This is a genomic window from Belliella filtrata (assembly GCF_022549775.1).
Classification (GTDB): domain Bacteria; phylum Bacteroidota; class Bacteroidia; order Cytophagales; family Cyclobacteriaceae; genus Belliella; species Belliella filtrata.
In genome coordinates, this window is sequence record NZ_JAKZGP010000009.1 from 1 (window position 1) to 57,671 (window position 57,671).

Annotated in this window: 57 protein-coding genes, 2 tRNA genes and 1 rRNA gene (1 of these 60 running past the window's edge); 18 read left to right on the top strand and 42 right to left on the bottom strand. The window is 37.5% G+C overall.

Annotated elements, in window-relative coordinates; genetic code table 11:
• Together MM239_RS05400 and MM239_RS05405 are read right to left on the bottom strand one after the other, a co-directional pair.
• Window positions 1-97, bottom strand: a 16S ribosomal RNA gene (locus tag MM239_RS05400); the annotation flags it as partial.
• A gap of 860 nt (window positions 98-957) precedes the next feature.
• Window positions 958-1,031, bottom strand: a tRNA-Arg gene (locus MM239_RS05405).
• A 177-nt stretch (window positions 1,032-1,208) separates the two neighbouring features.
• Between MM239_RS05405 and MM239_RS05410 the strand changes: the two genes are divergently transcribed.
• Window positions 1,209-1,946 carry a porin family protein gene (locus MM239_RS05410; RefSeq protein ID WP_241347187.1) on the top strand — a complete coding sequence of 246 codons (738 nt, stop codon included), beginning with the start codon at window positions 1,209-1,211 and terminating at the stop codon, window positions 1,944-1,946.
• 94 nt (window positions 1,947-2,040) lie between these two features.
• Here MM239_RS05410 and MM239_RS05415 read toward each other — a convergent pair whose 3' ends face one another.
• Window positions 2,041-2,661: a phosphatase PAP2 family protein gene (locus MM239_RS05415; RefSeq protein WP_241347188.1), complete on the bottom strand. Its 621-nt coding sequence runs from the start codon at window positions 2,659-2,661 to the stop codon at window positions 2,041-2,043.
• Window positions 2,662-4,113, bottom strand: a complete 1,452-nt coding sequence (rpoN, locus tag MM239_RS05420; protein WP_241347189.1) for an RNA polymerase factor sigma-54 — start codon at window positions 4,111-4,113, stop codon at window positions 2,662-2,664.
• A 195-nt stretch (window positions 4,114-4,308) separates the two neighbouring features.
• On the opposite strand from rpoN, the gene asnS reads away from it, so the two are divergent.
• Entirely contained in the window at window positions 4,309-5,760 is a 1,452-nt protein-coding gene (gene asnS / locus MM239_RS05425) for an asparagine--tRNA ligase (RefSeq protein ID WP_241347190.1), read from the top strand.
• A 44-nt stretch (window positions 5,761-5,804) separates the two neighbouring features.
• On the opposite strand, the gene MM239_RS05430 is transcribed toward asnS, so the two are convergent.
• The 7 genes from MM239_RS05430 to MM239_RS05460 form a co-directional block, all read right to left on the bottom strand.
• Window positions 5,805-6,995, bottom strand: a complete 1,191-nt coding sequence (locus MM239_RS05430; RefSeq protein ID WP_241347191.1) for an MFS transporter — start codon at window positions 6,993-6,995, stop codon at window positions 5,805-5,807.
• A gap of 83 nt (window positions 6,996-7,078) precedes the next feature.
• Window positions 7,079-8,587, bottom strand: coding sequence for an NAD(P)H-hydrate dehydratase (locus MM239_RS05435; RefSeq protein WP_241347192.1), 1,509 nt, complete (start codon window positions 8,585-8,587; stop codon window positions 7,079-7,081).
• The gene (locus MM239_RS05440) at window positions 8,559-9,857 is read right to left on the bottom strand and encodes an MFS transporter (RefSeq protein ID WP_241347193.1); all 1,299 of its coding nucleotides are present in this window, start codon (window positions 9,855-9,857) and stop codon (window positions 8,559-8,561) included. The genes MM239_RS05435 and MM239_RS05440 overlap by 29 nt, the downstream gene beginning before the upstream one ends.
• 261 nt (window positions 9,858-10,118) lie before the next feature.
• Entirely contained in the window at window positions 10,119-10,580 is a 462-nt protein-coding gene (locus MM239_RS05445) for an ExbD/TolR family protein (protein ID WP_241347194.1), read from the bottom strand.
• A 1-nt stretch (window position 10,581) separates the two neighbouring features.
• Complete coding sequence (locus tag MM239_RS05450; RefSeq protein ID WP_241347195.1) at window positions 10,582-11,223, bottom strand: ExbD/TolR family protein; 642 nt, start codon at window positions 11,221-11,223, stop codon at window positions 10,582-10,584.
• On the bottom strand, window positions 11,223-11,552 hold the full coding sequence (locus tag MM239_RS05455; RefSeq protein ID WP_241347196.1) for a hypothetical protein: 330 nt from the start codon (window positions 11,550-11,552) through the stop codon (window positions 11,223-11,225). Before MM239_RS05455 ends, MM239_RS05450 begins: the two co-directional genes overlap by 1 nt.
• Window positions 11,553-11,613: 61 nt before the next feature.
• Complete coding sequence (locus MM239_RS05460) at window positions 11,614-12,417, bottom strand: MotA/TolQ/ExbB proton channel family protein (protein WP_241295933.1); 804 nt, start codon at window positions 12,415-12,417, stop codon at window positions 11,614-11,616.
• Between the two features lie 652 nt (window positions 12,418-13,069).
• Here MM239_RS05460 and typA point away from each other — a divergent pair.
• Window positions 13,070-14,875, top strand: a complete 1,806-nt coding sequence (typA, locus tag MM239_RS05465) for a translational GTPase TypA (protein ID WP_241347197.1) — start codon at window positions 13,070-13,072, stop codon at window positions 14,873-14,875.
• Between the two features lie 757 nt (window positions 14,876-15,632).
• Here the strand turns inward: typA and MM239_RS05470 are convergent.
• From MM239_RS05470 to MM239_RS05495, 6 genes are all read right to left on the bottom strand, one after another.
• On the bottom strand, window positions 15,633-16,511 hold the full coding sequence (locus tag MM239_RS05470) for a pirin family protein (RefSeq protein WP_241347198.1): 879 nt from the start codon (window positions 16,509-16,511) through the stop codon (window positions 15,633-15,635).
• Between the two features lie 70 nt (window positions 16,512-16,581).
• Window positions 16,582-17,175: a Crp/Fnr family transcriptional regulator gene (locus MM239_RS05475; protein WP_241347199.1), complete on the bottom strand. Its 594-nt coding sequence runs from the start codon at window positions 17,173-17,175 to the stop codon at window positions 16,582-16,584.
• 97 nt (window positions 17,176-17,272) lie between these two features.
• A complete protein-coding gene (locus MM239_RS05480) occupies window positions 17,273-17,434 on the bottom strand; it encodes a hypothetical protein (RefSeq protein WP_241347200.1) in 162 nt (53 codons plus the stop codon).
• 188 nt (window positions 17,435-17,622) lie between these two features.
• Complete coding sequence (locus tag MM239_RS05485; RefSeq protein ID WP_241347201.1) at window positions 17,623-18,351, bottom strand: hypothetical protein; 729 nt, start codon at window positions 18,349-18,351, stop codon at window positions 17,623-17,625.
• A gap of 409 nt (window positions 18,352-18,760) precedes the next feature.
• A complete protein-coding gene (ahcY, locus tag MM239_RS05490; protein WP_241347202.1) occupies window positions 18,761-20,080 on the bottom strand; it encodes an adenosylhomocysteinase in 1,320 nt (439 codons plus the stop codon).
• A gap of 79 nt (window positions 20,081-20,159) precedes the next feature.
• Window positions 20,160-20,918: a biotin--[acetyl-CoA-carboxylase] ligase gene (locus MM239_RS05495; protein ID WP_241347203.1), complete on the bottom strand. Its 759-nt coding sequence runs from the start codon at window positions 20,916-20,918 to the stop codon at window positions 20,160-20,162.
• A 90-nt stretch (window positions 20,919-21,008) separates the two neighbouring features.
• Between MM239_RS05495 and rsfS the strand changes: the two genes are divergently transcribed.
• Together rsfS and ftsH are read left to right on the top strand one after the other, a co-directional pair.
• On the top strand, window positions 21,009-21,356 hold the full coding sequence (rsfS, locus tag MM239_RS05500; RefSeq protein WP_241347204.1) for a ribosome silencing factor: 348 nt from the start codon (window positions 21,009-21,011) through the stop codon (window positions 21,354-21,356).
• 71 nt (window positions 21,357-21,427) lie between these two features.
• Window positions 21,428-23,473 (top strand): ATP-dependent zinc metalloprotease FtsH, encoded by a 2,046-nt coding sequence (gene ftsH / locus MM239_RS05505; protein ID WP_241347205.1) that lies wholly within the window; start codon window positions 21,428-21,430, stop codon window positions 23,471-23,473.
• Window positions 23,474-23,723: 250 nt separating this feature from the next.
• On the opposite strand, the gene floA is transcribed toward ftsH, so the two are convergent.
• Together floA and MM239_RS05515 are read right to left on the bottom strand one after the other, a co-directional pair.
• Window positions 23,724-24,740 (bottom strand): flotillin-like protein FloA, encoded by a 1,017-nt coding sequence (gene floA, locus MM239_RS05510; RefSeq protein WP_241347206.1) that lies wholly within the window; start codon window positions 24,738-24,740, stop codon window positions 23,724-23,726.
• A 3-nt stretch (window positions 24,741-24,743) separates the two neighbouring features.
• Window positions 24,744-25,205 carry an NfeD family protein gene (locus tag MM239_RS05515; RefSeq protein ID WP_241347207.1) on the bottom strand — a complete coding sequence of 154 codons (462 nt, stop codon included), beginning with the start codon at window positions 25,203-25,205 and terminating at the stop codon, window positions 24,744-24,746.
• A 206-nt stretch (window positions 25,206-25,411) separates the two neighbouring features.
• Here MM239_RS05515 and MM239_RS05520 point away from each other — a divergent pair, with 206 nt between their 5' ends.
• Complete coding sequence (locus tag MM239_RS05520; RefSeq protein WP_241347208.1) at window positions 25,412-25,975, top strand: DUF2846 domain-containing protein; 564 nt, start codon at window positions 25,412-25,414, stop codon at window positions 25,973-25,975.
• Complete coding sequence (locus MM239_RS05525) at window positions 25,962-26,534, top strand: hypothetical protein (RefSeq protein ID WP_241347209.1); 573 nt, start codon at window positions 25,962-25,964, stop codon at window positions 26,532-26,534. Before MM239_RS05520 ends, MM239_RS05525 begins: the two co-directional genes overlap by 14 nt.
• A gap of 46 nt (window positions 26,535-26,580) precedes the next feature.
• On the opposite strand, the gene cysM is transcribed toward MM239_RS05525, so the two are convergent.
• The 6 genes from cysM to pafA form a co-directional block, all read right to left on the bottom strand.
• Window positions 26,581-27,459 (bottom strand): cysteine synthase CysM, encoded by an 879-nt coding sequence (gene cysM, locus MM239_RS05530; protein ID WP_241347210.1) that lies wholly within the window; start codon window positions 27,457-27,459, stop codon window positions 26,581-26,583.
• 23 nt (window positions 27,460-27,482) lie between these two features.
• Entirely contained in the window at window positions 27,483-28,322 is an 840-nt protein-coding gene (gene epsC / locus MM239_RS05535) for a serine O-acetyltransferase EpsC (RefSeq protein WP_241347211.1), read from the bottom strand.
• 17 nt (window positions 28,323-28,339) lie between these two features.
• On the bottom strand, window positions 28,340-28,909 hold the full coding sequence (locus tag MM239_RS05540) for a hypothetical protein (protein WP_241347212.1): 570 nt from the start codon (window positions 28,907-28,909) through the stop codon (window positions 28,340-28,342).
• Window positions 28,890-29,177, bottom strand: a complete 288-nt coding sequence (locus MM239_RS05545; protein WP_241295964.1) for an FtsB family cell division protein — start codon at window positions 29,175-29,177, stop codon at window positions 28,890-28,892. The genes MM239_RS05540 and MM239_RS05545 overlap by 20 nt, the downstream gene beginning before the upstream one ends.
• Before the next feature lie 325 nt (window positions 29,178-29,502).
• Window positions 29,503-30,603: a trans-sulfuration enzyme family protein gene (locus MM239_RS05550; RefSeq protein WP_241347213.1), complete on the bottom strand. Its 1,101-nt coding sequence runs from the start codon at window positions 30,601-30,603 to the stop codon at window positions 29,503-29,505.
• A 188-nt stretch (window positions 30,604-30,791) separates the two neighbouring features.
• Window positions 30,792-32,438, bottom strand: a complete 1,647-nt coding sequence (pafA, locus tag MM239_RS05555; protein WP_241347214.1) for an alkaline phosphatase PafA — start codon at window positions 32,436-32,438, stop codon at window positions 30,792-30,794.
• A 186-nt stretch (window positions 32,439-32,624) separates the two neighbouring features.
• Between pafA and MM239_RS05560 the strand changes: the two genes are divergently transcribed.
• The 3 genes from MM239_RS05560 to MM239_RS05570 all read left to right on the top strand — a co-directional run bounded on the left by MM239_RS05560 (window position 32,625) and on the right by MM239_RS05570 (window position 36,201).
• Complete coding sequence (locus tag MM239_RS05560) at window positions 32,625-32,996, top strand: BlaI/MecI/CopY family transcriptional regulator (protein ID WP_241347215.1); 372 nt, start codon at window positions 32,625-32,627, stop codon at window positions 32,994-32,996.
• Window positions 32,997-33,025: 29 nt separating this feature from the next.
• A complete protein-coding gene (locus MM239_RS05565) occupies window positions 33,026-34,711 on the top strand; it encodes a M56 family metallopeptidase (RefSeq protein WP_241347216.1) in 1,686 nt (561 codons plus the stop codon).
• An 80-nt stretch (window positions 34,712-34,791) separates the two neighbouring features.
• Window positions 34,792-36,201, top strand: a complete 1,410-nt coding sequence (locus MM239_RS05570; protein ID WP_241347217.1) for an aminopeptidase P N-terminal domain-containing protein — start codon at window positions 34,792-34,794, stop codon at window positions 36,199-36,201.
• A gap of 531 nt (window positions 36,202-36,732) precedes the next feature.
• Here the strand turns inward: MM239_RS05570 and MM239_RS05575 are convergent.
• On the bottom strand, window positions 36,733-37,350 hold the full coding sequence (locus tag MM239_RS05575; protein WP_241347277.1) for a carboxypeptidase-like regulatory domain-containing protein: 618 nt from the start codon (window positions 37,348-37,350) through the stop codon (window positions 36,733-36,735).
• A 159-nt stretch (window positions 37,351-37,509) separates the two neighbouring features.
• On the opposite strand from MM239_RS05575, the gene MM239_RS05580 reads away from it, so the two are divergent.
• The 3 genes from MM239_RS05580 to pruA all read left to right on the top strand — a co-directional run bounded on the left by MM239_RS05580 (window position 37,510) and on the right by pruA (window position 40,363).
• Window positions 37,510-37,893, top strand: a complete 384-nt coding sequence (locus MM239_RS05580) for an ArsR/SmtB family transcription factor (RefSeq protein WP_241295968.1) — start codon at window positions 37,510-37,512, stop codon at window positions 37,891-37,893.
• 5 nt (window positions 37,894-37,898) lie between these two features.
• The gene (locus MM239_RS05585; RefSeq protein WP_241347218.1) at window positions 37,899-38,594 is read left to right on the top strand and encodes a YjjG family noncanonical pyrimidine nucleotidase; all 696 of its coding nucleotides are present in this window, start codon (window positions 37,899-37,901) and stop codon (window positions 38,592-38,594) included.
• 134 nt (window positions 38,595-38,728) lie between these two features.
• Entirely contained in the window at window positions 38,729-40,363 is a 1,635-nt protein-coding gene (gene pruA, locus MM239_RS05590) for an L-glutamate gamma-semialdehyde dehydrogenase (RefSeq protein WP_241347219.1), read from the top strand.
• A gap of 275 nt (window positions 40,364-40,638) precedes the next feature.
• Here the strand turns inward: pruA and MM239_RS05595 are convergent, their stop codons facing one another.
• Both MM239_RS05595 and MM239_RS05600 read right to left on the bottom strand, forming a co-directional pair.
• A complete protein-coding gene (locus tag MM239_RS05595; protein ID WP_241347220.1) occupies window positions 40,639-41,397 on the bottom strand; it encodes a DUF4221 family protein in 759 nt (252 codons plus the stop codon).
• An 11-nt stretch (window positions 41,398-41,408) separates the two neighbouring features.
• Complete coding sequence (locus MM239_RS05600) at window positions 41,409-41,783, bottom strand: hypothetical protein (RefSeq protein WP_241347221.1); 375 nt, start codon at window positions 41,781-41,783, stop codon at window positions 41,409-41,411.
• 392 nt (window positions 41,784-42,175) lie between these two features.
• On the opposite strand from MM239_RS05600, the gene MM239_RS05605 reads away from it, so the two are divergent.
• Both MM239_RS05605 and MM239_RS05610 read left to right on the top strand, forming a co-directional pair.
• Window positions 42,176-42,595, top strand: a complete 420-nt coding sequence (locus tag MM239_RS05605) for a 6-bladed beta-propeller (RefSeq protein WP_317235617.1) — start codon at window positions 42,176-42,178, stop codon at window positions 42,593-42,595.
• Window positions 42,596-42,885: 290 nt separating this feature from the next.
• Complete coding sequence (locus MM239_RS05610) at window positions 42,886-43,320, top strand: hypothetical protein (protein ID WP_241347223.1); 435 nt, start codon at window positions 42,886-42,888, stop codon at window positions 43,318-43,320.
• Between the two features lie 37 nt (window positions 43,321-43,357).
• Here MM239_RS05610 and MM239_RS05615 read toward each other — a convergent pair whose 3' ends face one another.
• The 13 genes from MM239_RS05615 to MM239_RS05675 form a co-directional block, all read right to left on the bottom strand.
• Complete coding sequence (locus MM239_RS05615) at window positions 43,358-43,702, bottom strand: hypothetical protein (RefSeq protein ID WP_241347224.1); 345 nt, start codon at window positions 43,700-43,702, stop codon at window positions 43,358-43,360.
• A gap of 137 nt (window positions 43,703-43,839) precedes the next feature.
• Window positions 43,840-45,039 (bottom strand): phosphoglycerate kinase, encoded by a 1,200-nt coding sequence (locus tag MM239_RS05620; protein ID WP_241347225.1) that lies wholly within the window; start codon window positions 45,037-45,039, stop codon window positions 43,840-43,842.
• A 38-nt stretch (window positions 45,040-45,077) separates the two neighbouring features.
• Window positions 45,078-46,043, bottom strand: a complete 966-nt coding sequence (locus MM239_RS05625; protein WP_241347226.1) for an L-threonylcarbamoyladenylate synthase — start codon at window positions 46,041-46,043, stop codon at window positions 45,078-45,080.
• The gene (locus MM239_RS05630; protein ID WP_241347227.1) at window positions 46,043-46,759 is read right to left on the bottom strand and encodes a tetratricopeptide repeat protein; all 717 of its coding nucleotides are present in this window, start codon (window positions 46,757-46,759) and stop codon (window positions 46,043-46,045) included. Before MM239_RS05630 ends, MM239_RS05625 begins: the two co-directional genes overlap by 1 nt.
• A gap of 36 nt (window positions 46,760-46,795) precedes the next feature.
• The gene (locus MM239_RS05635) at window positions 46,796-47,236 is read right to left on the bottom strand and encodes an acyl-CoA thioesterase (protein WP_241347228.1); all 441 of its coding nucleotides are present in this window, start codon (window positions 47,234-47,236) and stop codon (window positions 46,796-46,798) included.
• Between the two features lie 4 nt (window positions 47,237-47,240).
• A complete protein-coding gene (locus tag MM239_RS05640; RefSeq protein WP_241347229.1) occupies window positions 47,241-47,792 on the bottom strand; it encodes an NUDIX hydrolase in 552 nt (183 codons plus the stop codon).
• A 7-nt stretch (window positions 47,793-47,799) separates the two neighbouring features.
• Complete coding sequence (locus MM239_RS05645) at window positions 47,800-48,387, bottom strand: hypothetical protein (protein ID WP_241347230.1); 588 nt, start codon at window positions 48,385-48,387, stop codon at window positions 47,800-47,802.
• Window positions 48,387-50,294 carry a RecQ family ATP-dependent DNA helicase gene (locus tag MM239_RS05650; RefSeq protein WP_241347231.1) on the bottom strand — a complete coding sequence of 636 codons (1,908 nt, stop codon included), beginning with the start codon at window positions 50,292-50,294 and terminating at the stop codon, window positions 48,387-48,389. Before MM239_RS05650 ends, MM239_RS05645 begins: the two co-directional genes overlap by 1 nt.
• Window positions 50,295-51,071, bottom strand: a complete 777-nt coding sequence (locus MM239_RS05655) for an enoyl-CoA hydratase/isomerase family protein (RefSeq protein WP_241347232.1) — start codon at window positions 51,069-51,071, stop codon at window positions 50,295-50,297. It abuts the gene before it with no gap.
• 290 nt (window positions 51,072-51,361) lie between these two features.
• The gene (locus MM239_RS05660; protein ID WP_241347233.1) at window positions 51,362-51,634 is read right to left on the bottom strand and encodes a hypothetical protein; all 273 of its coding nucleotides are present in this window, start codon (window positions 51,632-51,634) and stop codon (window positions 51,362-51,364) included.
• Window positions 51,635-51,858: 224 nt separating this feature from the next.
• Entirely contained in the window at window positions 51,859-52,416 is a 558-nt protein-coding gene (locus MM239_RS05665) for a DUF3575 domain-containing protein (RefSeq protein ID WP_241347234.1), read from the bottom strand.
• 31 nt (window positions 52,417-52,447) lie between these two features.
• Window positions 52,448-52,885 (bottom strand): GNAT family N-acetyltransferase, encoded by a 438-nt coding sequence (locus MM239_RS05670; RefSeq protein WP_241347235.1) that lies wholly within the window; start codon window positions 52,883-52,885, stop codon window positions 52,448-52,450.
• The gene (locus MM239_RS05675; RefSeq protein ID WP_241347236.1) at window positions 52,854-53,843 is read right to left on the bottom strand and encodes a PhoH family protein; all 990 of its coding nucleotides are present in this window, start codon (window positions 53,841-53,843) and stop codon (window positions 52,854-52,856) included. Before MM239_RS05675 ends, MM239_RS05670 begins: the two co-directional genes overlap by 32 nt.
• 103 nt (window positions 53,844-53,946) lie before the next feature.
• Here MM239_RS05675 and MM239_RS05680 point away from each other — a divergent pair, with 103 nt between their 5' ends.
• From MM239_RS05680 to MM239_RS05690, 3 genes are all read left to right on the top strand, one after another.
• The gene (locus MM239_RS05680) at window positions 53,947-54,723 is read left to right on the top strand and encodes an SAM hydrolase/SAM-dependent halogenase family protein (protein ID WP_241347237.1); all 777 of its coding nucleotides are present in this window, start codon (window positions 53,947-53,949) and stop codon (window positions 54,721-54,723) included.
• Between the two features lies 1 nt (window position 54,724).
• Window positions 54,725-55,021, top strand: a complete 297-nt coding sequence (locus MM239_RS05685) for a putative quinol monooxygenase (protein WP_241347238.1) — start codon at window positions 54,725-54,727, stop codon at window positions 55,019-55,021.
• An 81-nt stretch (window positions 55,022-55,102) separates the two neighbouring features.
• Window positions 55,103-55,184, top strand: a tRNA-Leu gene (locus MM239_RS05690).
• Between the two features lie 183 nt (window positions 55,185-55,367).
• On the opposite strand, the gene MM239_RS05695 is transcribed toward MM239_RS05690, so the two are convergent.
• Window positions 55,368-57,671: the 3' portion of a hypothetical protein gene (locus tag MM239_RS05695; RefSeq protein ID WP_241347239.1), read on the bottom strand. 414 nt of this gene lie beyond the right edge of the window; the window shows 2,304 of its 2,718 coding nt (coding positions 415-2,718); its start codon lies off the right edge, out of view; it ends in the stop codon at window positions 55,368-55,370.

Here is a 57,671-nt window from a genome sequence, read left to right on the forward strand (position 1 = left end):
ACTCTCATCAGAACCGAAGTCCCGAATCCCGTTCGACTTGCATGTATTAGGCCTGCCGCTAGCGTTCATCCTGAGCCAGGATCAAACTCTCCATTGTAAAGTTTCTATTTGCTACTCGTAAGTAGCTAATTCCTTTTGCTCTTGATGTTTAAATTTAATGACTAACAAAATATATTCTTGCTAATCTATTCTAGTCTTACAATACTTCAATGAACTTAATGAATACTAAACGTATCCCCTTGATATCTACAGCTTTTCTGTGATCTTTAATGCCCTTCTCTCTCGTTGGGTTTGCAAAGGTAAGGAGAAAATTTTCATTTCCAAAAACAATTTTTTAAAAAATTTTATTTCTTTAAAACTTCTTAAATCATTATTTCCTGCCTGCTATTTTGTTTATCTCAAAACATGCTCCCTCGTTTGGGATTGCAAAGGTGTGACAGTTTTTTTTAAGTTCCTAATCTCAAATAAAAAGAATTTTACTTTTTTACTCTTCCTATTGATTTTCAGAACAATAATTTCAAAACCCACTTTATATTACATTTAGGACACAAAACCCTCAAAATTCCCATGTATTAAATGAGATAGCAGTAGCTACTATTCTCACACACCAATTCATGATGCTAAATCATGAAATATTGTATACTAATAGTAATTTCTGAAGTTCTTTTGAGGTTTGGTTGATCCAAGAATTTGGAAACCTAAAGTAATCTTTCTGTCTTTGAGCGAAAAACAAAGTTTTCCAAATTTAAAGACTTAACTATTCTTATTGATTGCGGGAAGTACTCGGTGCCAATCGTTATTGACATTGTGGAAGTGACTTTGCTAGGATTCAAATACCGAAAAATCGGTACAGACTTTGAAACCTTCCCGACCTAAGTCAGGATATTCTATTCAGTTGAGAAAATTTCAATTGAATAAAACCTTTCGTCCTTGCTATGGAAGACACTTTGATATTTGTGACCTCGTCAGGATTCAAACCTGAAACCTCCTGAGCCGTAATCAGGTGCTCTATTCAGTTGAGCTACGAGGCCATAATTGGTTTGCAAAGGTAGATATGATTTTTGTATTTACAAACTCCTTTACAAAGCTTTTTAAATTTTACTTTATCTATTCATGTAATCAATTAAGAATTATTAAGATAAAAAGGAACATAAATCGCGTATGTTTTTATAATTTAGCCCCTCGATTAAAATCCAACAAATGCTTTCATGAAAAGACTAACACTATTATTCATTGCAGGATTACTGACATTCAACACCTTTGCTCAAGAAAGAGAGAGAACACCTATAGGTGGGCGACCAGATATTAAAGGTGATTTGTTCTTAGACTTTGGTTTCAACACCTTAAATAATAAGCCTGATGATCTTCAAACTAGATTTTTCCCTTCTCGGACTTTCAATGCATATTACCAGCACCCATTCAACCTCTTTGGTGAAGGATCTGGATTCACTTTCAACCCAGGTATAGGGATTGGAACTGACAAACTAGCCTTCACTGGAGGCAGGACGCTATTTAATAATCCGACTGTAGGACCAGAATCAAGTAGACTACAGGAGATAACAGACGTATATGGAGACGACATTCAAATAAATCGAAATGTTGTAGCTGTAAATTATATAGATATTCCTCTAGAAATTAGATATCACTTCAATAGATCTAACTATAAAAAAAGTATGAGGGTAGCTGTAGGCGGTAAAGTTGGTTTCCTTATGAATGCTCATACAAAAGTATCTTTTGAAGATGCAGATGGCCTGGAAAGAAAAATCAAAGATCGTCAGAACTATGGTTTTGCTCCAATAAGATATGGTATTCACACGAGATTAGGGTTTCCAGGGTTCAACATTTGGGGATATTACGGACTAAATCAAGTTTTTCAAAAAGATCAAGGACCATTCGGTACTGAAGCAAATCAAATTAACTTTGGTGTTTCATTTGCACTATTTTAAAAATTAAGAATACTCAAATTATTCATAGCCTTCTGAATATTGATGTGACTGCTCATACAGCTTCACTTGATATTTGGAAGGTTATTTTTTTTGACTATACCCAGACTAAAAAATAAGACAAAAAGCAAATCACAAACCCAAGAATAAAACCAAACCAAACTTGTAAAGGTGTATGGGTATTGAGGTATAATCTTGAACTCCCTACTAAACCCGCAAGCAATACTGCCCCTATTGCATAGTTTAATAAACTATAACCTGTCACCATCTGTGTACTTGCCAAAACAAAACCAAGCATACCACCTACTCCTATCATGTGCGCGCTGATTTTCCAAAAAAAACTAATCCCAGTCAATAAAATCAAACAAATGGTGATCACCAATAAAGTGTAAACTAGCTTGTAATCCATCCAATCATTTGTAAAAAATGCATACCCACTAATCAAGTAGAGCAAACTAATCACAGAAAAAGGCATAACCCTATCTTTCCTATCATCCATTTTTAGAGAAGAAATAGTACCAGTCAATTTCATAATCATTAAAATGGCAAGAGGAATCGCAAAAGTATTTGCGAAAATCACGAAAAAAATCAAGGGCCTATTAGGCCCTGATGAAAATTCAGATTCAGGCATTCCAAAAAGCAGAAATGCAAAAATCAATGTTGGCATCAATAAAGGCTGAAATACAGCAGATATTATTTCTGAAACTTTCTTATACACTTATAATTCCTTTCTGAGTCTTGCTACTGGAATCTGTAACTGTTCTCTATATTTCGCGACTGTTCTTCTTGCTATATTGTATCCTTTATCATTCAAAAGTTTGACCAATTTATCATCCGATAGTGGCTTCCTTTTATTCTCGTTGTCAACCATTGACTGCAAGACACTTTTCACTTCTTTGTTAGATACGTCTTCTCCCGAGTCTGTAGCAATACCTTCAGAGAAGAAGTACTTCAATGGATACACGCCAAACTCAGTTTGAATCGCTTTGCTATTTGCGACTCTTGAAACAGTAGAAATATCCATCTCTATCCTATCAGCGATATCTTTGAGGATCATGGGCTTCAACTTGGTCTCATCGCCTTCAATAAAAAACTCAGTCTGAAAATCCAAAATCGCCTGCATTGTCCTTAATAAGGTCTGTTGCCTTTGTTTAATGGCATCAATAAACCACTTGGCCGCATCTAATTTTTGCTTTACAAAAGTGACAGTTTCTTTAAGTTTTTTATCTCGCTTATCACTCTTGTCATATGCTTCAAACATATCAGAGTAAGATCTACTTACTCTCAACTCAGGAGCATTTTTAGAATTTAGTGAAATCTCCATTTTTCCATTGGCATGGGTCAATATGAAGTCTGGAATAATGTATTGTGTTTTGACCAAACCGTCAGAGATCCCTCCCGGCTTAGGATTAAGCCTTGTGATCATTTGGATGGCATCTTTCAGCTCATCATCTTCAATACCTAATCTCTTTTGGATTTTGGTGTAGTGTTTTTTTGTAAACTCTTCAAAACTGTCATTGATGATACGCATCGCATTCTGTACCACTGGATCTTCAGGATGCTCTTTTCTCTCCAACTGAATCAATAGACATTCTTGAAGATTTCGAGCAGCTATCCCCGCAGGATCAAAGTTCTGGATTTTCCTTAAAACTTCTTCTACCTCATCTAAGTCTATTTCAATATTTTGACTAAATGCCAAATCATTGATGATTGCCTCAAGATCTCTGCGAATGTATCCGTCACTTTCAATGCTACCTATTAGCTGCCTTCCTATCAACTTCTGAGACTCATCAAGTTTTAGATAACCCAATTGTGACAAAAGTTGTTCATGTAAAGACACTCCTCCAGAAATCGGGATCTCTCTATCTTCATCATCAGGAGAGTAATTGCCATCCCCTTGCATTTTGTAGCCCCCATAGTCATCATTCAAATAATCATCGATATTCAAATCCGACTCTGGAGCCTCAATATTTTCTTCATAGTTATCAGAAAAGTCCTCTTCTTGAGTCTTTTCTTCATCTCTCCCCTCTTCTAAAGCCGGGTTGATCTCCAGTTCCTCTTCAATACGAGCATCAAGTTCAGCTGTGGGAACTTGAAGTAATTTGATAAATTGAATCTGCTGTGGAGACAGTTTCTGTGAAAGTACCTGACTTAAATTAAGCTTCTGCATATAAGGTGATTCATGAATTATTAAGAGAACTTCAAACGAATTAAAATGTTGGGATAAATATTTTCTGAATTCAAATTTATGAAATTAGATCAATTTTTTGATAAAAAGCTTATTATATCGTTTTTTTGCATTCCTCTAGAACCTAACATATTCTTGTATGGTAAGAAGAGTTAAAGATACACAAAAGCAGATGTCATGGCATTTAACAAAAGAATAAAAATAAAATCACTTTTGGAAGGAGATTTTGTAGGTCAAGAATTGACCTTAATGGGTTGGGTAAGAACAAAGAGAAGTAACAAGAATGTTTCATTCGTAGCACTGAATGATGGCTCCTCTATAAATAATTACCAAGTAGTAGCGGATCCAAACATCATCTCTGAAGAAACCTTAAAACGAATCACAACAGGCGCATGTATCAAGGTCAAGGGTGAAATAGTTGCTTCTCAAGGTGCTGGACAAAGCTCTGAAATTTCAGCTTCTTCCATCACTATACTTGGAGATGCTGACCCTGAAAAGTATCCTTTGCAACCTAAAAAGCATTCACTGGAATTCTTAAGAGAGATAGCACACCTTAGGATGCGTACAAACACGTTTGGCGCAGTATTCAGGGTAAGACATGCTCTAGCGTATGCTGTTCACAAATACTTCAATGATAAGGGGTTTTTCTATATCCATACACCTATCATTACGGCATCTGATGCTGAGGGTGCAGGAGAGACTTTTAAGGTAACAACACTAGACCTCAAAAAACCACCTCTTAATGAAGATGGTAGCATCAACTATAAGGAAGATTTCTTTGAAAGAGAGACAAACCTTACTGTCTCTGGTCAGCTTGAAGGCGAACTTGCGGCAATGGCTTTATCAGAGATTTATACTTTCGGCCCTACATTTAGAGCTGAAAACTCAAATACAACAAGGCACTTGGCTGAATTCTGGATGATCGAACCAGAAATGGCATTTTATGATGCTGAAGACAACCAAGATTTAGCTGAAGACTTTTTACAATATGTGATCAGTTATGCATTGGAAAACTGTAAGGATGATTTAACCTTTTTGGATAAAAGGGCGTCAGAAGAAGAACAAAGCAAAAAAGCGGATCAAAGAAGCGAAATGGGGCTATTAGATCGTCTAAAGTTTGTGACAGAGAATAAGTTTGAAAGAATCACTTATACCGAGGCGATTGATATACTCAGAAACTCTAATCCAAACAAGAAGAAAAAATTCCAATACCTTATTGAAGAATGGGGAGCAGATTTACAGTCCGAACATGAGCGATTCTTGGTGGAAAAGCATTTCAAAAAGCCAGTAATCTTAACAGACTATCCAAAAGAAATTAAAGCTTTTTACATGCGTCAAAATGATGATGGAAAGACTGTTGCAGCTATGGACATCTTATTCCCAGGTATTGGTGAAATTGTGGGTGGATCACAGCGAGAAGAACGAATGGAGAAACTGACTCAAAGAATGGACGAAATGCACATTCCACACGAAGAGATGTGGTGGTATTTAGATACTCGAAGATTTGGAGCTACACCACATGCTGGATTTGGACTTGGCTTTGAAAGACTAGTCCTATTCGTCACTGGCATGAGTAACATCAGAGATGTGATTGCCTTCCCAAGGACACCAGGTAACGCTGAGTTTTAAAACAAATGAAATAAAAAAAGCCTGATCTCAGGCTTTTTTTATTTCTACAAATCGATCACCTTAATTCTCCTAATCAAAGGAATACAAAGTAAACTGAAGAAAATGGCTATGTAACCCACGATATTAAAATTTACTAATTGACCAGTAGCATTCTCTGCCAAAATTAATCCTGCTACAAATGAAGCAAAACCAGCGGAAAGCTGCTGCACGGCTGAATTAAAGCTCAAGAAACTCCCTCTATTCTCTGGCTTGGCTGTTCCTGTGATCAAAGCGGAAGCTGGAACCATACGCCCATTGGATGTCACGAAAAACATGGTTGAAATCAAAAGCACATAAGGAATCGGCGTCATGCCTAAGTGCGTAATCAAACCAATTGGTATTACATTGAGTGACATAAATATCGTAAAAATCTTAACTTTTCCATACTTATCGGTCAGTTTGCCTACCCATGGAGAAGTGAAAATGGTGAATGCTCCTCCAGCCATATAAATATAAGTTAGCTGCATATCCGTAAAACCAACATTAGCAACCATATAAGGGCTCAGAAAAGGTATAATCATAAATTGGCCAAGCATTATCATTATGGTAAGCGTAATTGCTCTCATTTGATTAGCATTGCTGGTGACCCTTTTGATCACTTCTATTGGTGAAGGCTTTTTATTTCCGCTTACAATATGATTTGTTAAGGACGGTACATATTTATAGATCATCCAAAATATGATGGCCGATATTCCAGCCAAAAACAAAAATGGGGCGTGCCAATTCGAAAGACTTGCGATAAATAGTCCAAAAGGTACACCAAATACAGAGGCAACCGAAAAGGCCGCCATTACCAATCCCATTGCCCGTCCTCTCCTACTATCAGGAATCACATCACCGATGATCGCCAATATCAAAGCCGATGTCAATCCCCCAAACAGTCCAGAAATTACTCTAGCTATAAGTAGGACAATATAGTTTGGTGAAAAAGCGCAGGCTAAAGTCCCTAAAAAGAACCCTGTGAACACCCAAAGCATAATCGTTCTCCTGTCGTACTTATCAAGTACAAATGCCCCCATAAAACTACTAAAACCTGCTGCAAAGGTGTAAGAAGAAACCAGAAGCCCGAATTCTCTAGGACTGATTTCAAATATTCTCATCAACTGAGGCCCTAAAGGCATCAATATCATAAAATCCACTATATGTGTAAAATTGATCGCTGCTAAAGTCCACAGCAAAAGCTTTTCCTTGGTCATTTTAACTTCAAAATATTGCTAATCAACCAATGCAAAAGTGAATAAGTTCTTTTGACTTAAAGTTATCTCCAAAGAATTCAAAACTACAAGACTTCCAATTGGACAAAGGTCTCAGGAATAGCATTTATAATATCAGAGGCAATCATACCTCTATATTTGGATTGGGATGCAATTTCACCTGCCATACCATGATGAAAAACACCGCAAATAGCAGCATTTTCTGGGCTGTATTTCTGACCTAAAAACGAAGCTATCATCCCCGTGAGCACATCTCCTGAGCCTGCAGTTGCCATATATTGATTGCCACTTGAATTGAAAATCTGTCTACCATCAGGCATTGCTATCAGAGTATGAGCTCCTTTCAAAATCAAGATGATGTTGTATTTTGTAGCAAAATCTGTAGCCCGCTGAATTCTTTCCAAGTGATCACTTGATTTACCAACTAGCCTTTCGAACTCTTTGAAATGAGGAGTCAAGATACTGTTCACTGGTAATTGATCTATGAGCTCAGGGAATTTGGATAAGAGATTGATACCATCTGCGTCCAAAACAATTGGGAGATTAACTTGATCTAACAAACCGCGAAACCAACTAAAATTCACATCCAAACCCATCCCTGGGCCAATTGCTACGGAGTCAAACTCTTCAAAACAAAAACCACCCTTTTCTCCAAAAACCATTAATTCAGGAACAATTGGCCGAAACTTATATGGGTCTGGAATTTGAGGAGCTAGCAGTACCAAGCCACTACCCGTTCTCAATGCTGCATGGCCTGCCAGATTAATTGCCCCAGTTTTCCCCAATGCTCCACCGATCAAAAGTACTTTACCAAAATCCCCCTTGTGGCTAAACCGATGAAAATACTTATGATGTTTCTTGATGTCTATTTCCCTCAAATAGAATCTATTTTGGGAAAATCTATGTATTGAGGATTCAGAGATTCCAATATCTAATACTACCAACTTTCCTATGATTTCCGCATGTTCTGGAAAAAGTAGACTCAATTTTGGAAATTGAAAAGTTAATGTGAAATCTGCCTGAAAAACAAGCCCAACTGAGGTATGATCAGCAGGAAGCCCAGAAGGCAAATCAACAGCAAGCTTAATTGCTGATAATGTATTCAAAAAACTGATTAATTCAGCATAATTTTTATTTAAAGGTCTATTTACTCCAACCCCTAAGACTGCGTCAACTATTACAGAATCATCCTTTATTTCTTTAGGCCAATCAGTGTATTGTACAACCTCAACACTATCAGGAAGTCTACTGAAATTAAAAATAAAGTCTTCTGAACAGTTTTCAATTGGCTCCATGCAAACCACGTGAATAGCTCTCTGGTCATTTTGAAGCAATCTAGCAATTACTAACCCATCGCCGCCATTGTTTCCTGATCCTACAAAAACATAAATTTTGATAACACTAGAGAATGATTGGTCTTCATACCAAGCTACAAAAGATTTACCAGCCCGCTCCATCAATTGAACAGAACTGATCCCTTCACTTTGCATATGAAAGTCATCGAGTTTTTTAACATCATCTCCAGCAATTATTGGAAGCATCATCTCAGTCAATAGCAGGTTTTTGTAAATCACTAGGTGGTATTTTTAGTAAAACTAAGAATCCTAGCCCAACAAAGAAAAATAAACCAAGAGCTAATGAGCTATTCCTCATAGATCCAGTCATTTGCTCAATAAATCCATATGAAAATGTCCCTAAAACTATGGCTATCTTTTCCGTCACATCAAAAAAACTAAAAAAAGATGCATGATCAGTAGTGTGAGCAGGAATCAATTTAGAATAAGTTGATCTAGAAAGAGACTGAATACCTCCCATTACCATCCCCACTACAAAGGCTAAGGCGAAGAATTGATAGGCTGTCTGAACAAAATAAGCCCCACAGCAAATCAAAACCCATATAAATACCATTACAATAAGTGAAGCCTTGTTACCTGAGAGCTTTGATATAAAAGCAAATAAATAGCTCCCACCAATCGCAACCAATTGGATGATTAATATGGTAATGATCAGCTGATCCCCTGGCAAACCCAACTCCTTATCTCCAAAAGTTGCTGCCAAATACATTACTGTCTGAACTCCCATACTATAAAAAAAGAATGCCAATAGAAATCTATTCATAACTGTAGAGGAACGAACTTTATAAAAAACTGATTTAATTTCCTTATAACCTACAAAAAGTAAGGAACGATTAACTTTTTTTCCATACGGGTTGTCTGGCAGATACTTAAATGAAATCTGCGCAAATCCAGCCCACCAAAACCCGACGATAAAAAAAGACCACCTTGCAGCCTGACCACCATCAGACAAGTGAAACAAATCTGGGAATTCTATCATAACCAAATTTAGAATTAGCAAAATCACACTTCCAATATACCCAAGGGCAAAACCTTTTGCACTCAAGAAATCAAATTCTTCTTCTTTAGATATTTCTGGAAGAAAAGCATTGTAAAAAACAATACTCCCAGCGTATCCAATACTCGCTAAAATCGCACAAACAATTCCCCATTCTAAATTATCTCCATCAAAAAAAAACAAGCCGAGGCAAGCCAATGATCCCAGGTATGTAAAGAACTTCATAAAAAGCAATTTCTTACCACCCGAATCAGCGATTCCAGATAAAAGAGGAGAGATAACAGCAATCACTAAAAACGAGAAGGAAATTGCGTAAGAGTACAAAACAGTATTTACAATATCTATCCCAAAAAAGCTAACCAGGTCACCGCGTTCTTGTGTGGTGGTCACGTTGTTAAAATAAACAGGAAAAATCGTAGAAGTTATTACAAGGCTATAGACTGAATTTGCCCAATCATACATTGCCCAAGCATTGTGAATTTTATTTCGCATTTACAAACTCAAATTTCTTGATATGAAAACTTATTCGAATAGATAAAACTAGAAGAATCCTGTGATAAATTGAACAACAATAATAGCATCAAAATATTCAAAATCGACGTATTAAGTACACTTTATTAGTAATATAAAAAATCTAGTATTCGCCTATTTAAAACTATGGGACCTAAATCAAATCATGATGAATAGATTTAGTAAAAATGAAAAAAGGCCATTTCAGTTTGAAGTGGCCTTTTTTTTACAAATTAAAATTGATTAATTCTGAAGTTTACCAACTGAAGCGTAAAGTACTCTTCGAGCATCTACCTCTCTCAATTCAAATTGAATATCAGAAATAGGCCCCATCTTTACCTCTCTATCTGCTTTCAGAGATATGGTCAACATTTCTCTTTCAGTTTCTGATCTTTTGTCTTTCTCTTGATTTACCCATAGAGCAATATCAGAAGTATTGATCAAAACATCATTTGCCTGAATTCTAGGTTCGGTACCATACATTGCTGTATTTTTAGGCTTTCCTACATATAGGTACGAGATCAAAGTTTTCTTTTCCAACTTAGTAAGTTGAGTTGCCTCTGGAATCTTCTGCTCCACAAGCATTTCATTTTCTCTCAGAACCGTCGTAGTCATAAAGAAGAACAACAGCATGAAGATAATATCGGGCAAAGCTGAGGTTGGAATATTTTCCGTTACCTTATTTTTTTTCTTAAACTTCGACATATTAATTACCTCCTAATTTATCTGGTTCAGCTATAGAGATGGACATTGGGAGGTTTTCTTTCCCTCTATCCAAAAGCTCCTTTTCAGCAGCAGTTTTTCCAGATAGTGCTCTATATTCCTCAGAAGTAAGCCCTACCCTTTCTGCATAGATTTCATAATAAGCCCTCTTTACATTATCCAAAACTTCAAGGTAGGTTTCATAAGAAGTACCTCTATTCGTTTTGATAGAAACTACCGCTCCACCTTGCATTGGATGATCAGAAGATTTTGAATCTCTATTTGACAAAGCTTTCAAAGATGCTGGTAGGCTATTAAACAATTCCATAGCTTCTGGAGTAGGAGCTCCGAAATTCAGAATAAATGCCTTAATATCATTTGAAAGCTGATTAGTATTGTCTAAATACTCACCTTCCACCAACAATTGATCATTTGCATTGACCAATATATTGAAAATGTTTCTCTCATTGAGAGGCACTTCAGGTGGTGGCACATTCGGGTCTTGCTTTGGAGGCAAGATATTGAGAATACCTTTATCCGAAGCAATAGTAGTAGTCACAAGCCAGAAGATCAATAGCAAGAAGGCTATATCAGCCATAGACCCTGCATTGACTTCCTGTGACATTCTGCCTCTTTTACTTGCCATTACTTGATTGCTTTATTGAGTTCTGTAAATACGATACCTACAAGAGCTACAATCGCTAAAATGTAAGTCGTAACTAAAGTTCCACCAACAAACTTGGTCAAGGTAGGAGTCATGTTAAATGGATCTCCGAGGTATTTTGGAGCTACTTCACTGTCAGCAGTGCTAAAAGCAATGAAGAAAATAACACCAAGAATTACTATACCTGCACCTGTTTTGGCTAAACTTTTCGGATTATCTAAGGATTTAATTAATGGCATTAGCACAGCCACTATCGTTCCTATGATAATCAATAAATAAGATACGTATAAGAAAATATCTATAGAATCCATATTGATTGTTTGCTTAAGTTAATAAATAATTAAGAGTTGAAACGAATCAATCAACTAATAATTACTTAGTCAATCTATGCTTCACAAGGATATCTACCAAAGAGATAGATGCATCTTCCATGTCGTTTACCAAAGAATCTATCTTAGCGACACAGTAGTTGTAGAACAATTGAAGGATAATCGCAACGATCAAACCAGCAACTGTAGTCAAGAGAGCCACTTTGATACCACCAGCTACAAGAGATGGTGAGATATCACCTGCCGCTTCAATTGCATCAAATGCAGAGATCATACCGATTACAGTACCCATGAAACCCAACATCGGGGCAAGAGAGATGAAGAGAGAGATCCAAACTAGACCTTTTTCCAATCTACCCATTTCAACAGATCCGTAAGCGATGATAGACTTTTCTACCATTTCGATTCCTTCAGTGTATCTCATCAAACCTTGAGTAAAGATAGATGCAACAGGACCTTTGGTGTTTTTAGTAACATCCTTGGCTGCTTCGATACCACCTTGCTCTAACGCTTCTTCTACTTTAGCCAAAAGTTTTTTGGTGTTGGTAGTAGAAAGGTTAAGCGTAACGATTCTTTCTAAAGAAACTGCTAAACCTAAGATTAAACAGATCAATACTGGAGACATGAAAGTAGTACCACCTTCGATAAACTTCTCCTTGATAATTTGGTGAAAACCTTTGTCTTCTTCGATGATTTCATCGTCAACGACCGCCGGAGCAACTTCTTCTGCTTCTACGACTTCTGTGGTTTCAACTTCTGCAGAGTCAACATCTGCGTCTTGAGCATTCGAGATAACCGGCGATAAAAGGATTCCGGATAGCATGAACAAAGCGATTAACTTTTTCATAATGTAGATTTTAATAGACTTTAAATAAAGGTTAAACGGTTTCTAAATTATTATTGAGATTTTAAAGTTATCATTTTTTAATTTCAAATTGCAAAGGAAACGACCATATTTTTTTTCAATAATTAATTCAGCCTCTTGTTTAGAGATTTGATTCGCAAGCTAAATTATAGCTTATGAAGTAATTAGACAATTTATTTGAATGGGAATAAACTAAAGTGAATGGGCTATATTTAAGTTTGATGATTATGATTCAAAACAATATTTCTATCCCACTAAAAATTTATCCTGTCAAATACTCAAAGAACATCCAAATATAACTAATTATTTATTAATATAAAAATCCGCCAATTCCCCAATTCAAATTTCAATTGGGGAAAGTATAATATGTTTAGTATATACAATATAATTGAAAAACACACCAAATTTAGTTTTCCCTCACATAAAATGCGTTGGTTTATTAATTTAAAGTATGTCCTCTACATCTTTCTTAATAAAGACTATAAACATTGTAAGACCAAGTATCATTCGCAAAATGTTCTTCTAAGATTTCCAAACTCAATTTTAGGAAATCATTAAATATCATGGAGTTTGAATAGAAATCAAGCTGATACAAAATTTTATTCTTACATTTGCACCTTAATTCAATTTTACAATGCAAAATATACGGAATATTGCGATTATCGCACACGTTGACCACGGTAAGACAACCTTGGTGGACAAAATCATCCATGCTTCCAAAATCTTTCGTGAAAACCAACAGTTTGACGATCTAATATTGGATAACAACGACTTGGAAAGAGAAAGAGGTATCACGATTCTTTCCAAAAACGTATCCGTTAGGTATAAAGATCACAAAATCAACATCATTGACACCCCTGGTCACGCCGACTTTGGTGGTGAAGTAGAAAGAGTTTTGAAAATGGCCGACGGTGTTATCCTTTTGGTGGATGCTTTCGAAGGACCTATGCCACAGACGAGGTTTGTACTTGGAAAGGCACTAGCTTTAGGCTTGACTCCAATAGTAGTGGTAAATAAAGTAGATAAAGAAAACTGTAGACCGGACGAAGTACAAGAGTCTGTTTTTGAATTGATGTTCAACTTGGACGCAACTGAAGAGCAGCTTGAGTTTACAACACTTTACGGGTCTGCAAAACAAAATTGGATGGGTCCTGATTGGAAAACTCCTACAGATTCTATCCTTCCATTACTTGATGCTATCATTGACCATATTCCTGCTCCAAAAATTGATGAAGGAAGCCTTCAAATGCAAATCACTTCTCTTGATTACTCAAACTTCGTAGGCCGTATTGCTATCGGAAGAGTTAAAAGAGGAAGTATCAAAGAAGGTGCACAACTTACACTTTGTAAAGCTGATGGTGTTTTCAAAAAAGTAAAAGTAAAAGAACTTCACGTATTTGAAGGTCTTGGGAAAAACAAAGTTACAGAAGTATTTGCTGGAGACATTTGTGCCGTAACAGGTATCGAAGATTTTGAAATTGGCGACACCATCGCTGCATTAGAAAATCCAGAGCCGCTTCCAAGAATCTCGATTGATGAGCCGACTATGAATATGCTCTTCACCATTAACAATTCTCCTTTCTTCGGCAAAGAAGGTAAGTTTGTGACTTCTCGTCACTTGAGAGATAGGTTGATGAAAGAGATGGAAAAAAACCTTGCTCTAAGAGTTGAGTCAACTGATTCTGAAGATAAGTTCCTAGTTTATGGTAGAGGTATCCTTCACTTGTCTGTTTTGATAGAGACAATGAGAAGAGAAGGATATGAACTTCAAGTGGGTCAGCCACAGGTAATTTTTAAAGAAATCGATGGTGTGAAAAATGAACCTATCGAAACTTTAGTGGTAGATGTACCTGAAGCTACAGCTGGTAAAGTAATCGAACTTGCTACTCAAAGAAAAGGTGAACTTCTAATCATGGAACCAAAAGGTGACTTACAACACCTTGAATTCAGAATTCCTTCAAGAGGATTGATCGGGTTGAGAAATAATGTATTGACAGCTACTCAAGGTGAAGCTATCATGAACCATAGGTTCTCTTCTTATGAACCATTCAAAGGTAATATCCCAGAAAGAAATAATGGATCACTGATCTCTATGGAAGCTGGTCAATGTACTGCCTATGCGATAGATAAACTTCAGGATAGAGGTACATTCTTCATCGAGCCAGGTGATGAGCTATATACAGGCCAAGTGATCGGCGAGAACTCAAGAGATAACGATATCGTGGTAAATGTACAGAAAGGTAAGAAGCTGACTAACATGAGAGCATCTGGTTCTGACGATAATACTAGAATCGCTCCTCCAAAGAAATTCTCTCTAGAAGAAGCTATGGAATATATCCAAAAAGATGAATACTTGGAAATCACTCCAAAGTCCATTAGAATGAGAAAAATCTACTTGGATGAGAACGAAAGAGCAAGAATGGCTAAGAAAGACGCTTAATTGCTGAACCAAGTACCAAGTATTAAGTACCAAGAAGACCCCGAAGGAAACTTTGGGGTCTTTTTTTGACCTTTGGGTTTGGAAAGCTACTGGAATCAAGAAGGTCTTCAAATCTAAACAAAACCCTGAATTTTCTCAAAACTTTGAAAATAAGGATGAAAGAAGTATTGAAAATAAGCTAAAAACTAAGAAATAAACCTTCGTGGTCTGAAAAAAGACCTGAAAGGTTTTTTTTCAAACTTCGACCTTTGGATTCCGATAGATACCAGAATAAGAAATCCCGTAGATTCTTATAAATAACTGCAAATACTTGTTTGATTTTAAAAACCTGACGGATCCTTTTATAATGGATGAACCAACACTTTTATTGTTTAGTAAACAATACTATTGTAGTTTACTAAACAAAACTTTCACGAAATTACATAAAATCTAAAATATCATTTACCATTTCATCTTCATTGAGTCCCTCCTAGATGAGTTTGGCACAGGTGAGATAGAACCCTATTTCAGTAACAAATGATTTGTAAGGGTAAAGCATTTTTCCGAGGAACCACTTTTTAGTCAAGATATTAAAGTCTTTACCCAACTAAAATCAATCATAAAAAACGATAAACATCATACAGAAAATGATTCTATCAAGCTACCATCTACAAAATTTTCTGCAAATAAATAATCTTAATCACCTCCTATATGACGTTTATCCAGTTTTTGAAAGCACTATGTCTCACGCACCAAGTTCATTTAGATTTATTTTAACTCAATCCTCCAAATATCCAAATTTGCCATTGTTGAAATCATTGAATGCTTCTCTCAACTCCTCCTTTGTATTCATCACAAAAGGACCATGGGCTGCGATTGGTTCTTTGATCGGTTCACCACTCAATACCAAAACCACTGCATTTTCGTTTGCTTCTATCTCAAAGGCTTCACCATCATTTGCCATTAATGCCAAATGGTCAGTTGGCACTGCTTCTTTTCCATTGATAGTGATACTGCCTTCCAATACTAGCAAAACAGTATTAAAATGGCTAGGAAATTCAAAATTTACTTTACCATTTTTGTTCAATTTAGCATTGTACATGTGGATTGGGCTGAAAGTTGATGCGACTCCTTTAGTACCATTATATACCCCTGCGACAACCTCGATAATTCCAGCATGCTCTTCCAATTCAAACCTACTTATCTCATCGAATTTGATAGCTTGGTATTTAGGCTTAGACATCTTATCCTTTTTGGGCAAGTTCACCCAGAGTTGAACCATCTGAAAGGCTCCTCCTTTTTTACTCCATTCCTCTTCATGATACTCTTTATGAAGCACACCGCTTGCAGCTGTCATCCACTGCACATCTCCTTCACCTATAACACCACCTCCTCCACTGCTGTCGTGGTGCTGCACCTTTCCTTTGTAAGCAAGGGTTACGGTTTCAAAACCTCTATGTGGATGAACTCCTACACCTTTTGGATATTTAGATGGTGGGAATTCATACAATGAATTATAGTCCAACATGATAAACGGATCCATGCGGATCATATCCATTCTATATGCGCTTGGAATAAAATTATGAACCCGAAAACCATCTCCAACAAAGTGAGGCTCTCTTGGGCTTGCCACCAATTCTACTGTTCTTGTTTTCATAAATTTTACAATTTGTTATATGTAAAATTAGCTGCAAAGAAAGTAGTGTACATTGATGTATGGTAAGTTCCTATCTTTTGAGGTTTTTTAGTGCTAGCTCCTTGCGAACCCGACTCAAACTCTCTGGGGTGATCCCTAGATACGAAGCAACCATTGCTTGAGGGACTCTTAACATGATGTCTGGATACATTTTGACAAATTGTAAATATCTCTCCTCAGCATTTGCACCCAATAATAAATCAATCCTATTTTGCAAGTTTCTGATATGGTTGTGAAGTAGTCGGTTGTTGAAATCTGTAAAAGCGGGAAATTTTTCTGAAAGTAAATGAATGAAGTCCTCGTCTATAGACACCACTTCACTATCTTCCAATGCCTGAATGTAATATACCGATGGTTGGTTGAAAAAAGAACTTTCTCTATCAGTTACAAACCAATTTTCAGGTGCAAAATTAAGAATATGCTCTTTTCCCTTTTTGTCAATGGAATACTGTCTCAAAAGTCCACTTTCGACAAAAAAAGTATGCTTACAGTACTCACCACTGCGGATCAAGAACTGATCTTTCCTAATTTTTTTCGTTGTGCACTTTTCAACTATTGCCGATATTTCCATCTCATCTATATCGATATTTGACGACAGGTATGATTTTAAGCTGAAACTATTCATGAAGATTATTAATACTATTTTCCAGATTCTAAAACTCCTAAAATATAAAAAAAAGGATGCATTAAACGATATCCATGCCACTCCCAAATTATTTCACTCATCTATATAACTCTTTCAAGCTCTCTATGATTTGTTTATTGTTATAAATTAGCTCCTCAAAAACGGCCTGTTCTATGGTGCCAATATTTCTGATATCTTCCAATGGATTAGAAGTCAATAATATCATCTCGGCATTTTTCCCTATTTCTATCGTCCCCAAAGTCGAATGCTCTCCAAAAACTTTGCTGCATTATATGTAGTTGATCTTAAAATTGTATAATTATCAATCCCAATGGCAGACCAATATAACATTTCCACATAGATATTAAATCCAAGGGCTTGAAAATGGGTATCTGCATCTCCTCCTATCAGTAACAAACACCCAGCATCATATAAGCCCTTTAATATTTATTTCTTTGCTTCAAACGCACCCTGATTTTTCTCCATTGATGCTTTCATCACCTCAAGACCACCTAATTCATCAATGTATGATTCGTAATCAGCTTCCCGTTTCTTTGTGATTTCTTCGGGCAAAAGCATATAGGTAAACCTTTCTTTATAGCCATTTGGATACAAAAGATTGAATGTCTTAACATCCCAGTCCAATGTAGGATAATTGTAAACCTCATTGAGCTTAGTAATTTGTTTTGATTTCTCAATTTGATTATCGCTTTGCAACCAAAAATAATCACCTAAATGCTCCACACTTCTAAATCCGCTATGAAGCACTTTATCCATATCCACCATATAACCCAGACCGAACTTTTGATATACAGGAAAGTGACCACAAAAAATCACATCATTCAATTTCGTTGCCTCACTTAGGTTCTCAAATGTTTCTTCATTACCAAGACTAAGCAACTTTACAAATCCCTCCCCAGTTTCTTTCATTCCTTTCATTAAGCTATCTGCTTGACCAACTGTATACAAATTGTTTTTTCTGATCAAATGGCTAAAATGAATACTTGGCCTTAAAACTCCGTCTTCAGAATCAAATATTCTTTTGAGCTCATTTTGATCGATTACACTATTCATCACACGCAGATGAGTGACACCAGCTGCCTGATTATACTTCAAAAACTCTTCTACCCGATCCTTATCTGGAAGGTGCATATGCATATCTACCGAACCAGGCATCAAAAACTCCCCCTTTACCGCTATAACTTGCGTTTTACTATTCTTCTTAGGCTTCAGGTTTTTAAAATGATCTATGGCAATTATTTCATCTTCTTAGATTAGCACACTTCGAGAAGTCAACGCAGTATCACTGGTCATTGGTATCACGTTGAAATCTTTGAAAAGTACATTTTGAGTAAAACTATTGCAGGTAGTGGAAATGAAGCATAATACTACCAAAAGAATGAGTGGGGAGAATTTCAGTTTCATGGTAAAAGAATTAATTTTAAAGTCAAAGAATCAAAACAAATCAGTTTTAGCCATTATTTTAAAATACAGCTTGACCTCTTCAAAAATCAAAAAATAAATTCAATAAAAAAGACTGGGGATTACCCAGCCTTTTTTACCTCTAAAAATTTCAATTTATAAATTAATACCTATAATACTCTGGCTTGTATGGTCCTTCTGGAGTCACACCAATATACTCTGCTTGCTCTTGACTCAAAGTATCAAGTTCAACCCCAAGCTTTGCAAGGTGAAGGGCAGCTACTTTTTCGTCTAGGTGCTTAGGAAGCACATAAACCCCAGGCTGATATTGATCAGTGTTCGTCCACAATTCAATTTGAGCCAAAGTTTGATTAGTAAATGAATTAGACATTACAAAAGAAGGGTGTCCTGTAGCACATCCTAAATTCACGAGCCTTCCTTCAGCCAATACAATAATTTCTTTTCCTTCAATGTTATAAAGATCCACTTGAGGCTTGATCACATCTTTGGTACTTCCATAATTACCATTCAGCCAAGCCATGTCGATTTCATTATCGAAGTGTCCGATATTACAAACAATAGCTTTATCCTTCATGGCTCTAAAGTGCTCTTCAGAAATGATGTCTTTATTACCTGTCGCTGTCACGACGATATCAGCTTCTTTCACAGCATCCACCATTTTCTTCACTGCAAAACCGTCCATTGCAGCTTGAAGCGCACAGATTGGATCGATCTCAGTCACTATAACTCTAGCACCAGCTCCTCTAAGTGATGCTGCTGAACCTTTCCCTACGTCTCCGTAACCAGCAACTACAGCCACTTTTCCAGCCATCATCACATCTGTAGCTCTCCTGATAGCATCTACTAATGATTCTTTACAGCCATATTTGTTGTCAAATTTAGACTTTGTTACAGAATCATTCACGTTGATTGCTGGCATAGGCAAAGTGCCATTTTTCATTCTTTCGTATAATCTATGTACACCAGTAGTGGTCTCTTCAGACAAACCTTTGATTCCAGCTACCAATTCAGGGTATTGGTCAAGAACCATATTGGTCAAGTCTCCACCATCATCCAAGATCATGTTCAATGGCTTTCTATCTTCTCCAAAGAAAATGGTTTGCTCAATACACCAATCAAACTCTTGCTCGTTCAATCCTTTCCAGGCATACACAGAAATACCCGCTGCGGCAATTGCTGCTGCTGCATGATCTTGAGTGGAAAAAATGTTACAAGAAGACCAAGTCACTTCAGCTCCTAACGCTACTAGTGTCTCAATCAAAACAGCAGTTTGTATTGTCATGTGAAGGCAGCCCGCTATTCTTGCTCCTTTCAAAGGTTGAGAAGCTCCAAACTCCTCTCTCAAGGACATCAAACCTGGCATTTCAGCTTCGGCCAATTTAATTTCTTTTCGTCCCCACTCAGCGAGTGAAATATCTTTTACTTTATACTTTACGTATTTGTCGGATTTAATTTCAGACATGCTATTATATTGTTTATGAATTAATTCGGATATTAAGAATTACAAAACTACAGCTTTTTGCACCAAATGTAAAATCTTATTACTTAATGAACTTAACTTCTTTGAATGCATAAAAGTTTTGCACTCCTGATTCTTTCTCCATGATTAATTTCCCTTCTTCTGTGATACCAATGATTTGACCAATAAAATCTTCCCCATCTGAATACTTTGCCCAAGAATTCAACAAATACATGCTTTTCAAATACCTATCCTTCAATTCACTTAATTTCCCTCCTTTTAGTAAAACATAATTTTTTTCGATTTTATGGATTATTAGGCTAAAAATCTCTTTAAGATTTAATTCTTGCTTAGATAACCAAACCAAAGAAGTAGCTTGATCTAAATCGAAAAATTTTTGATTTACGTTTAACCCAATACCTACTACTGCACTAGACACCTTCCCTTTTGAAATTACATTTTCAAATAAGATCCCGCCTACCTTATGTCCATTAGTGGTGTAAATATCATTGGGCCATTTCACTAAAAGCTCCAAATTCAAACTAGCTAATGCCTCAACTATAGCCACTGAAATCATAATATTCAAATAAAACTGATCCATAGCATTCAAGAAAGTGGGCCTAAGAACCAAGGAAAACGTTAGGTTTTCATTTGGTTCACTTTTCCAGACATTACCTCTTTGACCTTTGCCGTGAGTTTGCTCACCTGCTATGACAATACTTCCTTCGGTCACTTTGCCAGACTTGAGCATATCCATGGCTAAATCATTGGTCGAGTGACAGACTGGCAGATAAATCACTTCTTTGCCCAGAAATAATGTATTGGCAAGGATTTTATACATTTTTTATAGTTAATTTGTAAACCAATAAAGATATTTAACAAGGCTCTTTCAAGCCAACATTTGAGTATCTTGTAAATTTAAACCAAAAATATGACAGCAGAAGAGCTGAGTAAAGTAATTGTGAAGGGGATGGAGGAGAAAAAAGCTTCCAAAATCGTGCTGATGGATCTTAGAGATGTTAAAAATTCAATGACAGATTTTTTTGTAATTTGTTCTGGTAATTCTGACACGCAAGTAGAAGCTATAGCTGATTCAATAGAAGAGTTCGTATTCAAATCCCACAAGGAGAAACCTTGGAGAGTAGAGGGCAAAAACAACAATGAATGGGTACTAATTGACTTCACTAATGTCGTAGCACATGTCTTTCTTAAGGATCAAAGAGAATTCTTTGCATTAGAGGAATTGTGGGGTGATGCAGTAATTACCAGAATTGATTAAGTGTTTTATTGAACTTTCTACTTCCAGATTCGTTTTAAAAAAAATTATATAAAGGCAACAAATTCCTAGCGATGAGCGAAAATAATAAAAGTAAAAAATTCATTCCAAAAACCCCACAGAAACCAAATGTACAACTTTGGTTGATCATTACGGCTGTGATCGTGCTGATTGGTGTGACTTGGTTTCAAAAAAGCAATACAGTAATTAACATTACTAAGAGCAAGTTTGAAGATATATATTTGGCTAATGATGTATCAAAAGTGATGATCATCAGAAACCAAAACAGGGTCGATGTCACCTTGAAAGAATCAGCACTTGAAAATGAGCGATACAAAAGTGAACTAGAAGGTAAAAGTCCATTTTTCAATCCAACTGGACCACACTACTCTGTAGAGGTAGCAAGTGCTGAGAAGTTTGCTTCAGATTTTGAAGAACTCGAATCAAAAGTACCCGAGAATCAAAGGATAGGCTATAATGTCAAAAACGAAGAATCATGGGGAAGCTGGTTTACTAGTTTTGGTTTCATGATTTTGCTATTCGTACTTTTCTGGGTTATGATGAGAAGAATGGCTGGACCAAGTGGACCGGGCGGTCAAATTTTCAATGTTGGAAAATCAAGAGCGCAACTTTTTGATGCTGAAAACAAAGTAAAAATCACATTTGATAATGTTGCTGGCCTTGATGAAGCCAAGGAGGAAATTCAAGAAATCGTAGAATTTTTGAAAAATCCAGGAAAATTCACCAAGCTTGGTGGTAAGATTCCAAAAGGCGCCCTTCTGGTAGGCCCTCCAGGAACTGGAAAAACACTCTTGGCAAAGGCTGTCGCTGGTGAAGCTGGAGTTCCATTTTACACACTTTCTGGCTCTGATTTCGTAGAGATGTTCGTTGGTGTGGGAGCTGCTAGAGTAAGAGATTTGTTCAAGCAGGCCAAAGAAAAAGCACCGTGTATCATTTTCATTGATGAGATAGATGCTATCGGTAGATCTAGAGGTAAGGGACAAATGCCAGGCTCTAATGATGAAAGAGAAAACACACTGAATTCACTTCTTGTAGAAATGGACGGGTTCGGTACAGATACGGGAGTAATCGTATTGGCTGCTACAAACAGGCCTGATGTACTTGATTCTGCATTGCTTCGTCCAGGACGCTTTGATAGACAGATCAGTATAGACAAACCAGATATTGTAGGAAGAGAAGCGATTTTCAAAGTACATCTGAAGCCTATTAAAACAGTTACAGATGTCGATGCAAAAAAACTTGCAGCTCAAACGCCAGGTTTCGCAGGTGCTGAAATCGCCAACGTTTGTAATGAGGCAGCCCTTATCGCTGCAAGAAGAAACAAAGAAGCAGTAGATATGCAGGATTTCCAAGATGCGATAGACAGAGTCATCGGTGGATTGGAGAAGAAAAACAAAATTATCTCACCAGAGGAAAAGAAAATTGTAGCTTATCATGAAGCAGGTCATGCTGTAGCAGGGTGGTTTTTAGAGCATGCTGACCCTTTGGTAAAAGTAAGTATTGTCCCACGTGGAGTTGCTGCCTTAGGTTATGCTCAGTACCTTCCAAAAGAACAGTTTTTGTATCAAACAGAGCAATTGATCGATGAAATGTGTATGACCCTTGGAGGTCGTGCCGCTGAAGAGATTGTATTTGGAAAAATCTCTACTGGTGCACTATCTGATCTAGAAAGAATTACCAAATTGGCTTATTCTATAGTCTCTATATATGGCATGAATGAAAAAATAGGAAATGTTTCTTTCTACGATAGCAAGAGTTCTGAATATAGAATGTCTAAACCATATTCTGAAAAAACATCTGAAACTATAGATGAAGAAGTAAGAAAACTAATAGGTTTTGCATACGAGAGGACAATCAAGTTACTTACTGAAAGAAAAAATGAATTAGAAATCCTTGCAAAGGAGCTACTAGAAAAAGAAATTCTTTTCCAAACGGATCTTGAAAAACTCATTGGTAAAAGACCTTTCGGAAAAGAAACAACTTATGAAGCCTTCACCAGAAAAATAGAGGCGAACGAAAAAGCAGCTGCAGAAAAAGCGGCTTTGGAAGCTGAAAAAACTGTAGAAGAGTCTTCTCAAGTTGGAGAAAATAAAGATTAAAAATACTTTCAAAAGTAACTAGCATTTATAATATTCAAGCTTTGTCTTATATATTAAACAACAAAACCTGACCATTTGGTCAGGTTTTGTTGTTTAAAGCTATTAAAATAAATCAAGACTAGATCAAAGTCTACTCTAGAGGGAGCCCTGAGGTAATTTGGTATAAGCTTTACTTTTCACTTTTCAATATATGAGTATAGCAGCAACACATTGGAAGATGCAAAATCAACAAATAGAAACTACAAAGAACTTACTTCTTGTCTCCTAACTTCCCCTTGTTCGAATCAGAGCTACTACCACCATCATTTCCAGCGATAGAAGATCTCATATCAGTATCTGACTTGATATTTTCCATTCTATAATAATCCATCACACCCAATTTCCCTGATCTAAAAGCCTCAGCCAAAGCCTGAGGAACTTCAGCTTCGGCTTCGATTACCTTAGCCCTCATTTCTACTGATTTGGCTTTCATTTCTTGCTCTAATGCTACTGCCATAGCTCTACGCTCTTCCGCCTTTGCTTCAGCAACTTTCAAATCCGCAGAAGCCTGATCGATTTGAAGCTTTGCACCGATGTTTGTTCCCACATCAATATCAGCAATATCGATAGACAAAATTTCAAAAGCTGTACCCGCATCCAACCCACGTTCCAACACAAGTTTAGATATCTTATCAGGATTTTCTAGTACGCTTTTATGATTTTGTGCAGATCCAATAGAGGTTACTATACCCTCTCCTACTCTTGCCAAAATCGTATCTTCTCCCGCTCCTCCTACAAGTTGTGCAATGTTCGCTCTTACGGTTACCCTAGCTTTAGCTATCAATTGAATCCCATCAGCAGCTACAGCTGCAACATTTGGGGTGTTGATCACTTTTGGGTTTACCGATATTTGAACCGCCTCAAAAACATCTCTCCCTGCTAAATCAATCGCTGTTGCCTGCTTGAAGCTCAAATTGATATTTGCTTTGTCAGCAGAGATCAATGCCCTAATCACGTTAGGCACATTTCCCCCAGCCAAATAGTGGGTTTCTAACTCATTGGTTGTCAAATCAAGACCTGCTTTAGTCGCTGTAATCAAAGAATTAACAATGATGCTTGGTGGAACCTTCCTGATTCTCATACCAATCAATTCTCCAATTCTAACCTTTACCCTAGCAAAAATCGCTGTGATCCAGAGGTTGACTGGCACAAAGTACAAGAAGACAAAAAGAAGGATCAGCGCGCCAAATGCTGCAAATAAAATAATGGCCGAATTTGAATTTTCCATGTTTTAACTTTTTACAATGATAGTATTATGATCCAATTTAGTAATAATTAATTTTTGTCCCACAGAAACATAGCCTGAATCTGACTTTACTTCTAAAATTTTCTCTCCAAACGAAGCTTTACCAATTGGCCTCAAGTCCGAAATGGCTTTTCCTTCCATCCCTATTTCTAGTCCATCCATTCTTCCGTCAAAGCTTCGTCCTTCTACCGTATCGTGAAGAGCAAATTTAGTCCAGACTCCTGATTTAAATCCATAGATAATTGCTCCTAAATTCAGTATAAAAGCCATGGAAAAAACCAACCATGCAACATTCGATTCCAAAACTGCAAATCCATAAACTACACCAACTGCCGAGATCGCAAATCCCATCACTCCTATAATGGTAGTACCTGGTATAAAGAAAATCTCAGTAAGGATCAATATCAAACCTATCCCCAAAAGTGTGAGTAAAACCATCCAAATCATGAAATTTATTTTTTTAGCATTTATCAGTCCTTAAACTTATGAATTTCAATCATATAATCCTCAAAAATAATCGCATCATTTTAAATTTTAACTTAAGATCTATACCCTAAAAACTAATTTTTGGTTTACTGAAAATAATTATAGTTACAGCATATTTACATGTGGATTTTATAGATATATTCGTAGCAAAAATCCTATCCAAACTTATGCAAAGAACAATACTCAAGTCAGTCCTCCTACTCAGTCTTACTGCTATTGGCATTTTCTTTCAATCTTTTTCTCAAGAATTAAAATTGCCACCTGAAGGGAAATCTCTAGTTTACTTTGTAAGATCAAATGCAACTGGAATGTTGATCAATTTCAAATTCTTTGACGGGGAAAAATATCTTGGAAAATTCAACGGAGTTAAATATTTCACCTATGAATGTGAGCCTGGTGAACATCTCTTTTGGGCAGCATCAGAAAACAGATCCTTTATAGAAGCTAATCTACAAAGTGGGAAAACTTATATCATAGAAGTTAAGCCAACTTCGGGAGCAATGAAAGCGGGGGTAAAATTGGTACCAATTGCACCTGACAATACTAAGGCTTTGAAGTACATAAATAAATTGATTTCTAAGAAAGAACCAATTGATCTGGATGCAAGAGACTTTTCGGGTGAAGCTGAAGACCTTGACTTCTTTATCAAAAATGGCTTGAAAAAACACATGAACGACAAAACAAAAGACAAATCCATCACTAAACTAAATCCCGAACATGCACACAATTAACAAACTTAACAGTAAGCTAAAATCAGCTACTTTACTAATTGCCTTGCTATTGCTTGCAAACATTACATTGGCACAAAACCTAAGTTCGGCAAAAGGTTCAACTTCACTCGGAGTAGGTATAGGACTCCCTTACGGCGGAATTGTGGGAGGAAAGCTAAGCCACAATGTTGAAGACAACTTTTCGATCTTTGGAGGTCTTGGATACAACTTTATAGGTGTTGGTTTCAATGCAGGATTGACATACACTGTACCGACAGAAAAGCTGACTGAACTCTATTTCACAGGTATGTACGGCTACAATGCAGTTATCAATATTGAAGGATTGCCCCAATATCAAAAAACCTACTACGGCCCAACTTTCGGATCTGGATTGAAATTTAATTCTAGACGAAAAGAAGGGGCTTATTGGGATCTAGGAATTTTGGTTCCATTTAGAGGGGCTAATTACAGAAATGATATGGACGATATAGAAAATAACCCCATGATCACTATTGAAAACAAGCCTTGGCCTGTGCAGTTTTACTTTGGCTATAATTTCACTATAGCTTCAAAAAAATAATCAAAATGTCCCAAAAGAATATCAAATACTTTTGGGACATTTTTTTTTACCCAAATAATCCTGAACTCAAATAGCGATCTCCACGATCACATGTAATACAAACAATAACGCCATGATCGAGCTCCTTAGACAGTTCAAGTGCTGCATGCAATGCTCCTCCACTACTCATCCCAGCTAAAATCCCCTCCTCTACCGCCATTCTTCGGGTCATAGATACAGCGGCTTCTTCGCTTACGTCCATGATCAAATCTACCCTAGATTCATCATAGATTTTTGGCAAAAACTCAGGTGACCATCTTCTTATGCCTGGGATATTTGATCCTTCTGTTGGCTGTGTCCCCACTATCTGAATAGCTTTATTTTGCTCTTTGAGGTATTTCGACACACCCATGATTGTACCCGTGGTCCCCATAGCTGATACAAAGTGACTTATTTGCCCCTTTGTATCTCTCCATATTTCAGGCCCTGTTGTATGATAATGTGCCAAATAATTATCCTCGTTTGCAAACTGATTGAGCATATAATATCCGTCCTTAGCTACCAATTCTTCAGCCAAAGTCCTTGAATATTCAATGGTCTTATCTGCTGGTGTCAAAATCACTTTGGCACCATAAGCTTCCATAGAAAGTATCCTTTCTCTTGTAGAATTGTCTGGCATCACCAAAGTCATCCCTACACCCAAAAGATTCGCCACCATAGCCAATGCGATACCCGTATTCCCACTAGTGGCTTCGATTAGTTTATCTCCTTGTTTGATATCCCCTCTTTCCAATGCGGACTTTATCATGTGAAAGGCAGCCCTGTCTTTTACACTTCCAGCTGGATTTTGCCCTTCTAGTTTACAAAAAATCTTCACATCTTCATTGTAAGAAATATGGGTAATTTCCACAAGTGGCGTGTTGCCAATCAATTCAAATAGTTTCATGATAATAATTTTAAAGCTAGGCCTCAGCTTTCCTGGTCATTCTTAAACACATACATATCAGTCTGATTTTTCCCAGCATCATACATCTTTGCCTGATAGTAAATCTTACTGTTTGCTGGAATACTTTTGGTCAGCCACACATTTCCTCCTATCACAGAATTTTTCCCAATTACCGTGTTTCCGCCTAGTATGGTCGCTCCTGAATAGATTACGACATTATCTTCGATGGTCGGGTGACGCTTGAGATCTGCATCTTCTTTGTGAACACTCAAAGCCCCCAAAGTCACTCCTTGATAAAGCTTGACATAATTCCCGATAACGGTAGTCTCACCTATTACGAGCCCTGTCCCGTGATCAATACAAAAATGGTGTCCAATACTTGCTCCTGGATGTATATCTATTCCTGTCTTACTGTGTGCATATTCCGTAATGATCCTTGGAATCATCTTCACTCCCAAAAGGTATAATTCATGGGCAATCCTATAGGCAGCAATGGCATAAAAACCTGGATAACACCTAAGAATCTCAGCTCTAGATTTGGATGCGGGATCACCTGCGAACATGGCATCTACGTCTTGATGTATCAAATCAAAAACACCAGAAAGTTGCTCAAAAAACAAATCACTCAATACCTCTCCATCTCCTTGATGCAGATGCTTGTTTTTTTGCAAAATATCCGCTAGTTGATTTTTGAGTACCAAAAGGTTTCCTTTTACATCTTCTTCATTTCGCAGAACTTCCAAAGTAAATTCTGGAAAAAGAAGACCTAGTAGCGAATCAAAAAAAGTCTGAATCAACTTGGGTGAAGGACATTCTGGGCAATCTTGATGCGATTTAAATATTTTTTCTATTAATGATTTCATCTTGGGGTGATTTCAAATCAAAATACAAAACCCACACGGATCACATATGGTTCATTGTATGGTGACCTTAGATTGTCGTGCATCAAATTGTAAAGCAAAGTAAAATTAGCTCCTCCTCTACTGCCAAAAGGAGCGAAATAACCAGCGCCAACAAAAAATGAAGGAACCCACTCTCTATTGAATTCATTTGTATTTCTATTGAATAAATCAAAATTCAATGCTTCATATTCTGTATGAGCAAAAATATTAGGCAGCACATTATACCTTAGAAAGGTTCTGCCTCCATATAAACTCCTATTTCCATTTCCAGTATTGAAAAACCTCCTATCATCGAAATATTGATAAGTCACACCTACTCCACCTGAAAACTTGTCAGTGATCATTGCTCCAACTAATGGAGAAACATCGATGAAAGTAATCGTCCCGAATTGAGCAGCAAAATTCCCCCCAAAATACAACCTATCCCTAAGAGGAGGCTTTTCTTCTGGATCGATATATCGCTGTGCATTGGCACTTTGATCAAGTATAAACACACCTAAAATCAAAGTGAATGAAAATACAAAAAGCTTAATCTTGGACAATAACATACAAATCTTCTGTTTTTTTCTTCATGAGGTATCTTTCACGTGCAAACTTCTCTAAGAGTTCTGTATTGCTCATCAATTCCTCTCTATCTTGTCTTACTTTTTCTTTACGTTCCAAAAGGTATTCCTTTTGATTTTCAAGATCATTGAGCTTGGAACTCAATTTGAAATGGGTCAAAAAATCATTTGAATCAATAAAAACCATCCATAGTACAAACAAAGCTGTGAATATGAAGTAAAAATTCTTGGTGTATTTGAGATATTTTTTCATAAGATCAAGATTTGTATTCAATAGCTACTCTACATGATATGCTTGAAACTTGGCGAATAATACTGAAAATCGAATCTATCATTTTAATTTTCTGAAAGAAGCCTTCATTTCATCTAATTAAAACTCTTCTCCACACCTCACCAGTATATTACAGAACAAATATAGACAATTTGAAAGTATGGAAAAACCTCCTAACTGACTACTTTGAAATAAACAGTGTTTCTCCTACAAAGAATGTACAAGGTTTTATTTAAAGATTTGAAGACCGCTTCAGGTAGCTACTTTTCAAAAGGTGACAAATACATCATAACTAAACCTAGAGACATCACGATAATGCTTGCCCCATGTCTTCTATCAAATCTTCCAAATTCTCTAGCCCAACAGATAGCCTAATCAAATTTTGAGGTGTCTTGGTATTTGGCCCTTCGACAGCGGCTCTTCGTTCTATCAAACTCTCTACCCCCCCCAAGCTCGTTGCATTGGTATAGTACTTTAATTTCCCAATTACTTGATCAGCATATGCTGCATCTCCCTTCACTAAAAAAGACAACATCCCCCCATATCCTGACATTTGACTTGCCGCAATCTCATGTCCTTGATGATCTTTCAGACCTGGATAATAAACCTTTTCTACATTTTTATGATTTTGTAAAAATCTAGCGATTTCTACCGCATTGCGCTCATGTCCTTTCATTCTATATGGAAATGTCTTGATACTGCGGGTCAACATATAGCAATCAAATGGAGAGGGAACGGCCCCACCTGAAGTTTGCACTAGCCTGATACGACTCCAAAGTTCATCGGTATGCTTTGTAACTAAAGCTCCACCAAGAATATCGCTATGTCCGCCAAGGTATTTTGTTGTGCTATGCATCACTATTGATGCACCTAAGTCAAGCGGATTTTGAAATACCGGAGTTGCAAATGTATTGTCACAGACTACTGGAATATCTTTGATCTTTGCAATGTCACAAATGGCCCTAATATCTGAAATTTTCAAAAGTGGATTAGAGGGAGTTTCAAGCCAAATCAGTTTTGTATTTTCCTTGACATGCTTCTCCACTTGCTCTGGATGTGTCATGTCCACAAAATCAACTGACAAAACTCCCTTAAAAACATCGACCAACAAATGTCTCAGACCATGATACATATCATCTGGAGCAATCACATGGCTACCTGAAGGAAGCGCTTGAAATACACTCATACCTGCTGCATTCCCCGAAGAAAACGCAGCTGCTTCCTGACCATGCTCTAGTTTAGCCAACACATTTTCCAAAGCAAGCCTGTTTGGATTTGCTGCTCTTGTATAGATCACTGAATCATTGTGATGCTCAAATGTGGTGGATAGCGTGATTGGCTGCACAGCTGGTCGGTGGGTATCCGTGATTTTCGTGCCTGCGTGAATTGCAATAGTCTCGATTTTCATCTTGTGATAATTAATTTTAGTATAGAACACCTAATACTTATTGGGAAAGAGGTGAAAACCATCTTGAATGTTCTTTCAGTGAAATCCTCTGGCATAAGCCATAATGTATATTCAAATCTAGTATACCTTACTTTAAAGCACCTTGCAAAAAAACTGCACGGACCTTTTCAATATTGTAATTTAGAATATCAATATGATTTTTGGTTGACAATCTCTAGAATCGGCTGACCAGAAGCTCCATTTGGAAGACGAGTACCTAGCATAATCGCAAGGGTTGGCGCGATATCCGTTATGGTCGTGTACCGTGCACTTTTTCCTGACTTCACATTCCACCCCATCATCACTACTGGCACATGGGTATCGTAAGTGTACCCAGTTCCATGTGTAGTCCCTCTAAATGAACTACTCAACCATGCAGGTTCCAAAATCAGCAACAGATCTCCAGACGCTTTATGGTTATAACCCATTTGCAGCAAAGAACTTTTACCTTTGGTATATTCATTTCGCCTCATATCAGCCGCTGTATATACTTCCTTGACACCCTCAAATCCAAGCAAGAAATCTGCTAAAGCCATTTGGACATCTTCTACCTTTACACCTTTTTCTTTGGCAAGATCATGGTTGATAAACACTTGTTCATTGGAATAGTTGGCAATCCAATTCCCCTCACCAAACATCTGAGAAGTAAATCCTCTCATCTGGGTAAGCACAAACCTCGTATTGAAGTTACCAGAAGGGACATTTTCGGACTGCATATAATTAACAATGTCCGCCACGGCATGGTCAGCTGTCAAAAACACAAGGTACTCACCCGCTCCATATTCATCATCCAAGAAATCAAAAAACTTCTCCAAATCCCTATCCAGCCTCAAATAATTATCCTCAAGCTCTACAGAACTTGGTCCAAACCTATGCCCTATATAATCTGGAGAAGAAAAACTGATTGCAAGCAAATCCGTCTCCCCTCTTTTTCCAAGCTGCTCTCCTTCTATAGCCGCATAAGCCATTTCTAGAGTCATTGTATTCCCGAAAGGTGTCGTAGAGATCAATCCATATTCACCATTATCTTCCATGAGAGCTTTCAAATCGTAAGGAAAAGCGGTGTTATCTTTACCAATGAATGGCCCTTCAAAATCATTATCATCTTCAATGCTTTGCACATAAGTATCTATAGGAAAAAGCGTTTCCCAGGTACCACTCAAGTATTCATCCGCCAACTTCTTTTCATTGAATGCCTTCACCCATGCAGGAAGGTCTTCATAATAATATGTAGAAGTCATGAACTCCCCTTTTTTGCTATCAAACCAATAAGCATCTCCCAAATGACCTGCAGGAAGTGCAGCTCCCCTATCTTTAATGGCTACCCCCACTGATTTTGACCGCTTGTTGGTCGCAAATCTCAACTCATCTGAAATGGTGGTAGACTTCATATTTCTTGGCGAAATTTTACCGTTACCTTCTGTCCCTCCGACTGCGCTTACTGTACTATCACCAGCACAATAAATCGTTTTCCCTAAACTCCTCACATACCAATCGTTGGCAATAATACCATGCGTGGCAGGGGTAGTCCCCGTGTAAACAGAGGCGTGACCAGGTCCTGTGTAGGTCGGTATGTAATTGTAATGGGCATTGGTCATCATAAAACCTTCATTCATCAGTCTCTTAAACCCTCCCTCTGTGTAGCGCTCTTGAAATTTATAAAAATACTCTTGTCTCATCTGATCTACGACAATGCCTACCACGATCTTAGGCTTATTGGATTCTGATGAGACTTGGGCTGTAGCAATGGTATCTAGGGTAAGAAAGCTAAAAAGTGCTAATAATAAATTTTTCATATCAGTGTATTTTTTCAATTTGGACAAATATAAGCAATCCTAGCAAAGGCTTTATCAGAAGTTTGAGAAGAAAAACAAAGCTCCAAAACCTAACCTACTAGTCAAACACCTAATTTTTGTTTAAATTAATTTGGAAAATAAACTAATCATTCTACATTTGTAGAACTAAATCTACAACTAACGAACATGAACCTTTCTAACGCAGAAGAACAATTGATGAGTATCATCTGGGACAAGCAAAAAGCTTTCATGAAAGATATATTAGAAGCACATGATGAGCCAAAACCAGCCAGCACCACAGTTGCTACCTTACTCAAAAGACTAATTGATAAAAAGGCTATCGCATTTAGGGTATTTGGAAACTCAAGAGAATACTATCCATTGATCTCAAAGAACAACTACTTTTCAAGCAAAGTAAATCAACTGATAAGAACATTCTTTAACGATTCTCCAGCACAGTTTGCCTCATTTTTCACTAAAGAAACAGACCTTTCAGAGAAACAACTTGAGGCGCTAAAATCAATTATTGATGAACAAATAAAATCCAAGAAACCATGATACTCTATTCTTTAAAGGCAATTTTATTGATGAGTTCGCTGCTTGTCATCTACCATTTCGCATTAGCTAAAATCGACAGCTTTAAATTTAATAGGTATTACTTATTGGCTAGTTTGGCATTTTCATTGATCATTCCAACTTTTCAAATACCAAGTTTTATCCCTGTTTCTGCTCAAGTAAATCATCAAATTGATAGAATAGTAGATCAAATCAGCTACAATAGTAAAGAAGGTAGGCAGAATGAAATCATCATGGCACATGTTGAGGGTGAATCTAACCTTGAAGTTTCAGAAACCACTAAAACTGTAATATCAAGTAAGCAATTCGGCAAGAATTCAATCCATATCATAGGTTACTCACTTATTTCGCTTTTTTTTCTTGTAGTCTTACTTTTCAAAATGAATAAATTCAAGAGGTTGGTAAATCAAAACCCAAATATCAAAGATTATGGATTCACTTATGTATTGATTGAGGAAAAGACATCGCCGTTTGTATTTCTCCATTATCTATTTGTCAATGCTGAATCCTATCATAGCAACCAAATCGAAAATGAAATTCTCACCCATGAACTCACTCATATTAGACAAAACCATAGCATAGATATTCTATTTGTAGAGCTTCTGAAAGTAATATTTTGGTTTAATCCTGTGCTTTGGTTTTATAAGAAAGCCATTCAATTGAACCACGAATTTTTGGCAGACAAGGCAGTAAACAATACCTACCAAAACAGAGAAAGCTATCAAATGCTACTACTCTCTAAGCTGACTAATAGTTCAAATGCATATGCAATGAGTAGCGCCTCTACATTTGGAATCACTAAACGAAGACTTCAGATGATGAATGAAAGCACGAAAATCTCGAAAGCATTATCTATCAAAAGCCTTACAATCATAAGTAGCTTATTTGCCTTTTTGGTATTCAGCTCATCTTCCCAACACTTAGATACACTATCATCATTGAGTGGATCTTCATCTGTAGAAGCATATGAAAAACTTATCACTGAAGCTCTTGGAGAAAACACTCCTTTTACACTTGTTTTAAACAAACTGGACTTAGAAAACCTAAGAACTACATACAACAAGCTAAATGATACAGAAAAAGAAGAAGTAAGCGAGTTCCCTTTTTTAGAAGCAGAAGTATTTGAGAAGCTCAAGGAGCTTCAACACAATGAAAAGGGGATTAATTTAAAGTTTAATTTTAAAAATCCTCCTGCCACAAAAACCATAAATGAGGAAGTATGGCAATACTGGAAGAACTCAAAAAATATATCCTTAGAAATTGACGATCAGCCTTTAGCTCATAAAAACCTAGACAGCTATGATAAAACAGACTTTTCTTTTTATGAAATAGAAGAAGTAAAACCTGAAGGAACTTCAAATGATTCTGAATTTCTTATAAAATTAACAACTCATAAGCATTACGAAGAAAAATTCTTTTCAAGTAAAAAAACATTACACACCATATCTTCAGAATATAAAAATGGGGATGCTATTGAAGTACTATATTTCACTAAAAACTCCACAAATCAAGACCAGAAAGTAAGTAGTTCTGGAAATAATGATAAAGAATTATTGATAAAACTTTTTGAAGGGTTGCTTAATCACGAAAACAAATCATATCCTGACTCTAAAGACTTTCAAATTAAAAAACCACATATTTCATCCATTTTGAGAAAAAACAATGAAATCAGTATGATAAATATTTTCAAAGATTAGGATTCCTAAATTTGACCAGTGGTTTTATCATTATAAAAATGAAATGTATCTTTCCTATTCGTTTTAGCTAAATTAAATTTATGAAAAGGAAATCAATACAAGTTTTACTTGTAGCTATCATTTCAATATTTGAAATCGCATCTATTCAGGCACAAACATGGTTTGACGACGGACTAAGCCCAGAGTTCCACAAAGGGAGACGTGACCTACTACGAGAAAAACTCCCTGAAAATGCTGTAGCTGTCTTCTTCACCAATCCCACAAGAAATAGGTCCAACGACACGGAGTTCGACTTCCGACCCAACTCCGACTTTTACTACTTGACAGGGTTTAGAGAACCAAATGCAGCTCTGATTCTTTTCAAAACCCCACAAATCATTGACGGAGAAGAGGTCTCAGAAATGATTTTTGTGCAACCAAGAGACCCAAGAACTGAGCAATGGGACGGTGAAAGACTTGGAATAGAAGGCGTTAAAGAAAATTTAAAGCTCAACCATGTATATCTCAACAGTGATTTTCTAAAAACACCTGAGGTAGATTTCTCACAATTTTCTCAAACGCTAGCATTCAATACCCCTGAGATAGAAGGCGGCAGGCACAATGCTATCTTGAAATCAATGGTTGATTCTTTCAAAGCAGTCAATCCAAGTCCAGCAAGACCTGCCGATCAGATTTTGAATCAAATTATGCATCAAATGAGAGGTGTAAAAACCGATGAGGAAATCGAAATAATCAAAAAAGCGGTTGAAATATCAGGAAAAGGTCATATCGAAGCCTTCAAGTCAATTCAACCAGGTGTATCAGAAAGAGCTATACAAGGTGTCCATGAATTTGTGCATAAAGCACTAGGAGCTGAATACGTGGGCTATGGATCTATCGCTGGAGCTGGAAATAATTCCACCATACTTCACTATGTCTATAACAGTGTAAGAGATTTGCAAGAAGGGGTTATCCTAATGGACATAGGAGCTGAATACAGAGGCTACTCCGGAGATATCACGCGTACAGTTCCTATCAAAGGCAAGTTTTCTCCTGAAGAAAAAGCCATCTATGAGATCGTCCTCAAAGCACTTGAAGAAAGCACCAAGGCCAGCAAACCAGGAGCTGATTTCAGAGCCATCGGGCAAATTTCAAAAGAAATCGTAGATGAAGGTCTTGCCAAACTTGGTATCATCAAAAAAGGACAAAACCATAGCTACCTACCGCATGGCATTAGCCATCATTTGGGTTTAGACGTACATGATAGAGGTGGATATGGGCCATTAGAGCCAGGTATGGTCTTCACTATTGAGCCAGGCATCTACATCCCAGAAGGTTCAGATTGCGATGCAAAATGGTGGGGTATTGGCATCCGTATAGAAGATAACATTTTGATAACGGAAAATGGATACGAGAACCTTAGTCAATTTGTTCCAAGGACTGTTGCGGACATCGAAAAGGTAATGAAAGAGGAAGGTGTATTACAGAAATTAATGAAATCGATGAAGTAATACAGAGCATTTTAGGATGTACAAAGTCTCAAGTACCAAGAACAAAGTATGATGTACATCGAGGTAAAAGTAAGATTAAGCAAGTTGAATTAGATATGTAAAAAACAAAACCGCTGAACCCAAAGGATTCAGCGGTTTTTTTTAACCTAGAATCTGCAAGAGAATGTTGTATTCGATTGATTTATAGTAGCAATAGAATCTTCTGAAATTTAACACAGAATCTTCCAGGTTTAACTGGATTACCCACATTAGCTGATTGGTAGTCAATAAAAACCTGAATGGTGTTCGGTTTATATTTTTTTCTACCTAGTGAACTATCAAACCCACTGGCGATCAGGGCTTTTTTTCAATCTCATTTCACAATTCATGAATTGGGCTACGTCCATCTCAGAACAAATACTTGAAACTTTTCATACTACTAACTTACCTGTAGGCAAAAAAGGATAAAGAAATGGAAATTCTAAAATTGTAGATTATATTTACTTAGTACTTAATACATTGTACATGGTACTTCATCACTCAACTTCCCACTTAATCTTTCTTCTTCAAATCCCCTCTCTTGATAGATTGGATGAATTGTGACCACGCAAATGGATCAAGCAATCTGAATGGTCTCGGTCCATATCGATCTTGAATCTGCATAATCTGGCCTTGTTGGAATCCTCGGAAATTCTCATTCCCAGATGCTGGCATGTTTTCAGCCCATCGCAACAAGGTCTCAGGACTAAGGCTACCTCGGGCATCTATGGCCATTGGTGCTTCATAGTTTATTGCCAATACAGCTCTTTTGAATTCCTCTTCTGTAGGATAAGGCATCACTTCAATCTCAGCCAAGGACATCTCATCATCTTGCATCGTCAAAATCAAACTGATCTTATCTTCTGCCACATTCTCAGGAACAGCAAAAACTTGACGCTGCAACCCAATGAAACTAAATACAACTGAATCTCCTTCTAATACCGGCATAGAGAAATATCCAAACCTACCAGAACTGGTACCTCTTCCCTTTTTGGGTACGTAGATATTGACACCTGGAACGGCATCTGTACTATCAGCATTGAGGACAATACCTGACAACTGAATCACTTTTCTATCCTTTTGATCTTGAGCTTGCGCTGGCTTAAAAACGACAACCAAAAATAACAAAATCGAAAATGAAGCAATATTTTTTATAATTGTGTCCAAATTTTAGCGTTTTATTTTATTTACGGCCTAAATTTAGGCTATGTTTAAATCACGGTATAATAATAGCCTATTTTCACATCATTTACTTAATTCATAACCGAATTTCTCTGTTAAAAGTTATTAATGAGACTTAAAAACATCAGTTTGAGCTATGGGATGCGGATATTCAAAGCATTATCCGAAGAACCTCGTGTAAGGATCCTTCACTTGCTCATTCAAAACAAAGAACTATCGATTTCTGATCTTGAACATATCTTAGATTTCACCCAAACGAAGACAAGCAGGCATTTGATATACCTAAAAAACGCGGGCTTGGTAGCAAGCCGAAGAGTGGATCAATGGACTTTTTACTACATATTAGACGAAGCCATTGAAATCATACAGCAAACTTTTAAGTTTATTCAAAAAGACCCTAATCTTATCAAAGATCAGGAAGTATATCAAATCTTATTTTCCAACAGAGAACTTGCCATAAACAAGATTCAAAACAACCCATACAGAAAGTAACAGCTTTGAAAAAATACCAACACATTTTCTTTGACTTAGACCATACCCTCTGGGACTATGATCGCAATGTACAAGAATCTTTATCAGAGATTTTCGACCATTTTGAATTAATTAACTTCGGCATCACGAATGCTGATCATTTCATAAAGGGATTTTATCAAGTTAATTACAAACTCTGGGATCTATACAACCAAGGTAAAATTGATAAAATTGGCTTGAGAGAATCCCGCTTCAGGTTGATATTCGAAGAGATCAAAGCTACATCTCTTGAAATACCTTCGGAGCTTGAACTCGATTTTATGCACAGAACCTCCACCAAGCAGCATTTGCTCCCTTATGCATTGGAGATATTGGAATACCTAAAACCCGGATATCCCATGCACATCATCACCAATGGCTTCAATGAAAGCCAAGAAAAAAAACTCACCGCATCTGGGCTGACTCCTTACTTTGATTTGATCATCACCTCCGAGACAACTGGTCACAAAAAGCCAGATGCTAGGATTTTTCATTATGCCTTGGAAAAATTAGGCGTCACCAATGACAAAGTCCTAATGATTGGAGACAATCCCAATTCTGACATTCTAGGTGCTATCAATGCCAATATTGATCAAGTGTATTACGACCCTTCGGGAAAAGGCTGCGATTATAAGCCTACTTACACCATTTCACATTTGAAGGAATTGGAAGGTTTACTATAAAAACACCAACTTTCATTCTAATTTTAAAAAAGGCCGAAATCCAAAAATCATATAAAATTCATTGATCCAAAGGCATTCCAGTCCATGTTGCTTATATTTGTAACATTCAGAAATCATATAAAATCCAAATAGAAATGCTTAAAGGTTTTTTCAATGTACCGGTACCGAAAAACGAACCGGTAAAAGCTTATGCACCTGGATCACCAGAGAGAGCTGAGCTTCAAAAGACACTAAAAGAATTCCGCTCTCAAGAAATTGATGTACCCATGTACATCGGATCTGAAGAAGTGAGAACTGGCAATAAAAAATCCATGTCTCCCCCACATGATCATCAGCACATCTTGGGATATTTCCACGAAGGTGATGCTTCTCATGTAGAGCAAGCCATCAACGCAGCTCTTGGAGCTAAAGCCGCTTGGGAAACAATGGAATGGGAACAGCGTGCAGCTATTTTCCTGAAAGCTGCAGACCTCCTAGCTGGACCATATAGGGCAAAAATTAATGCTGCTACCATGCTTGGTCAATCTAAGAATGCTTTTCAAGCAGAGATTGATGCTGCTTGTGAGTTTATAGATTTCTTAAAGTTCAATGTACAATACATGACAGAAATCTACGCACAGCAGCCTCCTGTATCAGGTGATGGCGTATGGAATAGAGTGGAGCAAAGACCATTGGAAGGTTTTGTATTCGCATTGACACCATTCAACTTCACTGCAATTGCAGGAAATCTCCCAACTTCCGCAGCCATGATGGGTAATACCATCGTATGGAAGCCTGCTTACACACAAATCTATTCTGCAAAAGTCCTGATGGATGTGTTCAAAGAAGCGGGAGTTCCTGACGGAGTAATCAACCTAATCTATGTAGATGGCCCAACAGCTGGAGACATCATTTTCAATCACCCAGACTTTGCCGGAATTCACTTCACTGGATCCACAGGAGTTTTCCAACATATCTGGAAGACAATCGGTGAAAACATATTCAAATACAAATCATACCCAAGAATCGTAGGAGAGACTGGCGGAAAAGACTTTGTCATTGCGCATAAGTCAGCGAATCCAAAAGCAGTAGCTGTAGGTTTATCACGAGGTGCTTTTGAGTTTCAAGGTCAGAAATGTAGTGCAGCTTCAAGAGCTTATATCCCAAACAATATCTGGGCTGATGTGAAAAAATACTTGCTTGAAGACCTGTCATCCATGAAAATGGGACCTACAGAGGATTTTTCCAACTTTATCAATGCTGTAATAGATGAGAAATCATTTGACAAAATCAGCAAATACATCACTGAAGCAAAAGGTGCTGAAGGTGTTGAGATCATATCGGGTGGCAATTTCGATAAGTCAAAAGGTTATTTCATTGAACCTACTGTGATCGTCACCCAAGATCCAATGTACAAGACCATGCAGGAAGAAATCTTTGGCCCAGTATTGACAATCTATGTGTACAATGCAGAGCATTTCGAAGAAGCCCTGGAACTGGTGGACCAAACATCTCCATACGCCCTTACAGGAGCCATCTTCTCAACTGACAGATATGCCATCGAGTTTGCGACCAAAAAACTCCGAAATGCAGCAGGTAACTTCTATATCAACGATAAACCAACAGGAGCAGTGGTAGGTCAGCAGCCATTTGGAGGCGCTAGAGCTTCTGGAACCAATGATAAAGCTGGGTCAATGATCAACTTGCTAAGATGGGTGTCTCCAAGAACAATCAAAGAAACATTCGTATCACCTGTGGATTATAGATATCCGTTTTTGGGTGAGGAGTGAGAAGAGAAGCCAAAGGCGTGAAGCGAGAGATTAGATAGATAGACTCGCCTGCTGCAAGCAGGAACAAGAAACAAGAGTTTTAATGTGTGCTAAGTACAAAGTAAATTTAATCCACAATCTCTCGTAGAAGCGAGAGACAAGAGTCAAGATACAAGAGAGAAATGTCAATCAAAAGAGATTGGACAAAGCCCTGTGTTGTCAATAGCTACTTGCTTACACAAAGCCAATCAAACACCCCAAGATGATTTTCTTGGGGTGTTTTTTTATTGCAATCCCTACTTTTCATCTAGATTGACCTTTAATATCTTATATCTAAAGTAATCATCACTAAAATCATCTCTGTTCATATTATTGGTAGAGACATATAGACCTTGTCTTCCAACCAAAAAATTATCCGAGGAATGTACTTCAAATTCATCAAAAACATGTTCCGCTAAGGTGTTAAGATCTTTGTCCAAGATCATAATGCCCGTTATTGGTCTTGAGCGTTCAAGCATACGAAGTTTTTCAATTTCAAGGCTCTCTTGAGGTTCATAACCTGGGAGGAAAATTCTATAAAACACATCCCTATATTTATCATAAAGAAAAATTTCATATTGATCAGAACCAATAGTGTTTAAAACCGCTTCCTCTGAACTTCCTGGTAACTCATCAACAAAATTGAATTTATTGACATATTTTGATTTGACTTCTTTCCTTAGAGTAATTTCCTTAGAGTCATTGTCGTACACTTGGATTTCATGATCATAATATGGAGATATATAAATTTTATTCTCCCTTCTTGCCCATGCAAAATACGATAGCTTTTTGCCTTGATCCCAATAGTTTTCTTTGTAAAAAACATTTTGCCATTGAAATTTACTTGTCAACAAATTAAAACTATATAGCAGATGCTGTTTTTGAATGTCTGATTTTTTCATTTGATGATGCGCCATCAAAAAAGGTTGCGCACCAAAGATCTCATTCCCTTCCAAAAATAAAGGAGTGTAGCTTCCTGCACCAATATGGCTAACATTAAAACTCTCTTCATTCAAAGGCTCAAACTTTAAAAGATTCCCAGAAAAATCAATGATTCCAATTGCTGGAGGAAAAAGGTAACTCCTATTGTATCTTTTGAAATTAAGGTTACTCCTGTGAGCCTTCTTGCTCTTTTTTCTTCATCGAATTCCAAGGGTACATTTAATATATGCTTGCCAGAAGGAAATTCAGTGAATTGCAACTTCTTAATAATATGGTTATAATAAAAAATGAATTCTCCTGAGTCAGTTTCAACAAGTTGAATCATTCCAGGGTTAGTAAGTACCATGTCGGAAGCCTGAAATGAAATTGTCTCTTCAAATTCCAATAACCCCGCAGTTTCAGTTCTTGATTTGCAGCTCACAATCAAAACGATGATGAAGCATAATAAAATCTGTTTCATAAATTGTATGTTTAAAGTACCGTTATTGAAATATATCAATAGCGGTTTAGAACTACTCACAAAGACATAAATTATTGAAAGACAAATTTTTACAACCATCAATAAATTAACACCATTCTACTCCCCCTCCCGACTGTGCTTCTAAATTCACAGGCTGAACTAGCCCTTGTCCCATTGTCATGATGCTTACTGCCATATCTGAATTTGCTAATTTGTTTTTTCTTTTTTATAATTAACAACACTTTAGTTAATATTTAAAACTAATCACTTTTTTAAAAAAAAGAAACAGTCAGAGGAATAATCCTGAAAAAAAACAGTATTTTTAGTTATCTTGTTTTAGCATTTTATTGATATGAAAAACATCCACTCTCTCCACCCTTTTTCTACTATTAATCCTTTGTCTTTCTTGTAGCCCTAATACTGACACCAACCATGATTTCTCAACATTGCTTATTGAAGCTGAAGATATTAAAGCACTTGATGAAATAATTGAAGATATTATATTTCTTCCCTTTCAGATACCTGATGATTCTCCAATCAAAAAATCTAGTCATAATGCCATGCTTTTAGAAGATGAACATATTTATTTCTCTACAGGAGGCCATAAAGATACTCCAATACATGTTTTTGACACAGAAGGTAAATACATTCAATCATTCAATAAGCAAGGTGGTGGCCCCGAAGAATACCCTTTCATACTAAGATTAGATATGTTTGGTGATAAACTTGCAATCTGGAACTACAAAGGTGTCTTCAAGCTATACGACAAAGAAACTTTCGAATACAAAGGCCAAAAGAATTTGAGAATTTAGACCTTCCAAATATCCCCGATTTTGCAAAAATCGATGATGAGAAATGGTTATTTGTCTCCGATTATGGATTTGAGGAAGATGGCAATAACCAATACCAACCATTCTATATCTATGATGAAAAGTCTAAAACAAAACAGGCTCTTTATCCGAAAGGTTGGAAACTGAGTTCAAACTTAGTAGAAGGTGAGATCACAAAGCTATCTGACAATACATATCTACTTAACTTTGGAGCTTCTGATACGCTTTATCATTTCCAAGAAAACAAAATCAATCCCTTTGTAGTCCTTGATTTGGCTAACAATAATCTTCCTGATAAATTAAAAAATGAGGTCGATGATGTGATGGAGAATGTAATTCCTTCACAAAAATTCAACTTCAATCTCGGTAGTGCTTCAGCTGCAAACGACATAATTAGGATCCTACTTTTTGGGATAAAACCAAATAATTTTTCACAAGATGCAGGCTTAGAAAGCATGCCTTTATACCATTTGTACTTACAATACCCGAGTATGAAATATAAACTTTCTAGTGCCTTTGGTTCTTCTATTGGCAAGCCTGGCTTTAGTAAAGATGGATACTATTATGAAGTTTTGTTCCCAGAAGGAATTGATTTTGCTTTAAAAACAGATTTGTTCGGAAAGCACAATAAAAAATTGGAATCTGCAATGGACATTTTAGTGGATCAGGAAGATCCAATATTGGTGAAATATAAAATCAAAATTTAAAATCAATACAATCTCTCATTGCTGCAAAGCTCTCTCCTCAATCAGCCAAGTAAACATCATTTGCACATTGAACATAGTCTACTTCTATTTTTTCGCCATTTTGACTTTTAGAAAAATATATATAATTCCCATTTTCATCTGGCTCAGGATCACGGGAGATAGACCAAAGCCTAGATCGACCATCTTCAAGCATCACCCTGTAAGTAAATACACCAGTTTTTTTATTCCTCCTCACATCCTGATCGATCACATAAGACAGCTGAGTGCCCGAATCGTCAAACTCCTTCAAGTACACAATACACTCTCCACTCAATTCTTCAACTTCAGTACAAGAACTAAAGCTGATCAATAGGAATAAAAAGATTACACTTAATTTTTTCATAACACCCTAACTATAACTACTCAAAAATATAAATTCAATTTGAAAATAAAGCATTTTCAAACCCTCTCTTTCCAAAAAATAAAAACACTGCCAATCAGAAAGTCGGCAGTGTTTTAAAATTTGATAATTAATGAATACTATGGCTCAAGTGCAGCTACACCTGGAAGCACTTTACCTTCCATGTGCTCAAGCAAGGCCCCTCCACCGGTAGAGACATAGGATACCTTATCTGTAAACCCGAACTTATTGACTGCGGCGGCAGAATCACCGCCTCCGATAAGTGAGAATGCTCCAGCTTGCGTAGCTTCTGCTACTGCTTCTGCTATCGCTACAGTACCATGAACAAAGCTACTCATTTCGAATACGCCCATTGGTCCATTCCAAAGCACAGTTTTTGAATTTTTAACTACTTCTGCAAATTGCTTTCTAGTGTCTGGTCCGATATCCAAGCCCATCCATCCGTCAGGGATTTGACCACTTACCGCCACTTTTTGCTCGGCATCATTGGCAAAGGCTGTGGAGATCACAGTATCTACGGGTAAAATCAAGTTTACACCTTTTGCTTTTGCTTTCTCCATCAATTCTAGCACGTAGTCCATTTTGTCTGCTTCACACAAGGAGTCACCGATTTGACCACCTTTAGCTTTGGCAAAAGTGTAGGACATACCACCACCAATGATCAAGTTATCTACCTTATCAAGAAGCTTTTCAATGATCAAAATCTTATCTGAAATCTTCGCTCCTCCCATAATGGCAGTGTATGGTCTTTGTGGTTCCTCTAAGACCTTATCTGCATTTTCTAATTCAGATTGTAATAAGTACCCACTCACTTTGGTATCAAAGTACTGAGCAATCACCGCTGTAGAAGCATGAGCCCTGTGAGCTGTTCCAAATGCATCATTGACATATACATCACCTAAGGCAGCAAGTTTCTTTGCAAATTCCTCATCACCTTTTTCTTCTTCCTTGTAGAACCTCAAGTTTTCCAAAAGCAAAATCTCACCTGGTTTCAACCCTGCTGCTAGCTGCTTAGCTTCTTGACCAATACAGTCTGGTGCAAACTTTACAGAGGTTCCTGAAAGCTTCTGTAGATCAGAAATCACATGCCTCAATGAGTACTTATCTGTAGGGCCATCCTTTGGCCTACCTAAGTGAGACATCAAAATGGCAGAACCTCCATCTTTAAGGATTTTTTGAATGGTCGGTATAGCTGCGCTTATTCTAGTGGCATCTGTTACATTTTGATGCTCATCTAGAGGAACATTAAAATCAACCCTGATCAAGGCTTTCTTCCCTGAAAAATCTAAGTTGTCAACGTTTTTAATTCTTTTGTTCATGATTAATGGTTTTATTAGGTTTTTTAGTATTTGAGTATTCAATTTTTCACTGAGGCCCTTTTCAATCTATCGTTGATTGCTCTGCCAAGGCCTTCTTCTGGCAAAAGCTCTGCTAAAATTACGGAAACATCTACGCTATCCAAAATCCTCATCCCTGCAAATAACTTTTTTGCTGCTTCACGTAAGTCTCCACCAGGGCTCAAGATTACTTTATTGGAATCAGGAACTTCTGGAAAATCCTTTTGATATGTCAATATTGCAAATTTCTCCCCTTTTTCACGGTAAGTAGCGACCAACTCATCTATATTACCAATGACAAAAGGTTTGGAAGGAGCATAATGGCTTTTCAATTGTCCCGGAGCCTTTGGATTACTTGAAGAGTGGGCCATCACTTTGACCGCTCCGACCACCTGTTCTATGCTAGCAATATCAAGTCCACCAAGTCGAAAGATGGTAATTTCTTCCGCTTCCAAGCCCACAATAGTACTCTCTAATCCTACATCACACTGCCCTCCATCGAGTACATAGGTGATTTTTTCTCCTAGCTGATCATTCACGTGACTGGCCAGCGTGGGACTAATGTAGCCAAATGGATTGGCACTCGGTGCAGCCAGCGGAAAATCAAGAGATGCTAGCAATGCCCTAGTCAGGGGATGTGAAGGAATTCTAACCGCAACGGTGTCGAGACCACTTGTAACCAATTCAGGCACATTGCTTTTCCTAGGTAGTAGCAAAGTCAAAGGCCCAGGCCAAAAAGCATCAGCCAATAGTTTTAGCTGAGCAGGTATATGCGTCACAAAACCTTCCACACGATCTACACTTGAAGCATGTAGAATCAATGGATCAAAGTTTGGCCTATTCTTAACTTCAAAAATCTTCGCAACAGCATCTTCGTCAAATCCATTACCAGCAAGTCCATAAACTGTCTCCGTGGGTAAACCTACAAGTTCACCTGAAGCAAGGATTGCTTTCGCTTTTTGAATATCTACACCAATATCAGCCATTACTCTTTACAGAAATCGTCAATCCATGTCTGTGCATCTGCATAGCCTAAATTGAGCGCCATTTTCAAATTGGCACATCCTTCTTCCTTTTGATTCAGTGCACTCATCTGAGTTACACCTAAAAGGTAATATGCTGAGCCATTATTATTATCAAGATTAATCGCATTGATCAAGGATTCCATTCCTCCAAGAGGATCATTATTTCCGAGCTGCGCTTTGGCTTTATTGAAGTGTACCAAAGCTTGGTCAGGCGTAGCTTGAAGCGCCATATCAAAATCCATGATGGCATCTTCATACTCTTCTTGTGCCAAAAGAGCTAATCCCCTATTGTAATACACATCTACTTGCTGCGCATCCAATCCACTTGCTACATTATAATCTCGTATCGCTTCTTTGTAAGCTTTTTTCTCCAAGTAAGCATTTCCCCTATTGAAGAATGGCTTGTAAGAAGTAGAATCTAGTCGAATAGAACTGGTGAAGGCTTTTATAGCTTCATCAAACTTTTTTTGTTGAAAAAGCGCTACTCCTTTGGCATTGAACGCAGAAGTATTCTCTTCGTTCTTCTCTACAACTTTATCGAAATACCCTACGGCTTTACTGTATTCTCCAGCTTCAAGCTGACGTACACCTTCATCAAAGAGTTCTTGTTCACTTGCACCACATGCTGACATCATCAATCCAACTACAGCCAAGATATAGATTTGTTTTACTAACATTCGCTTATTTTTTCGCAAAGATAATGAATTATCTAGCTAGACATTGTCATTTTGCATTTTTGCAGCATAAGACTCGGGTACAGCTACTGGCTTCATGGTCTTCAAGTCCACAGATACCATGGTTACTTGAGCTACAGCATACACTTTATGTTTACCATCCGAACTAGTTCCTCCCAGAACTTGCTCAAGGACAAATGAACTCGATCCTATTTTTACACATTTGACAAATGCCTTTACTTCATCTCCGAAATGAATGGGGGTCTTATAGTCTATATTGACATTAGCCACCACTGTACCAAATTTCATGGCGTCCCATTGACAAGTCTTATGTAAATACATCGCCCTAGCATGCTCCAGATAATTGAAGTAAATGCCATTGTTCACATGCATGTATCCATCTATGTCCGAAAACCGAATCTGAATATCTTCTGAAAAAGAAAAGGAGGAATTCAAATCCTCCCATTTATAATTAGTCATAAGTTTATATTACGTATTCTGATCTACTGGTTTTTTCTAACATCCTCAAAATAGAAGGACTATAACCCACCACATCCTCAACGGTATCGAAGGGCACCCAAGCCAAGTCTATACTTTCACTACTTAAAGTGAGTGGCTCATTCAACTCCGCTTCAATCAAGTACCTTACATCATAGTGAAAATGCTCAGGAACATCTCCTCTCTGAGGAATGATATGCTTGTCTATATCAAAAATCCCATTTCCAACAAAGCGCAAAGAAGTAAGCCCACTTTCCTCCCTAGCTTCTGTCATGGCTACTTCAAGAAGATTCTCGACACCGTCAGCATGCCCTCCTAGCTGTAGCCATCTATTGAGTTTTCTATGAAGTGTCAAGAGTGTATGCGTTCGGAATTTATCAACAACCCAAGCTGAGGCTGTAAAATGCCCTTGCTCTCTTGAACGCAAAAAGGCGTCATCATCATACGTCAATTCAATAAATTCTGCTGCAAAGGCTTTCTCTTCATCAAAAGGTGTTCTGTAGTTTTCTAGACTTTGTCTCAATATTACTCTATCCATGCGGTAATTAATTTTCAAATAATTCATCTATAAATTTCTCAAAAGGCAATGCCTTTTTGTATAAGAAATCTGAATAGACAGTTACAAGTATTTTTAAATAGCTTGGTTTATTATCAACACTGATTTTCTCAATACTAATATTACCAAACAATTGATCAATTTTCTCATCTTCTCCAATATTACTCAAAGGAGGCTTAAAATATTGCTTTTCGGTTTGCTTGATCGAATCGTTGATTTCTTCAAGCTTTCTGTCAAGACTTATCTTCTGGTATCCCAAAGCTAACACGCGATGCCCAAATGCAAAGAAAAGTTTTGAAAAAATTTCCTGATCAAAGGGAGGATCAAAGCTTACGGCAAACCCATTGGCATAAGGAGAATTCAAAACATGTACACTTGGTTTTGCATCCACTCCTGTCGTCTTGAAGTGATAATTTCTTTTGACCAAATTCATCATTGATTCTCCTTCAGCTGAGTCCAACCAAGCAATGATTTCCGACTGCTCTTCCTCTGTATGTACAAAGTTTTCTTTATGTCTGACAGGTGTGCTCTTTTGAGGAAAAAGTTTCCCGAAAAGATCATCAATAAATGAACTCATTATTTTCCCAATTTATAATTCCCATTTGGCTCTGACACAATCTTACCTTCATCCTCTAATTGCCTCAGCACTTCAACTGTTTGAGCTTCGGACTTTAAGCCTAACTTTTCAAGTGTCAATATAGAAAACTCATTTCCTGCTCTTAAAGTTTGGATTACCTTATTTTTCAATTTTTCTATCTGATCATCTTCAGCTTTTCGCTTTTCGATACATACATCACAAATCCCACAATGGTGATCACTTAGCTCACCAAAGTAAGCCGATATTTGTGATGCTCTACAGTTCGTGTGATTTTTCACATATCCAATCATTGCCTTGGCTTGTGTCTCGGCGAGCTTTCTTCTTTCGGCTATCCTCTTGGTATCAAGAGGAAGCTTACCTGCATCATAGCGGTGTGTAAGAAAAGTGACTTGCGGGGTTTCTTTCTTTTTGTTGTAAGCCAAGACATTGAATTGATCCAATAGCTCCAATTGTTTTATCAAGTCAGCTTCAGACATTTGAAGCTGTTTGGCAAGCTTATTTTCTTGAATCTTGATATATTCTACAAACAATTCCCCACCAAACGCCCTCAACAAGACTTTGATCAATGGGTCAAGTTTAGCGTTTGAAATCTGAAACTCATATAACTTTGATTGATCCACCAAAAAATGAATACTAGACGGTGCAAAAAAACTTTCATTGAGCTCCAAAAACCCTTCTTCTTGCAGAACCTTGAGGGCATTGTATGTCAGCAAGATGTCTAAGGAGTATATCGCACAGAAATGTGTTAGGTCAAAATCATAGCTCGTAAACAAACTACTACCTACAGCTATTCGGTAATTATTGGCTAAAGACTGGTATACCCTTTTCAAAAAATCAATCGGAGGATAAGCAATCTCTGCCCTTTTCCTTAGGGTATCGAGATCTTGCTCATTGGTAAGCAATACGCCGTAAGCCTTCAATTCATCCCTGCCAGCCCTACCAGCTTCTTGGTAATAGTTTTCAAGATTTTCGGGCAAATCCAGGTGGATCACTACTCGCACATCTGGCTTGTCTATCCCCATACCAAATGCATTCGTAGCTACCATGATACGGATATGATTCTTTTTCCATTCTTGCTGACGCTGCTCCCTAATAGAGGAATCTAGCCCTGCATGATAAAAAGTCGCTGAGTGACCAAGTCTAATGAGCTCTTGTGCGATATCTTTTGTCCCCTTTCTATTTCTAGTATAAATAATAGCTGAACCAGGAATCCGATTCAAAATCTCAACTGCCTTTGTGACCTTATTTTCAACCAGACGCACAGCATAGCTTAAGTTTTTTCTTGAAAAAGAACGGACATAAACCTCTGGTGCTTTCAACTCCAACTTATCTATAATATCCTGCTTTACCTGTTTCGTGGCAGAGGCTGTCAATGCCAAGCAAGGAACTTGGGGATGATGTGCTCTGATATTGGAAATCTCTAGATAGGGTGGACGGAAATCATAGCCCCACTGAGAAATACAGTGGGCCTCATCTACTGCTATCAAAGTGACATTCATCCTTTTGAATCGCTCTATAAAAATTTCCGTTTTAAGCCGCTCTGGAGATACATAAAGAAATTTATAATTGCCATATACACAATTATCCAAAATAGTGTCAATCTCTCTTTTTCTCATCCCAGAATAGACTGCAGCTGCCAATACCCCTCGAGCCTTGAGGTTATCAACTTGATCTTTCATCAAGGCTACTAGAGGACTCACTACTAAGCATAATCCTTCTTGAGCCAGTGCAGGGACTTGAAAGCAAATGGACTTCCCTCCACCAGTTGGCAAAAGTGCAACACAGTCTTTGCCGGATAAGACTGCAAGTACAATATCCAGCTGGGCAGGTCGGAAATCCTGATAGCCAAAATATTTTTGTAAAGTCTGTATTGCTAAAGTTTTCATTTACCAGATCAGTGGTTCTTTATTTAAAAAAGCTGAAATTCCCTGTTTACAATCCTGAGATTCTCTAGCTTTTGCATTCATCTCTGCTGCATAGTTCAATCCTGACTCTAAAGACATTTCTTGAACCTCGGCTATCATTTGCTTGGTCATTCCCATCGCTACGCCAGAGTTTTGGGTGATTAATTTCTGTGCAAAATCATACACACTTTGCTCAAGTTGATCTGCTTCTATGAGCCAATTGATCAAACCAAAGTCTTGAGCTTCTTTTGCACTCAATAATTCTGCCCCCAAAAGCAACTGCTTTGCTTTGCCCTCTCCAATTTTCCGCAGCAAAAAAACTTTCACTATGGCTGGCACAAAGCCAATCTTAACTTCAGTATAGCCAAATTTCGCCTCTGGTACTGCATAGGCAAAATCACAAACCGTCACTAGCCCACACCCTCCAGCAAGTGCATGGCCTTGTACCTGTGCTATTACCACCTTTTTAGAGGTATAAATTTGGTGAAAAAGCAATTTCAAATGATTACTATCTGCTAAATTTTCCTCAAAAGAATTGGCCTGAAGCTGTTGAAGTGAAGCAAGGTCAGCCCCAGAACAAAACACTTTGCCTTCCGCTTTGATTACGATCACTTTGACGGTATCATCTGACTCAAAATCAGTCAAGATCGACCTCATAGCGCTAACCATTTCGTAGTTCAATGCATTTCGCTTTTCAGGCCGGTTTAAGGTTAAATACCCAATCCTATTTGATATGTGAGACTTTACTGAATGGTCCATGAGACAACTTACTTTTTTGGGTTTATAAAAACAGCATTTCTTACAATATAGAGCCGTTTTCTTGTCAATCCAAAGCAAAGCTACTTTAAAATGAACCTAAAAGCTCCAGGCTGATTCTTACTCCTGTCTTCAGTAGGACTACTTTTTCCATCTTGCTAAAAAAATGCTTGCTGAGCATCAGGGTTTACAGATACTGCAGGATTATTTTCAAAAACTGTAATCGCCCCACCCCCTGGCAATGGAATCAACAGGGAATCCTCTTTGACAAAACCCACTAAAACCTCTTTAGACTAGAGGTGTTTAACCCTATTTGGAAATACTTTGTAAGCAAGTTTATCATTGCTAAGATCAAAATCAAAGTGATAATCATCCCCAAAATCCAATGCAACACCCTTTTCATTCACATCATAGAATAGAAGTTCTAAATGGTTTGGAACAAAGAGTTCGAAACAGTTATATATGCCCGAAATCACAAAAAGTATAGAAACGACATAGATCTTCCACTTCTCTGGTTTTGAAAACCTCACCAATACCATTGCCAACAAAAACCAATATACCAGCATAAAGCACTCTGAAACAAACAGCTACGACTTGGCGAAAGGAAGGCTTTGAACCATGAAAATCATGGTATTGACTACATGTAACAATGTCTCTGAAAGATAGACTAACAGGTCGATTAAAAATGAGACTTCTGAAAAAATCCTATTCGAAAGCTTTTCGATAAATTAAAAAAGAAAAAGGGAGCATTTGCTCCCTTTCATTATAAATATTAGTCGACTAATTTTTATTAAAACCTGTACCCTATAGAAAACCCAGCTTTGAACTCAATAGCTGAGAATCTATCTCCTACTTCAGATCCAAAACCTCTAGCTATCGATGCATATGGTCCCATAGCAAACTGCTCATTGAATACCCACTTATACCCAGCTCCAAGTCCGAGGATAGCACTGTTCAAGTCTGTCACCAATGGGGTTGATTGACCAACTGATTCTGTAAAATCCCCAAATCTATACTTGAAAAACGGAAACAAGTACATTTGCCCTTGAGTGGGGCTATCGAAATAGAAGTTGTACGCCACTTGAAGTGAGGTAGCATTAAAATCTCTTCCGTCAGAGGTCGAAACATAACCAAACCTATCATTAAAATGCCCCTCTAAACTGATCGACTGATCTCTGGCAATGAAATGTTCATAACCTAACTCTACTGATCCAAGTAGAATGGTGTTTAGAAAATTTAGCTTCACTTCTCCAATACTATGATCTCTTACATCTTGAGACATTCCTTGAGCAAAACCCATCGTTGAAACAAATGATAGCGCCAAAACTGCTAGTATTACTTTTTTCATGATTATAAAATTATTTAAAAACGTTTCAAAACTACAAATATCTTTCCATTTGATAATGCATTATATTACATTCCTCAAAGATCTCGCCAACTTTCTCAAAACCAAACTTAGCATAAAGCGGCATCGCTGTCAATTGTGCATGCATATAGAGTAATTTCCCTTTAGCCTCTTCTGTTGCACTGATATCATCAATAACTGCCTGTACTAGTGCTTGACCGACCCCATTGCCCCTTGCAGACTTCAGCACTGCAAATCTTTCGAGCTTCACGCCATTTTTAGTAAACCTCCACCTGGCTGTTCCAGCTGGAACACCATCTACATAAGCGATGAAATGTGTCGATGTCTCTTCAAATTCATCATACTCCTCTTCAGGGCTTACATGCTGCTCTTGAACAAATACAACTTTTCTGATCTCAAAGATTTCTTCAAACTGTTTTTTATTCTGAACTTTTTCTACGGATATACTCATCTTTGTTATCACTTTTTACTGATTCTGACTTTTCATAAGCCTCAATGATTGCCTTCACTAGCTTGTGCCTGATCACATCTTTTCCACTTAGGTTTACCACCCCAATACCTTTTACATCCTTAAGAACCTTCAAAGACTCAGAAAGACCAGATTTCTGACGCTTTGGAAGATCTACTTGAGATTGATCACCTGTGATGATCACTTTTGAGTTTGGCCCCATTCTAGTCAAGAACATTTTGATCTGCTCACTTGTAGTATTCTGAGCTTCATCCAGAAGTACAAAGGCATCGTGCAATGTCCTTCCACGCATATATGCCAAAGGTGCAATTTCAATCACGCGAGTCTCTTGGTAAAACTTCAACTTTTCCGAAGGCACCATATCACTTAAGGCATCATATATAGGTCTTAGATAAGGGTCCAGCTTCTCTTGTAAGTCTCCGGGCAAAAAGCCTAAGTTTTCCCCTGCTTCCACGGCAGGTCTGGTGATGATGATTCGTTTTACTTCTCTATTTTTCAAAGCTCGCACAGCAAGCGCAACTGCAATATAGGTCTTTCCCGTACCAGCTGGCCCTAGTGCAAAAACCAAATCATTTTTGAAACAAGCCTCGACTAATTTTCTTTGGTTGGGAGATTTTGGTTTAACGACAAGGCCCTTATTCCCAAATACAATCACATCATTTTTCTGATTTTCTTCGAAAGGAACACCCTCCATAGAGATATAATCCTTCACCTGATCAGGAGTAATATGACCGAACCTATGGTAATGCTGCAGTAGCATGTTGACGATATCATTGATTCGAAGAATCTCTGGCGCTTGCCCTTGAATCCTAATCTCATTGCCACGAGATACAATCTTGCTTTCTGGAAATGCAGCCGCTATTTGGCGAACATTTTCATTCCCCGAACCTAAAAAGTCCAAAAGGGAAATATTTTCTAATGTAATGACCTTTTCTACCAATCTATTGAATTTGATTTTAGAGTTTGTTTAAGGTGTAAGGATAAAATCCCTATTTTTGTTCATACCTTCTACAAAAATATAAAATTTTAATTGACTTGCTTATATGGCTTTGGTAACATTCATTTCAGATTTCGGATACGGTGACTATTATGTACCTGCTGTAAAGGCTAAAATGTTGTCTATAAACCCACAGCTTAACATTGTTGATATTTCACACAGCATCAACACATATGATATCGCTCATGCGGGTTTTATCTTGAGGGCTGTTTTTAGAGATTTCCCAAAAGGAACTGTTCACCTGGTAGCTATGAATGGGACAAGCCAAATGAATGACGGCTATATTGGGATTAAACTAGAAGAGCACATCTTTATAGGCCCTAATAATGGAGTCTTGAGTCTCCTTGCAGACCACGACCCTGGGATAATCGTTCAGTTTGCAGACATTCATCTCAAAGACAGCACCTTCCCTACCAAAGACATCTTGGCTCCTATTGCTGCAAAGGTAGCTTCGGGTGCAGCGATTCACGATTTTGGAGGGCCTTTGAATCAGATAAAGAAAATGCTGCCAAGGCAATTCAAAGCATCCAAAAAGCAAATTGTAGGTCACGTGATCCGAATAGATAACTACGGAAACTTGATTACCAACATCCGAAAAGATGTCTTTGATCAGCTGAATCCTGGAAGGTTCAGCATTGAATTCAGTAGAGAAAAACTTCACAAGATAAATAGGTCTTACGATAATGTAGAAGCTGGAGATTGCTTTGCCTTCTTCAATAGTCTTGAGCTGTTAGAATTAGGCATCAATCATGGTAATGGCTCCGAACTTCTTGGGCTAAGACTTGACACACCAATATATATCAACTTTGAAATCGAAGGCTAGGATGCTCATAAGGATAGTAAGAATGAATTTCCAAGAAGACAAGGTGCCCGAATTTTTAGAAAACTTCCATGCCAACAAGGAAAAAATAAGAAACTTCCCAGGTTGTCAGCACTTGGAACTCTGGCAAGATGAAAATTTCAAAAATATTTTCAATACTTACAGCATTTGGACAGATGAAGTGGCGCTGAATCAATATCGTGATTCTGAATTATTTAAGTCTGTATGGGCTGCTACAAAGATATTGTTTGCTGAAAAACCTTTGGCCTTTAGTTCAAAAAAAATCATCGAACTAGGTTAAATGGCTTGCAAGAAAAAAAAATAGTGTTCATATTTGCATCCCGTTCAGCAAGGAACGGAACGATTCGCTAGAATCACATAAGCCCAGGTGGCGGAATTGGTAGACGCGTTGGTCTCAAACACCAATGCCTTCGGGCGTGCCGGTTCGACTCCGGCCCTGGGTACAAAATTAGATAAAAAAAGGCTTTACGATACCGTAAAGCCTTTTTTGTTAGAAATTTGCCTGGCCCTAAATACAGCCTAGCATGCTGCACTCAAACTTTTTATACCTTCTTATTTTCTAAACTCTACACTTTGTTCAGAAAAATTAAGACTAAAAAAACATATCGGAATACTTTATTCTAAAATCAAATAGGCAATTTATACTCAACGAGGTCTTTACCAGAGATTGCATGAATGATGTATTCATTTTGAGTGGTAGAAAAACTTACAGACAAGGGGTTTTTGGTACTTATAGGCAACGTATTGAGCATTTGACCCTTTTCATCAAAAAGGTATGCAAATTCTTGCTCCTTATCGGTAAGAATGATCAGCTGCTTGCCTGAACTATAGGAGAAGTATTGAAAACCCACATCTTCAGATATCAAGTTATAGGCAAAAACTTCATTGAAATCTTGATCTATGAAAGTCACCTTATTGAATTCATGAATTGCAAAGAGGTATTTATCATTTCTTTGATCCTTCAGCAAATGAAATTTACTTTCTTTGTCGGGCCTTACCAGTTGGTGTCTATAGGCTATTTCTCCTTTCAAATTAACACTCACTACCTCACCCATACTTGTAACTGAAATCAGACGACTTGCCGTAGCACTGCCTCGCTCTATCAAAAGATAACCTGTCTCAAACCCTTCTCCCAACTTAATAGGTGAATCCATCTGTGGCTCTCCTCTTCTACTGAAGAAGTGTACATCACCACCTCTAGTCAAGGCTATCATCTGATCACCAACACCTGCTACTCTGTGATGCGCTGGCGACACTGCCAGATTAGAATTGATTAGTAGCGGATCCCAGCCTTCAAGTGGTTCACCCTGCTTATTGAGCAGAAACAATTCTGATTGAGAAGTCCCTACAAAGAAGCGATAGTCTCGGCTGTTGTCATAGTCTACTACATTCAGGTGAGTCAAAGTCTTACCTTGAATTTCTTTTGGATAGCCATCTACAAAATTCCCTAGCCTGTCTATCAAGTATAGGCGATCTGAAGTAGCAAATAGCATCTGCAGCTTTTCATTTTTATAAAAATCAACTTGAAAAACATCTGAAATCACAGGACCATCTAAAACTTGAGAAAACACTAATTCCCCTTCACCAGAAATTAGGTGAAGTTGATAATTCTCATCTTGAACGATGAAATCCTTACTGCTATCATTGAAATTTGAAAGTACTTTTGGCCCATAAATCAACTCTTCTCTCAAGCTAAACCTCCTGTTCTCTGTCAAAGTAACTCCTTGTACCGCTCTCTGAGGCACCTTGCCATATTTGACTTCAACTAGGGAAGACTTACCCGCTTCATTCACCTGCAAACTAATAGACTCAAAAGCCTTCAAAGGTGAAGCATACCGTTCTAGAAAAACTCGCCAACTGGGTGTACACAGGTTCAAATACATTTCCCAAACTCGTGGAACTTGAATCAACATACCAAAAGATGAGTGCTTCCCAAAGTTTTCTGCAATCTCTTTGTACTGCAATGTTTTCCCCCAAGTATTGTCCGAAAAATAATCATCCAAATATAGCTTCATGGCTTTGCTGCTATTCGCAAAAACAATAAAATCTCCTAAACCTGATACGTAGGTATCTTCAAACCCCACATACTTACCTTCAAAAAGATGTGCAGGAAATTCTTCCATACCTACCACAAATATCTCTTGCCCCTGATGATAATCTATAGAACTGCTAGCTCTTTCTTCACCTTGCTGCTCCTTGCTATAAGCTTTCAAAAGCTCCAATTGACTCTTCAGATCTTGAGTTCTAAACAGTAAAACCTTATCTTGAGAGTTCAGCCCTGGAGATTCTAATCCCATAAAAAGCACATTCCCTGTCAACTTTTCTTTAAAACCTTTACTGATCAAGGACTTTTCCAATTCCCCACTAAAGGTACTTTTAAACTCAAAATTAGCGTTCTGCAACTTCCCAAGTTGTTGAATATCTTTGAAATTGTACCTAAATAATGTAGCTGTACGGTTGGAAATGAATGCTGCTGAATTTTTGAAATCGGCTGGCCCCTCTGAAAAATCCATCTTCTTACCGTGCATAAAAAATGATTGCCCTTCAAATTGTATTTTACCTTCTGCAAACTTCAGCTCATAATTTGCCGCAAACTGATTTGACACCAATTCATTTACAAGCTCAAAACCTTCCTTCCGACTCATTCCCGAAATCAACTTTGATAGCCCTAAGCTGTTCATTCTGAGCATTCCAAGACCTTTAGGTTTTTTTGATGTATTTATCAATTCAGCATTGGAAGATTTAAAATTTGGAACCCTTGAGTTTTTATAATGTCTAATGGCTTCTTCCACCAAAAAGGAGGAGTAACTAGCCACTATTACATTATTTATCTTGGCATAGCTGAGATTTCTGGGAAGATTGATGTTTTGAAGTTCATAGATTGGTACTTGGCTGTAATTTCGCTCGGTTACTTTGGATAATTCTGGCAT

What these genes read in the sequence shown, in the direction of transcription:
- MM239_RS05410 (WP_241347187.1), top strand. Translation starts at nt 1,209, where the DNA reads ATGAAAAGACTAACACTATTATTCATTGCAGGATTACTGACATTCAAC.
- rpoN (WP_241347189.1), bottom strand. Translation starts at nt 4,113, where the DNA reads ATGCAGAAGCTTAATTTAAGTCAGGTACTTTCACAGAAACTGTCTCCA.
- asnS (WP_241347190.1), top strand. Translation starts at nt 4,309, where the DNA reads ATGGCATTTAACAAAAGAATAAAAATAAAATCACTTTTGGAAGGAGAT.
- MM239_RS05430 (WP_241347191.1), bottom strand. Translation starts at nt 6,995, where the DNA reads ATGACCAAGGAAAAGCTTTTGCTGTGGACTTTAGCAGCGATCAATTTT.
- MM239_RS05440 (WP_241347193.1), bottom strand. Translation starts at nt 9,857, where the DNA reads ATGCGAAATAAAATTCACAATGCTTGGGCAATGTATGATTGGGCAAAT.
- MM239_RS05445 (WP_241347194.1), bottom strand. Translation starts at nt 10,580, where the DNA reads ATGTCGAAGTTTAAGAAAAAAAATAAGGTAACGGAAAATATTCCAACC.
- MM239_RS05450 (WP_241347195.1), bottom strand. Translation starts at nt 11,223, where the DNA reads ATGGCAAGTAAAAGAGGCAGAATGTCACAGGAAGTCAATGCAGGGTCT.
- MM239_RS05455 (WP_241347196.1), bottom strand. Translation starts at nt 11,552, where the DNA reads ATGGATTCTATAGATATTTTCTTATACGTATCTTATTTATTGATTATC.
- MM239_RS05460 (WP_241295933.1), bottom strand. Translation starts at nt 12,417, where the DNA reads ATGAAAAAGTTAATCGCTTTGTTCATGCTATCCGGAATCCTTTTATCG.
- typA (WP_241347197.1), top strand. Translation starts at nt 13,070, where the DNA reads ATGCAAAATATACGGAATATTGCGATTATCGCACACGTTGACCACGGT.
- MM239_RS05470 (WP_241347198.1), bottom strand. Translation starts at nt 16,511, where the DNA reads ATGAAAACAAGAACAGTAGAATTGGTGGCAAGCCCAAGAGAGCCTCAC.
- MM239_RS05475 (WP_241347199.1), bottom strand. Translation starts at nt 17,175, where the DNA reads ATGAATAGTTTCAGCTTAAAATCATACCTGTCGTCAAATATCGATATA.
- MM239_RS05485 (WP_241347201.1), bottom strand. Translation starts at nt 18,351, where the DNA reads ATGCCTGGTTCGGTAGATATGCATATGCACCTTCCAGATAAGGATCGG.
- ahcY (WP_241347202.1), bottom strand. Translation starts at nt 20,080, where the DNA reads ATGTCTGAAATTAAATCCGACAAATACGTAAAGTATAAAGTAAAAGAT.
- MM239_RS05495 (WP_241347203.1), bottom strand. Translation starts at nt 20,918, where the DNA reads ATGTATAAAATCCTTGCCAATACATTATTTCTGGGCAAAGAAGTGATT.
- rsfS (WP_241347204.1), top strand. Translation starts at nt 21,009, where the DNA reads ATGACAGCAGAAGAGCTGAGTAAAGTAATTGTGAAGGGGATGGAGGAG.
- ftsH (WP_241347205.1), top strand. Translation starts at nt 21,428, where the DNA reads ATGAGCGAAAATAATAAAAGTAAAAAATTCATTCCAAAAACCCCACAG.
- floA (WP_241347206.1), bottom strand. Translation starts at nt 24,740, where the DNA reads ATGGAAAATTCAAATTCGGCCATTATTTTATTTGCAGCATTTGGCGCG.
- MM239_RS05515 (WP_241347207.1), bottom strand. Translation starts at nt 25,205, where the DNA reads ATGATTTGGATGGTTTTACTCACACTTTTGGGGATAGGTTTGATATTG.
- MM239_RS05520 (WP_241347208.1), top strand. Translation starts at nt 25,412, where the DNA reads ATGCAAAGAACAATACTCAAGTCAGTCCTCCTACTCAGTCTTACTGCT.
- MM239_RS05525 (WP_241347209.1), top strand. Translation starts at nt 25,962, where the DNA reads ATGCACACAATTAACAAACTTAACAGTAAGCTAAAATCAGCTACTTTA.
- cysM (WP_241347210.1), bottom strand. Translation starts at nt 27,459, where the DNA reads ATGAAACTATTTGAATTGATTGGCAACACGCCACTTGTGGAAATTACC.
- epsC (WP_241347211.1), bottom strand. Translation starts at nt 28,322, where the DNA reads ATGAAATCATTAATAGAAAAAATATTTAAATCGCATCAAGATTGCCCA.
- MM239_RS05540 (WP_241347212.1), bottom strand. Translation starts at nt 28,909, where the DNA reads ATGTTATTGTCCAAGATTAAGCTTTTTGTATTTTCATTCACTTTGATT.
- MM239_RS05545 (WP_241295964.1), bottom strand. Translation starts at nt 29,177, where the DNA reads ATGAAAAAATATCTCAAATACACCAAGAATTTTTACTTCATATTCACA.
- MM239_RS05550 (WP_241347213.1), bottom strand. Translation starts at nt 30,603, where the DNA reads ATGAAAATCGAGACTATTGCAATTCACGCAGGCACGAAAATCACGGAT.
- pafA (WP_241347214.1), bottom strand. Translation starts at nt 32,438, where the DNA reads ATGAAAAATTTATTATTAGCACTTTTTAGCTTTCTTACCCTAGATACC.
- MM239_RS05560 (WP_241347215.1), top strand. Translation starts at nt 32,625, where the DNA reads ATGAACCTTTCTAACGCAGAAGAACAATTGATGAGTATCATCTGGGAC.
- MM239_RS05565 (WP_241347216.1), top strand. Translation starts at nt 33,026, where the DNA reads ATGAGTTCGCTGCTTGTCATCTACCATTTCGCATTAGCTAAAATCGAC.
- MM239_RS05570 (WP_241347217.1), top strand. Translation starts at nt 34,792, where the DNA reads ATGAAAAGGAAATCAATACAAGTTTTACTTGTAGCTATCATTTCAATA.
- MM239_RS05580 (WP_241295968.1), top strand. Translation starts at nt 37,510, where the DNA reads ATGAGACTTAAAAACATCAGTTTGAGCTATGGGATGCGGATATTCAAA.
- pruA (WP_241347219.1), top strand. Translation starts at nt 38,729, where the DNA reads ATGCTTAAAGGTTTTTTCAATGTACCGGTACCGAAAAACGAACCGGTA.
- MM239_RS05600 (WP_241347221.1), bottom strand. Translation starts at nt 41,783, where the DNA reads ATGAAACAGATTTTATTATGCTTCATCATCGTTTTGATTGTGAGCTGC.
- MM239_RS05615 (WP_241347224.1), bottom strand. Translation starts at nt 43,702, where the DNA reads ATGAAAAAATTAAGTGTAATCTTTTTATTCCTATTGATCAGCTTTAGT.
- MM239_RS05620 (WP_241347225.1), bottom strand. Translation starts at nt 45,039, where the DNA reads ATGAACAAAAGAATTAAAAACGTTGACAACTTAGATTTTTCAGGGAAG.
- MM239_RS05625 (WP_241347226.1), bottom strand. Translation starts at nt 46,043, where the DNA reads ATGGCTGATATTGGTGTAGATATTCAAAAAGCGAAAGCAATCCTTGCT.
- MM239_RS05630 (WP_241347227.1), bottom strand. Translation starts at nt 46,759, where the DNA reads ATGTTAGTAAAACAAATCTATATCTTGGCTGTAGTTGGATTGATGATG.
- MM239_RS05635 (WP_241347228.1), bottom strand. Translation starts at nt 47,236, where the DNA reads ATGACTAATTATAAATGGGAGGATTTGAATTCCTCCTTTTCTTTTTCA.
- MM239_RS05640 (WP_241347229.1), bottom strand. Translation starts at nt 47,792, where the DNA reads ATGGATAGAGTAATATTGAGACAAAGTCTAGAAAACTACAGAACACCT.
- MM239_RS05645 (WP_241347230.1), bottom strand. Translation starts at nt 48,387, where the DNA reads ATGAGTTCATTTATTGATGATCTTTTCGGGAAACTTTTTCCTCAAAAG.
- MM239_RS05650 (WP_241347231.1), bottom strand. Translation starts at nt 50,294, where the DNA reads ATGAAAACTTTAGCAATACAGACTTTACAAAAATATTTTGGCTATCAG.
- MM239_RS05655 (WP_241347232.1), bottom strand. Translation starts at nt 51,071, where the DNA reads ATGGACCATTCAGTAAAGTCTCACATATCAAATAGGATTGGGTATTTA.
- MM239_RS05660 (WP_241347233.1), bottom strand. Translation starts at nt 51,634, where the DNA reads ATGCTGGTATATTGGTTTTTGTTGGCAATGGTATTGGTGAGGTTTTCA.
- MM239_RS05665 (WP_241347234.1), bottom strand. Translation starts at nt 52,416, where the DNA reads ATGAAAAAAGTAATACTAGCAGTTTTGGCGCTATCATTTGTTTCAACG.
- MM239_RS05670 (WP_241347235.1), bottom strand. Translation starts at nt 52,885, where the DNA reads ATGAGTATATCCGTAGAAAAAGTTCAGAATAAAAAACAGTTTGAAGAA.
- MM239_RS05680 (WP_241347237.1), top strand. Translation starts at nt 53,947, where the DNA reads ATGGCTTTGGTAACATTCATTTCAGATTTCGGATACGGTGACTATTAT.
- MM239_RS05685 (WP_241347238.1), top strand. Translation starts at nt 54,725, where the DNA reads ATGCTCATAAGGATAGTAAGAATGAATTTCCAAGAAGACAAGGTGCCC.